We start from the raw sequence: 57,671 nt of genomic DNA, 5'->3' as shown, positions 1-57,671 counted from the left end.
GCGCACGCGATGCCCGCGCTGGTCGACCAGCTGCAGGCCATGGTGGCCGCGATGGACCGCCAGAGCCAGTCGCTCAACGAACGCCTCGTCGCCAGCCAGGACAACTTCCACCAGAAGACCGAAGCCGCCTACACGGGGCTCGCCGCATCGGTCGATCGTTCGCTCAAAGACAGCCTGGCCGACAGCGCCCGCATCGCCGGCGAAACGATCCAGCCCGTGGCGAAGGTGATGCCCGAACTGGTCGGCCAGCTGCAGACCATGATGGCCGCGATGGAGCGCCAGACCCAGACGCAGAACGACCGCCTCGTCGCCAGCCAGGACAGCTTCCACCAGAAGGCCGAAGCCGCGTACAGCGGGCTGGCCGCATCGGTCGACCGCTCGCTGAAGGACAGCCTGGCCGACAGCGCCCGCATCGCCGGCGAAACCATCCAGTCCGTGGCAAAGGTGATGCCCGAACTGGTCGGCCAGCTGCAGACGATGATGGCCGCGCTGGAGCGCCAGAGCCAGTCGCAGAACGACCGCCTCGTCGCCAGCCAGGACAGCTTCCACGAGAAGGCCGAAGCCGCGTACAGCGGGTTGGCCGCATCGGTCGATCGCTCGCTGAAGGACAGCCTCACCGACACCGCCCGCATCGCCGGCGCGACGATCCAGCCCGTGGTTGAGGCGGCCATGCTCGGCATCGCGCGCGAAGCAGCGTCGTTGCAAGGCGGCATGGCGCAGGCCGTCGAACGGCAACTCGAAGGCCTCACGGGCCGCTTCGAGGCCTCGACCGCCGGCGTGGCCGACACCTGGAAGGCCGCGCTGGCCGAGCACGAGCGCGCGAGCGGGGCGCTGTCGACCGACCTGCGCGGCACGCTCGAACGCTTTGCCGAAACCTTCGAGCAGCGCTCGGCCGCGCTGGTCGACGGCGTGTCCGCTCGCCTCGAAAGCACCGTGGGCAGCGTGTCCGACACCTGGGGCAGCGCGCTCGCGCAGCACCAGCGCGTCAGCGAAAAACTGTCGGGCGATTCGCACCAGGCGCTCGCCGCCGCGGCCGCCACCTTCGAACAGCACTCGGCTTCGCTGCTGCGCACCGTGGGCGAAGCGCACACCAGCCTGCAGACCGAACTGGCGGCGCGCGATGCGCAGCGGCTGTCGGCCTGGAGCCAGTCGCTCGAAGCCATGGCCGCGTCGCTGCAGAAGGAATGGCAGCAGGCCGGCGCGCACACGCTGAGCCAGCAACAGCAACTGAGCGACACGCTGGCGCAGGCTGCGCGCGACGTGTCGACGCAGGCCGAAGCACATGCCAAGCAGACCGTCGCCGAGGTCGCGCAGTTGCTGCAGGCCGCATCAGACGCGCCCCGCGCCGCCGCGTCGCTGCTCGACACCGTGCGCGAGGCGCACGCCAACCTGCAGACCGAACTCGCCACGCGCGACGCGCAACGCCTCGCGGCCTGGAGCGGGTCGCTCGAGACCATGGCTGCGTCGCTGCAGAAGGAATGGCAGCAGGCCGGCGCACACAGCCTGAGCCAGCAGCAACAGATGAGCGAGACGCTCGCGCAAACGGTGCGCGACATGTCGGCGCAGGCCGAGGCCAATGCCAAGCAGACCGTCGCCGAAGTCGCGCAGCTGCTGCAGGTGGCGGCCGAAGCACCGAAGGCCGCGGCCGACGTGATCGCCGAGCTGCGCCAGAAACTGTCCGACGGCATGGCGCGCGACAACGACATGCTCGAAGAGCGCAGCCGCATCCTCGGCACGCTCGAGACCTTGCTGGGCGCGGTGAACCACGCCTCGACCGAACAGCGCAGCGCCATCGATGCGCTCGTCACGGCCTCGGCCGACATGATGGAGCGCGTGGGCAGCAGCTTCACCGAGAAGGTCGAGAGCGAGACCGAGAAGATGGCCGGCATCGCCGCGCAGATCACCGGCGGTGCGGTCGAGGTGGCGAGCCTGGGCGAGGCCTTCGGCTTCGCCGTGCAGCGCTTCGGCGAATCGAACGACAAGCTGGTGGCGCATCTGCAGCGCATCGAAGGCGCGCTGGGCAAATCGCTGGCGCGCAGCGACGAGCAGCTGGCCTACTACGTGGCGCAGGCGCGCGAGGTGATCGACCTGAGCATCATGTCGCAGAAGCAGATCGTCGAAGACCTGCAGCAGTTCGCAAGCCGCCAGACGGCCGTGGGCAGCGAGGCCTGACGTGATGCGCGACGAGATCGACCTCGACGCCGGCCTGGAGCCGACCGTCCCCGTGTGGGCGGTGTTCGGCGACCTGATGGCGGGCATGCTGGGCGCGTTCGTGCTGATCCTGGTGTGCGTGCTCGGCATGCAGCTGGATCTGGCGAGCCGCCTCGAAACCGAGGTGCAGCAACGCCGCGCCGAATCGCAGCGCCGCGAGGCGCTCGAACAGGCGCTGGCCGGCCCGCTCGCCGCGGGCCGCGTGACGCTCAACAACGGCCGCATCGGCATCAGCGGCAGCGTGCTGTTCGCCTTCAACTCCGCCGACCTGCAACCCGGCGGCCGCCAACTGCTGAAAAGCCTGGCCGGCCCGCTGGGCGCCTACCTGAAGACGCGCGACGAGATCCTGATGGTGAGCGGCTTCACCGACGACAGGCAAATGCGCGACGGCGCACGTATGTTCGCCGACAACTGGGAGCTGTCCGCCCAGCGCGCGCTCACCGTGACGCGTGCGCTGATCGAAGAGGGCGTGCCCTCGTCGTCGGTGTTCGCTGCCGCATTCGGCGCCGAGCAGGCCGTGGCCTCGAATGGCGATGCCGAAGGCCGCGCGAAGAACCGGCGCGTGGAGATGGCGCCGACGCCCCGGCCCAAGAACACACCCGACGCTGCGAAGCCCCGTGAGTAACGACACGGCGCCCGACGATCAGGTCGACGCCGTCGCGGCGCTCGACGCCTGGCGTGCGCGCGGCGACGACCGCTTCGACCCGGTGCGCTTCCGCTTCATCGAGGCGATGGCGCAGCGCGCGGCGGCACACGAGGGCGAGGCGCGTCGTCTGCTCGATGCGCGGCTGGCCAGCCTCATGGCGACCTACCGCGCCGATCTCGACAAGGTCGCACCCGAGGCAGAAGCGCCGACAGAAGCGCCGCTTCACACCGCGCTCGCAGAGCTGATGCTGCACATCGCCCAGCTCGCGCCGTTGCCGCCTCCAACTGACGCAACAGCGACCGACGGCGATGCCGTGCCCAGTCTGTCGACCGCGCCCGAGCTCAAGACGCTGAGCTATTTCCGCAGCACCTGGTCGAAGCTCGCCGCCGACCAGCGCGTGACGCAATCGCTCGCCAAGGTGCCGAAGAACGCCGGCCCGCTCAACACGCATCACCTCGTGCAGCGCGCGCTCACGCTGATGCGCGACCTGTCGCCGCAGTACCTGCAGCGCTTCATGGCGCACGTCGATGCGCTGCTGTGGATCGAGCAGGTGAACGCCGCCGCCGAGGCCGCGCGCGTGGCGCGCACCGAGAGCCCGCGCAAGAGTTCGCGCAGCCGCGCCGGTTGACGGCCGCTCAGCGCGGCCAGAGCCACCAGGCCAGGCCGGCCGCCACCAACAACCAGATGCCGATGACCAACGCCATACCGACCTTGCTCGTCGGCCGGCTGCCCGTGCGCGCCATCCAGTCTTCGGCGCGCTCGCGGCTGCGTGCGATGACCTCGGGCGGCAACAGCCGCACCGCAAGCCAGATCAGCGCGGGCAGCAGCAGCACGTCGTCGAGATAGCCGAGCACGGGAATGAAGTCGGGAATCAGGTCGATGGGGCTCAGCGCGTAGGCCACGGTGAACCAGCACAGCGCCTTCGGCAGCCACGGCGTGGCGGGGTCGCGGCAGGCGAACCAGAGGGTGACGGCGTCGCGCTTGATGCGGCGTGCCCAGTCCCGAAGATTCATGGCGAACACGAAGTCATCAACCCGCGCTGCGCGGCCCGAACATGATGATGCCCATGCCGACGAAGCACACGGCCACGCCGACCCAGTCGCTGGTGGACGGCGTCACCTTGTCCACCGCCCAGAGCCACAGGATGGCCACGCCGATGTAGACCCCGCCATAGGCCGCATACACGCGGCCGGCAGCAGTCGGGTGTAGCGAGAGCAGCCACGCGAAGAGCGCCAGGCTCAGCGCCGCGGGCACCAGCAGCCAGATCGACTGACTCTGCTTGAGCCACAGGTAGGGCAGGTAGCAGCCGACGATTTCCGCGAGCGCGGTCGCGACGAAGAGTCCGAGGGTCTTGAGCAGGTCCATGGCCGCCATTGTGGCGGTGGCCTGTCGATCTCAGGGCTGTCGTCCGGGCCCCGTGCCCGGGCGCGACGACGGCTCCCACACATCGGGCGTGGTGGCGACCAGCGACTTGAAATCTTTCCACGGCCGCGCGCCCGGCACGGCGCGTCCGCCGACGATCACGACCTTGGCGTAGGCCACCATGCGCTCGCGCAGGTAGCGGCGTTCGGACTCGGGCCAGGTCTCGATGGCGTGCGGGCCGCGCGACAGCACGATCTCCTTCACGCCGCGGATGCGGTTGTAGGCGGCCACGGTGCCCTCGAGCGATTCGGCGCGGTCCCACAGGCCCTTGCCGAAGAAGGCGGCGGGCCAGCGGTCCATGCCCGCGAGCGTGGCGGAGTTCGGATAGAAAAGGATGTGATGGTCCGCCGCCATGCCGCCCAAAAACAGGTTGCGGTCGGCCAGGTCGGGCGCATCGGGCAGGTAGCCCGCGCCGCTGGCGAACGACGACAGCAGGATGGCGCCGCGGATGTTGCGCCAGCCGCGCGCCGGCGTGCAGTTGGGCACGGGCATGTCGAAGCTGCAGGCGGCCACGTAGTTGCGCGTGAGGGCCCAGGCGGTCGACATCGAGCCGCGCGAGTAGCCGCCGAGCACCAGCGGAATCTCGCTGGCCTTCTGGCCCGCGAGCAGGCGCCCGCGTGCGGCGTTGCCTTCGAGCAGCTGGCCCGAGGGCGTGAGCAGCCGCAGGCCCTGGCCGTGTTCGAGCTGCGAGAGCACGCGGAACACGTCTTCGCCTTGCTCCAGCGTGTTGGTGTCGCTCACGCCGCCCGACAGGCCTTCGCCGCGCCGGTCGTAGGCCAGCACGTCGAAGCCGGCCTGGTTCAGCGCGTGCAGGTTCTCGCGCCACCAGCGCTGGCCCATGGCCTCGGTGGTGCCGTTGGGGAAAGACACCGGCACGGCCTTGCCGCTGGCGGCGTCGATGCGGTAAGCCACTTCGTCCGGATGCTGGATGGCCGTGAGTTGCCCGCCGCCGCCCGCCGCCATGACCGCGAGGGCGCGCACCTTGCGGCCGTGGCCGTCGTCCACGCCCGCGCCTTCGAGGTACCAGCCGCGCAGCTTGATCGGGTCGGCGAGCTTCAGGTCGAGCCGCTCGAAGGTGTCGCGCGGCACGGTGAACTCGACGACGTGGGTGCGTGCGTCGGCCTCGGCAATGCCCTCGCGATAAGGCGCCTTCGCGAAGAAGGCGGGGCGACGGATCTGCTTCAGGTCGACCTTCGGGCTGTCGGCATCGATGCGCCCGACCGGGTCGACCGCGCCGGTCACGCGCGTGGCGCGGGCCTTGTTGGGTGGCAGCCAGCGCTGCATCTGCGCGGTCAAGCGCGTGAAGCAGTCTGGCTCGGCCTTGCAGGTGCGCCAGCGCGCCTTGAGCTGGTCGTCGGTGAACTGGCCCACGTGGTAGTCGCCGCCCGCGTAGTTGGTGGGCACCGGGTAGGCGCTCATGAGCACGGGCACGCACACGCGCGGGCCGCCGGCGTTCACGGCGGTGCCGGCCTGCGGCAGCAGGTACCCGCCCACCCGCGCGTTGCGGTCGGCGCCGACCCAGGCGACGCAGTCGGTCTGCGGCGGCTTGCTGGCGGCGGCCTGCCGCTGCTCGGCTGTGCTGCTGGTGGTGCAGGCCGACAAACCCAGCAGGGCGCCTAGCAGGGCAAGCGAAAGGGTGGCACGGGAAGGGCGCATGAGGCAGGGAACGCTCGCGGAAAGAAGGACCATGCGATTGGAACGCAGCCGGCGCGCAAAACAAGTCCGCGCAGGGCCAGACGTGAACAAATGGATGCCGATACTGTTGCAGAAGACGTGCCAGCGCGGCGGGTGCGAAAGCCGCCTTCTGGCGCAGGAGGGGTCCTACTGCTTGTTACCGGCCGCAGCTTCCCGAAGCATCGGCTGGCGCGCCAGCACCTCGTCGCGCGGACCGTGGTCGCGCACGTGGCCGGCTTCCATGAGGATCACCGTGTCGAAGCGGTCGAGCAGGCTCAGCCGGTGCACCGACGCGATCACGCAGGCCTGTGGAAACGCCGCCGCAATGCGCTCCAGCACGCGCGCCTCGGTGGCGGCGTCGAGCGCGCTGGTCGGCTCGTCGAGCAGCAGCAGCGAGCTGCCCTCGGCCGCGAGCACGCCGCGCGCCAGGCACAGCCGCTGGCGCTGTCCGCCCGACAGGTTGAAGCCGCGTTCCGAGATCGCGCTGTCGAGGTCGCCGCGCGTGGCCTGCAGCACCTCGTCGAAGGTGCTCGTGTGCAGCGCGGCGCGCAGGCGCTCGTCGTCGCAGGGGCGGCCGAAGGCCAGGTTCTCGCGCACGCTGGCCTCGAACAGCTCGGTCTCCTGAGGGATCAGCGTGGCGAGCTGGCGCAGCCGCGTCCAGTCGGTCGGCACGCCGTCGAGCGCCAGCGTGCCGCCGTGCGGCGCATACAGGCCGGCCAGCACGCGCAGCAGCGTGCTCTTGCCGCCGCCGCTCGGACCCACCAGTGCCACGCGCTGGCCCCGGTGCAACGAGAGCGCCACGTCGTGCAGGCCGCTGCGCGTCGGTGCCGCCGGGTCGTCGGCAATGGTGCCGCCGCCGCGCGGGGCGTGGTGCCATTGCAGCTGTTCGACCTGCAGCTGCGTCCACGGCGCTCCAGCGTCGATGCGTTCATGCGCCGGCACTTTTTCGGGCGGGGCCTCGAGCGTGGCACTCGTCGGCGCGTGCCAGATCGGCTCGGCGCTGCTGTAGTCGGTGTGCATGCGCGCAAAGAAACTGAAATTGGCCGCCACTGACGTGACGACACCTGCTGCCTGCTGCGCGTACTGGTAGATCATGAACACCGCGCCCAGCATCACGGCCTGGCCCGGCGCGCGCGCCTGCCACACGTAGATCACCACCAGGCCCCAGGTCAGCGCCAGACCCATCAGGTCGACCGCGAACCACTTGCCTTCGTTGAGCACCACGGTGCGTTTCAGCGGCAGCGAAACGGCCGCCATGCGACGGCGCAGCAACAGGCGCGACGCGCCCTGCAGCCGCAGGCCGATGACGGTCGAGGCGTTGCCCAGAAAGTCGAGCAGCGCGGCCACATAGCGGCGGTCGGCGTCGTTCTCGGCGCGCGCAAGCTTCATGAGCGCGCGGTCGATGCGCACGATCACCACGCCGATCAGCAGATAGCCTGCGAGCGCCGTCACGCCGCTGGTGCGCGACAGCAGCGCCAGCGCCACCAGCGGCCCGACGAAGTTGACCGCGTTGGTGAGCCAGATGAACTGGTTCTGCGCGAAGTCCGCGAGCGCGCGGCTGGCCTGGTGCACGCGGTGCTGCAGCTCGCCCGAGTGGTGGCTGTCGTGCCAGGCGAGCGGCGCCGCGGCGATGCGCGCATAGAGCTGGTCGGCCAGCGTCTCGCGCACCTTCAGGCCCACGTTGCGCTCGAGGATGCGGCCCGGGCCGTGCAGCGCCCACGCGCCGACGTACACGGCCGCGAGCGTGGCGATCCAGCGGCCCGCCGCGGGCAGGTCGCCGCGTTGCAGCGCGTTGATGGCCTGGCCCGCGAGGTAGGGCAGCGAGAGGCGGATCAGCTGCGAACTCGCGAGCAGCGCGGTGGCGCCGAGCAGTTGCGCACGCGCACCGGCGGCGAAGTGCCACAGCGCGGCGTAGAGCGCACGGATCGCGCGGCCGGGGGATTCGGTAGGGGTGGTCGTCGTGTCTGTCATGCGTGCGCGTCAGCCCGCCTTGCGGAAGGTGAGGTTGATGCGCTGCGCGCCCAGTTGGGCTTCGAGCGGATGCGGCATGTCTTTCAGCGGCAGTACGCCATGAAAGCGCAGCCGGTCCACGCCGCCCCACACCACCACGTCGCCGTGCGTCAAGGGGATGCGCGCGGTCTTGTCGCTGCGTGCGAGCCCGCCGAACTGGAACACCGCCGGCATGCCCAGCGACACCGACACGATCGGCGCGCCGTGGTCGCGCTCGTCGCGGTCCTGGTGCAGCGAGAGCCGGCTGCCCGGCTGGTAGCGGTTGACCAGGCAGGCGTCGGGCGCAAAGCCGTCGAAGCCCGCCAGCGCCGCCGCGTCGCGCGCGAGCCGTGCAAAGGCCTCGGGCATCGCAGGCCAGGGCACGCCGCTGTCGGGGTCGACCGCGCTGTAGCGGTAGCCGCGCCGGTCGCTGGTCCAGCCGAGCGCGCCGCAGTTGGTCAGCGCGACCGACATGGCGAAGCCGCCCGGCGTGACCAGGTGACGGAACGGCGCGCGCGCGGACACGTTGGCGATGGCCGCGAGCAGCGCGTCGACGCGCGGCAGTGCAAAGCCCGGCAGCACGAAGGCGGCCGGGCCGATCGGCTCGCGCGCGGCGCGCGGCGGGGCGTCGAAGAGGTCGAACGTCATGGGCGCATTGTCGCCAGCGGCAGGCGCGGTTCGGACCGTGGCTCGCGCCTGCCATGCATTCAAGCTGTCACAAAGCGTCACTAGCATTCCGAGCACCAAAGCAGTACCTGGCACCGGCCCGGCGCCTGCGATTCCTCCTTCGTCACAGGACCCGGCATGTCTCGCGTTGCTCGGTCACGGTGGGTGTGTGTCTTGACCCTGATCCTCGGAATTCTGTCCCTCGCGGCCGTGTCGCATGCCGGCGAGCCTGCGCCATCGCCCGATGCGGCGGGGCGCATCGCCTTCGACCTGCCGGCTCAGCCGCTGGCCACCGCCGTGCAGGTCTATGCGCAGGCGACGGGGCAGTCCGTGTTCTTCGACGGACAGCTCACCGCCGGCCTCGAATCCGCGCCGCTGCACGGCGTGTTCACGCCGCGCGAGGCGCTGCAGCGCCTGCTGGCCGGCACGCGGCTGGCCGCGCGCCACACCGATGCGCGCACCTTCACGCTGGTCGAGGCCGAGGCGGCGCCGCCTGTGGTCGTGACGGCACCGACCGCGCCTGCCGTTGCCATGTCGTCGCGCGATGCCCGCGTGGTGCAGCAAACCCTGGAGCGCACGCTGTGCCGCTGGCCGCATGCACGACCTGGCACCTACCGCGCGCTCGTGCAGCTGTGGGTCCGGCCGAGCGGCCATGTGCGGCGCACGCGGCTGCTCAGTTCCACCGGCCTCGCGCAGCGCGACGCGGCACTCGAAGCCGCAATGAACACCCTGGTGCTCGACCGTCCGCCCGAAGGCGAGGCCGACCAGCCGCTGACCGTGCTGCTGCTGCCGCGCACCGGCGACCGCCCCGACGTCTGCGACGCAGCGGTTTCTCCCTGAGCACGCCGTGGAACAGGACACCCCCGGCTTTCTGCGCAGCCTGCTGACCAGCCGCTACATCGAGTTCCGCAACCGGCTGCGCCGCCGCCTGGGGTCGGATGAGCGGGCCGACGACGTGCTGCACGAAACCTGGCTGCGCGTGCAGCGTATGAGCGACCCCGGCCCGGTGCAAAGCCCCATGGCCTACCTGCTGCGGATCGCGTCGAACGTGGCGGAAGACCGGCGCATCTCCCACGGGCGCCTGCTCGATTTCGTCGAGGTCGAGGAGCTGCTGCACTTTTCCGACGACAGCCACGACCCGGCCCGCGTCTCGGAGGCGCGCAGCGAAGTGCAGGCGTTGGAGCGCGCACTCGAAGAGCTGCCGCGCCGCCGCCGCGACATCTTCATCGCCTCGCGCGTGGACGAGACGCCGCATGCCGACCTCGCGCGGCGCTACGGCGTGTCGGTGCGCATCGTCGAGCGCGAAGTGAAGGCCGCGCTGGTGCATTGCGCGGGCCGTTTGGGACGCGATGTGATCCAGCGGTTCGGTCCCGGTGCGGGAAAACAGTCTGAGAAAACATGATGGCTGTTCCCACTCCGGCCGACCGCGAACGCGCCGCACTGGAAACGCAGGCGCACGACTGGCTCGTGCGCCTGACCTCCGGCCGCGCCACCACCGGCGACGCGCAGGATTTCCGCCGCTGGTGCGCCCGCAGTCCGCAGCATGCGCAGGCCATGGCGGAGGCAACGCGGCTGTGGGACCTGACCCGGCCCGCCGCCGAAGCGGTGGCACAGCGCATGCCCGTGATGGACACGCCACCGCGCGCGGCCATCGCCGTGCCGCGCCCACCCGCGTTCGGCCGCCGTCAGTTCCTCGGCGCCGCGCTCGCAGCCGGTGCCGCCGCCTTCGTGGTGGTGCGCCCGCCGGCCGGCCTGTGGCCTGCGCTGTCCGACATGACGGCCGACTACCGCACCGGCACCGGCGAGCAACGCCGTGTGGTGCTGGCCGATGCGGCCGCGGTGGTCGAGATGAACACGCAGACCAGCCTCAACCTCGCGCGCGGTGCCGAGGGCGAGCTGCCGGTGCTCGACATGCTCGGCGGCGAGGCGCAGGTGATGCTCGATGCGGCGCGGCGCGCAACCTTCACCATGACGGTGGGCGGCGCGCGCCTCGTGGCCGCGGCGGCCAGCCGCTTCAACGTGCGCGCCACGGGCGGCGAGGTGTGCGTGACCTGCTTCGCGGGCTCGGTCGAGCTGCGCGATGGCGAGCGTGTGCTGGTGGCCGGCGAGGCGCAGCAGATCCGCTACGGCGGCCGGCGCGAGGCCGAGGTGGCGCGCGCGCCCGACCTCGCGGCCGTGGGCGCCTGGCGCGAGCGCGTGCTGGTGTTCGACGACACGCCGCTCGCGGCGGTGGTCGACGAAATCAACCGCTACCGCCCGGGCCGCCTCATCGTCACGCGGGCCGAACTCGGACGCCGCAAGGTGCAGGCGCGGCTGCGGCTGGACGAGTTGCCGCATGTCGAGACGTTGATCGCCGTGAGCTACGGAGCGAAGCTCACATCGCTGCCTGCCGGCATCGTGCTGCTCGGATAGCCGCGCTCTGTGACGCGGCTGTGAAAAAAGCAGCGCTTCGTCTTCGTTCGCAAATTCTCCCGAACTTTCGTGCCGCGCGTGTCGGTCGCATCCCGTGAGCCCGGTCTCTTCTCCAGAACGGTTTTTCTCTGGGGTATGACATGAGCAACAAGACATTCCGCCGCGCGCCGGTCGCGCACGCCGCCGCCCTCGCGCTGGCCATGGCGGGCCTGGCGGGCAATGCACAGGCGCAGCGCGCCTTCAGCGCCGCATGGATGGCGCAGAAGAACGTGGCGCAGGGCACGGCCGTGGTCACGGGCTACCTGCCGAACGGCACGCCGGCCTCGATGCTGACGAACCCGCTGGCGCAGCAGCAGAAGGCCAACGAGCAGCTGCGCCAGTCGCTCGGCAACCTGGGCCTCGCGGCGCAGGCGATTGCCGCGCAGCAGGCCGCACAGGCCGCGGCGCGCGCCGCTGCGCAGAACGACCCCTCGGTGCCCGACGGGCTGGCCGACGGCGGCCTGAAGGTCGACACGAATTCGCTGAGTGCTGGCTGGCTCAATGCCCGCGCGCTGAACCGCGACTCGCAGCAGCAAGTCAACGGCCGCACCGTCGTCACCGTGGAGCAGACCGGCGACAAGGCCATCCTGAACTGGGAAACCTTCAACGTCGGGCGCAACACCACGGTCGATTTCAAGCAGCAGGCCGACTGGGCCGTGCTCAACCGCGTGAACGATCCGAAGGCGCGGCCGTCGCAGATCCAGGGCCAGATCAAGGCCGATGGCACGGTGCTCATCGCCAACCGCAACGGCGTGGTGTTCAGCGGCACCAGCCAGACCGATACGCGCAACCTCGTGGCGGCAGCCGCGCACATCGGCGACGACCAGTTCAAGGCGCGCGGCATCTATTCGAACGACACCGCGCCGAGCTTCACCACGGCGAAGGACGACCTGGGCAAGGTCGAAGTGAAGGCTGGCGCGCGGCTGACCACCAAGGAGCCCGGCTCCGTCACGCAGGGCGGCGGTTATGTGCTGCTGCTCGGCAAGGAAGTGGCCAACGCCGGCGAGATTGCCGCGCGCAAGGGCCAGGTGCAGCTCGCGGCGGGCGACAGCTTCGTGATCCGCAAGGGCGTGGGCACCGAGGCCAACGCCTTCTCGACCACGCGCGGCAACGAGATTGCGCCGCAGTTCGTGGCCGACAGCACATCGGGCAAGGTGAGCAACACCGGCCTGCTCGTGGCGCGCGAAGGCGACATCACGCTCGCCGGCCGCGATGTGCGGCAGGACGGCGTGGCGCTAGCCACGTCCACCGTGTCCGCGCGCGGCACGGTGCACCTGCTGAACTCGGCCGCCGACACGCGCGGCAACGTGGCGCTGGGCAGCGGCGCGGTCACGGCCGTGCTCATCGAGGACGACGGCAAGGCCAGCGCGTTCGACAGCCAGCGCGATGCGCTCCTCAAGGAATCGGCCGCGCAGGACACCGCACGCGCGCTCGTGCCGCCGGGCCTCTTCGACAACCTCTCGCGGTTGTCGGACCGCCGCGACCAGTCGCGCATCGAGATCGTCTCGGGCGGCGACATCCGCTTCGAGGGCGAGTCGCTCACGCTCGCCACCGGCGGGCAGATCGCGGCCAGTGCCACGCGCCGCAGCTTCGTGGCCGACAAGGCGCGCCTGGACGTGTCGGGTGCGGTGGGCGTGAACGTGTCGATGGAATCGAACAACGTCAAGGTCAACGTGCAGGGCAATGAAATGCGCGACGCCCCGCGCAACCGCGAGAGCGGCAAGCTCTTCAACAACGACGTGTGGATCGACCGGCGCAAGCTCGTGCGCGTGGCGCCCGGCGTGGGCGGCTATGAAGGCGAGCGCTGGTATGCGGCGGGCGGCCTGCTGGAGGTCGGCGGCTACCTGGGCAACCAGGGCCACGGCGTCGGCGAATGGGCCGCGCAGGGCGGCACGGTGGTGCTGGGCGGCAGCGAGGTGGTCACGCAGGCGGGCTCCAACGTCAACCTGTCGGGCGGTTCGCTCAATGTGCAGACCGGCGTGATCTACCAGACCTGGCTCAAAGGCAGCGACGGGCGCCTGTACAGCCTGGACAAGGCCCCGTCGGACCTGTTGTTCGACGGCGTCTACAAGGGCTTCGAGGCCGAGCACGTGCGCTGGGGCAAGGCGAACACCGACTACTTCTACAACCCGCTGATCGGGCCGCAGCGCAAGCTGGAAAACGGCTACACCGTCGGGCGCGATGCGGGCCGGCTGGTGGTGAGTGCACCCACGGCGGTGCTCGAAGGCGAGATCGTGGCCGAGGTGTTCAACGGCGCGCAGCAGACGCGCGCACGCGACGCCGCGCTGGACGACGGCTACCGCCAGTCGCAGACGGCGGTGGCGCGCGGCGGCGTGCTTGCGGTGGGGCGCTACGGCGCGCAGGGCCGCATCGACCTGTTCGACACCGACGTGCGCTTCGGCGACGTGGCACCGATCACGCAGCAGATGGCCGCGGCTGACGCGCTCGCTGCCGAGCGCATCAACACGCTGTGGCTCGATGCGGCGCACCTGAATGCGCAGCACCTGTCGGTGCTGGACATCGGCACGCGCGGCAGTGTGACCACCGAGAAGGCGCTCACGCTCGCCGACGGCGGGCGCATGAACCTGCTTGGTGCGTTCATCGACATCGGCGCCGACGTCACGGTGCGCGGCGGCACGCTGGAGGCCGGCAATGTCTTCACGTCGCCGGTGGCGGGCGCGCAGCCGCGCGTGCTGGTGAAGGACGCCGATTCGTCGCTCAGCGTGCGCGACGGCGTCACGCTCGACCTGCGCGGACGCCGCGTCGACATCGGCACGGCGCCCGAAGACTCGGCCACGCTCGCGGTCATCGACGGCGGCACGGTGCGCCTCGAATCGACGCACGGCGTGACGATCGGGCAGGGCAGCCTCATCGACGTGTCGTCGGGTGCCGCACTGCTGGCCAAGGGCAAGCAGAAGGGCGGCAAGGGCGGCAGCGTGGCGCTGGTGGCCGACGCGGCCATCGCGGGCCCCGAAACGAAGGGGCGCCTGTCGCTGGGCGGCGAGATCCGCGGCCACGGCGTGAACGGCGGCGGCACGCTGAAGCTCGAAACGGGCAACGCGCTGCTCATCGGCCCCGACCCGGCCACCTCGGATGCGACGCAGCTCGTGCTCGACGCGTCCCGCCTGCAGTCGGGCTTCTCGACCTACGACCTCAACGGCCACGCGGGGCTCACGGTGGCGCCGGGCGCGCAGCTCGACGTGGTCATGCCGGTCTACCGCATCGCGCCCGGCGCCGGTGCCGACCATGAAGGCGGCATCGCACTGCAACTGTGGACCCCGCTGCTGCTGCAGCAGGACGAGGTGAACCGCCAGGTCGTGCAGCGCCAGGGCGCCGACCTCGTGCTGCGTTCGCAGCGCCGCAACACCGAAGGCGGCAACCTCGCCATCGGCGCGGGCGCGGTGGTGACGGTCGACGCGGGCCGCTCGATCCAGCTGCTCGGCGGCGGCAAGAGCAGCTTCGTGATCGACGGCCGGCTCAACGCCTGGGGCGGGCGCATCGGCATCGACATCGAGGCCCCGGCCTTCACGATGCCCGAGAGCCCGTCGTTGCAGCCGCACCAGCGCTCGGTGTGGATCGGCGAAGGCGCGGTGCTCGACGTGGCGGCGCGCGCACAGACCGGCGTCGACGGCGACGGCCGCCGCTATGGCACGGTGCGCAACGGCGGCACCATTGCCATCGGCGGCGGGCTCGACTGGGAAGCCAAGGGCGCGGCCAACGCACCCGACCTCGCGATCGTCATCCGCCCCGGTGCAGTGCTCGATGCCTCGGGCAGCCACGCGCGCACCGACGTGCCGGCTGGCAGCCTGTGGCGCGAGCTCGACGTGGCCAGCGACGGCGGCACCATCGTGCTGAAGTCGGCGCACAGCTTGTACCTCGACGGCACGCTGCGTGCCCACGCGGGCGGCGCGAATGCGGCGGGCGGCACGCTCGCGGTGGCGCTCGAAGCCCCGGTGTTCTCGAAGTTCTTCGCCGCCGACGACGCCGTGCGGCAGGCGCGCGAGCTGGTGCTGTCGCAGACGCAGCAGCCCAGCGGATTGCCGGCGACGCTCAAGCCGGGCCATGCCGACGCGGCACTGGCCTACGGCAAGGGGCGCCTCGGCGTGGACCAGGTGCGGGACGGCGGCTTCGGCAACCTGTCGCTGCTGGTCAACGGCCTGCTGAGCTTCGACGGCAACGTCGACCTCACCACGGCGCAGAGCCTGCGCATCTACGCCGGCAGCTTTGCGCTGGCCGACAGCGCGGCGACCGATGCGAACGTGCGGCTCGCCTCGTCGTATCTGCGGCTGGCCGGCGTGACCGGTGCGCCCACGAAGGACGGCGAGGTGGTCTACACCACCACCTGGCGCCACGGCGCATCGACCCGCGCGAGCGAGGCGGTGTTCACGGCCGAGGCCGACCACATCGACATCCGCGACCGCGTGGGCTTTGGCGCGCACGGCGAGATCGCCATGACGGCCGGCCCCGCGCAGGTGGTGGACCGCCGCGGCTTCGACACCGTGAACATGACGAGCCGCGGCGACCTGCGCCTGCTCGGCGGCACGCCCGCGCTCGGCCTGCTCGGCGCGACCACGACCGAGCTGGCGACGATGGGCGACCTCACGCTCACCGCCGCGCAGATCTACCCCGCCACCGGCGCCAATGCGCAGATCCGCGCGGGCTACGACACGGGCCGCGTGCTCGACATCCACCGCCAGGTCGAAGGCGACGTGGCGATGCCGCAGTCGGCGTTCGGCATCCTGGCGCTCGGCGGCGACACGGTGCGCCAGGGCGGCATCGTGCGCGCGCCGCTGGGCAACCTCATCGTGGGACAGGACGGGCGCAGCACCTACGAGGCGCGCGCCAGCCTGGTCGACCTGCTGCCGGGCAGCATCACCTCGGTCAGCGGCGCGGGGCTGCTCATGCCCTACGGCGGCACGACCGACGGCATCGGCTACAGCGTCGCGGGCAATGCCATCGACAAGCGCGCCATCGGCAGCAGCGGAATATTGCTCACGGGCGACAGCGTGGTCGGGCATGCCGGCGCGCTGCTCGACCTGTCGGGCGGCGGCGAGCTCACGGGCGCGGGCTTCGTGAGCGGGCGAGGCGGCTCGGTGGATGTGCTGCGCACGCCGCTGGCCAATGCCAACCCGGCCAACACCTTCAGCAAGGCGGGCAACGGTGTGTACGCCATCGTGCCGGGCTTCCAGGGCGGCTATGCGCCGGTGTCGCCGGATGCGGGCGCGGGCGAGCCGGCCATCGGCCGGCAGGTCACGCTCGACCACGACGTGGGCGGGCTCAAGGCCGGCACCTACACGCTGCTGCCTTCGACCTATGCGCTGCTGCCCGGTGCCTTCCGCGTGGAAGTGGGCGCGCCCAGCGCGCTGCCCGCCACGCCGCTGCCGGCCGGTTACGGCTCGTACGTGGCGAGCGGCTACCTCGGCGTGGCGAACACGGCGGTGAAGTCGTCGCTGGCGAGCCCGCTGGTCGTCACGCCGGCGGCCGTGGTGAAGCAGCACGCCACCTACAACGAGATGGGCTACGACGCCTTCGTGGCGGCCGATGCGGCACGCCGCGGCGGCGTGCGCGGCGAGATCGCGGCCGACGCGCGCAACCTGCAGCTCGACTACTTCTATTCCAAGCCGAAGGACGGCGTGTCGATGCTGCAGTTCGACGGCACGGCGCTGTTCAACCCGGCGGCCGGCAGCGCAGGCTTCGGCGGCACGCTGTCGGTGACGGCCGTCGCCCTCGAGGTGACGGCGCCGGGCGCCGGACGCACGGCCGGGTTCACGGGCGCGTCGGTGCAGTCCGACCAGCTCAATGCCTTCGGCGCGCCCCGGATGATCGTGGGCGGCCGGATCGATCTGCCCTATGCCGACAACTACGCGACCTTCAAGTCAAACGCCGGCCACGTCGTCGTGCGCAGCGGCGCGACCTTGCGCGGCGCGGAAATCTTCCTCGTGGCCGGTGGCTACGGCGACGGCATCCAGGTGGAGCAGGGCGCGTCGCTGAACACGCTCGGCGCCGGCGCGCCGGCCTACGACTCCACCGACGGCGTGGTGTTCTCGCCGGACCGTACCGCGGTGCTGGGGCTGTCGAACGGCTGGATCAACCTGATGCCGCCCGTCGCCGAGGCCACGCCCGTCACGATCCAGGTCGGCGCGTGCCCGAGCGGTGCGTGCAGCGGCCAGACCACGCTGTACGGCGAGGGCACGCTGGCCGTGGCCACGAACCGCTCGTTCACGATGGCCGACACTGTGCGCTACGGCGCGAAGAACCTGCTGCTGGCTGTGTCCTCGGTCAACCTGGGCAGCGACGCGGCGCTGCAGCAGGCGGCCGCCAACGGCCAGCTGCCGTCGGGCCTGTCGATGAACCAGGGCATCCTGGCGAACCTGCTGGCCGGCAACAAGGGCGAGGGCGTGCCCGCGGTTGAGACGCTGGTGCTGAACGCGCGCGAGTCGGTCAACATCTACGGCGGGGTGTCGCTGGACACGCTCGACCCCACCACCGGCGTGTCGTCCATCGAGCGGCTGGTGCTGGGCACGCCGGCCATCTACGGCTACGGCAGCGCGGGCGACACCGCGAAGATCACCACCGGCGAATTCATCTGGACCGGCCTCACGCCGCGTCCGCCCGGCAGCGGCGAAATCTTTCCCGGCGAGAACGCACCGGGCGGCGCCATCGGCAGCCTGCTGGGCCACGGCACGCTCGACGTGTCGGCCGCGCGCATCGTGCTGGGCCATGCGCCCAACACGCAGCCCGACGCGGGCTTCTCGGCAGACCGCCTGGCGCTGGGCTTTGGCACCGTCAACCTGAACGCGAGCGAGCGCATCACGGCGAACGCGAAGGGCACGCTGGGCGTGTACGAGCAGCAGGGTGCGTACGTGACCGGCAAGGGCTACGACTACAGCGGCGGCCAGCTGAACCTGCGCGCACCGCTGCTCACCGGCGAGGCCGGGTCGAACAACCGCATCACGGCGGGCGGCGACATCGTCGTGAGCGCACCGGCAGGCGCACAACCGGCCGGCGACGTGCCGCTGGGCGCGCAACTGGCGCTCACGGGCCGCAACATCACCATCGACGGCACGGTCGGCCTGCCCTCGGGCAAGCTGCAGCTCACGGCCAGTGGCGACGTGACGCTGAGCGCGGGGTCGCGCATCGACCTCGCGGGCCGCGCCGTGAAGTTCTTCGAGCAGACGCGCTACAGCCGCGGCGGCGACCTCGAAGTGACGAGCACCGCGGGCAATATCGTGCAAACCGCAGGCTCGGTGATCGACCTGTCGGCCACGCACAACCGCGGCGGCACGATGCAGGCGACGGCACTGGGCGCCGGCGCGGGCCGCATCGACCTGGGCGGACGCATCCTCGGCACGGCCAGCGGCGCCTACGACGCGGGCGGCACGGTGGTGCCGTACGACGCGGCCGAGATCAATGTGCGCGGCCAGACCGTGGCCGACTTCGCAGGCCTGAACACGCGCCTGAACGAAGGCGGCGTGACCGGCGCGCGGCGCTTCCAGGTCAAGCAGGGCGACCTCGCCATCGGCGACGAAGTGAAGGCGCGCGTGGTTGAGGTGACGGTCGACGGCGGCAGCCTCACGGTGAACGGCCGCATCGACGCGAGTGGCTTCCAGCCCGGCGCGATCCGCCTCGCGGCGAAGGGCGACCTTACGGTCAATGGCACGCTTGACGCGCACGCCACCGGCCTGCGCGTGGACAGCTACGGCAAGATCATCGACAGCCCGAACCGGGCCATCGTCGACCTCACCAGCACGCAGGGCACGCTGACTCTGGGCAGCAGTGCGGCCATCGACCTGCGCGCGGGCACGGGCGTGAGCGCGGCGCAAGGCAACGACGGCGCATCGCGCGGCACGCTCGCGCTGAACGCACCGCGACGCGGCGACAACGACGTGGCGGTGAACGTCAACGGCACGCCCACGATTCAGGGCGCGAAGACCATCGCCGTCAACGCCTTCCGCACCTACAGCGACGCACCGCTGGCGGACGCGCCCGACGTCACGGGCCACGTGCCGCAGCTCATCACGCAGAAGTACCTCGACGAGATCGACGGCCACAGCAGCGCCTTCATCGACAAGGCGCTGGCCAACACCTCGCTCTCTGCGCGCCTCGCGGGCCTGGGCAGCTACCACCTGCGCCCCGGCGTGGAGATCGTCAGCCAGACGGCCGACGGCGACCTCAGCGTGGTCGGCGACATCGACCTCTCGGGCTACCGCTACGGCCCGGGTGCGAACCGCAACGATCCGGCGCGGCGCGGCTTCGGCGAGCCCGGCGTGCTGGTGATCCGTGCGGGCGGCAACCTCAACGTGTACGGCAGCATCAACGACGGCTTTGCGCCGCCGCCGGCCACGCCCGACGACAAGGGCTGGTACCTGACCGAGCAGCGCTCGAAGTTCGGCACGCCGTTCACGCCCGACGGCGGTGACATCGTCGTGCCGATCGACGGCGTGGTGCTCGACAAGGGCACCGTGTTCCCGAAGGACGCGCTGCTCAACTACGACGTGCCCGCCGAAGCCATGGTGCTGCCGACCGGCACGGTGCTGCCGGTGACTGTGACCCTGGGCGCGGCCTACACGCTGCCCGCCGGCACGGTGCTGCGCGCCAACGTCTACTACGCCGACGGCAGCCTTCGTCTGAAGGCGGGCACGGTGCTGGGCGAGACCGTGACGCTCGACAGCGGTATGCAGCTGGGCGCAGGCACCGCGCTGCGCGGCGAAGCCAGCGTGCAGGCGATGGTGTGGCCCAAGGGCGTGCGCCTGCCGGTCGCGATGAAGGCCGACGGCACCATCGCGCTGGCGCGCGGCGCGCTGATTCCGTCGATGACCGATGTGCAACTGCCGGGCGACGCGGCCGTGAACCTGCGGCCCGAAGTCGACGGCGTGCAGGGCCGCAACTGGGCCGTGGCGCCGATGCTGGGGCAGGGCGCGACGAGCTGGAGCCTGCAGCTCACGGCTGGCGCCGACCTCGACTCGGCCGACCGCCGCGCGGTCGACCCGGCCAAGCATGGCGCACTCATCCTGGCCGACAGCCACGCGATGTACAACGTCAGGCTCACGCCGGGCGGCAGCGGCTTCGTGTGGGGTCCGAACGGGCCCATGTGGGGTCACGACGAGGGAACGCCGATGGACCCGCTGGATTTCGAGGCGGGCTACTGCGACTGGGGCGGCGAGGGCACCTGCAAGGTCGATCCGGCGCGCCTCTCCTATTTCTGGGGGCCCAACGGCGCCGACTGGGACCCGAGCTTCGTCGAGGGAACCCCGGTCTCTCCGGAATACGTCACCCTCTGCGAGTGGGGGCCGGGCATCTGCACGACGGTCATCAACCCCGTCAAGGACGTCACCAAATACACGCCGCTGTCGCCGATGTTCAGCGTGCTGCGCACCGGCACCGGCGACCTGGGCCTGGCGGCGGCCGGCAACTTCGTCATGGAGTCGCCGTTCGGCGTCTACACGGCCGGCACGCGCTCCGCGCCGCTGCTCGATGCCAACGGCCTCGATCCTTTCAACCTCGCACGCGGCAAGGCGGTCGGCGGCTCGGTGATCGGCCCGCAGACGGCGGACTACAGTGCGGCGCTCGCGGCCTACCAGGCCTGGTACCCCGAGCACGGCGGCAACCTGGACATCGCGGTGGGCGGCAACGTCGTCGGCGATGTCTGGGGCCACTTCGCGGGCGAGCGCGCACAGGCGCCGAGCGCCGCGGTGGGCAGCTGGCTGTGGCGCCAGGGCTCGGGCACGGCCCTGGCCGGCAGCGACCGCATCGCGACGTCGTGGTGGATCAACTTCGGCACCTACGCGCTGCCGGCCGGCGTGCAGTTCAGCACCGACAGCAGCCCGGAGCCCTACCTGGTGGGCTTCACCGGCATGGGCACGCTGGGCGGCGGCAACCTCACGCTGCGCGCGGGCGGCGACGCGGGCCTCACCACACGGCTGGGCGAAGGCCAGATCTGGCAGCGCAGCGAAGCCATTGTGGCGGCGGTCGGCAGCACGGGCCGTGTCGATGCGAACGGCCGGCTGACGCTCACGGGCGGCGGCGACCTGCAGCTGCGCATCGGCGGCGTGGTCAATCCGAACCTGGCCGCTGCGCAGTACGCGAGCTATGGCACCAACGCGCAGTACCAGGACCTCAACGGCGCCCTGGTCAACCTGCGCGGTGCGGCCCACGTGTCGGCTTCCGCCATCGGCGGCATCGAGCTGCGCTACCGCAAGGCCGAGCGTTCGATTCCGGGCCAGGAAGGCGATGCGATGGACACGCGCCCGATCAACCCCTTCGTCCCGACCATCGGCATCGGCAACGCGGGCATCGTGCTCGTGCCGGGCGATTCGGCGATGTACCTGGACACACCGGGCGATCTGGTGCTCACGAGCGTGGCCGATGCGGGCCGCGCGCGGGTGCCGAACAGCTCGGGCTTCACGTTCGGCGGCGCCGAGTACGGCATCGGCCAGGGCTGGTTCACGCTGTGGACCGACCGCACCGCGATCAACCTGTTCAGTGCGGGCGGCAACCTCACGCCCGGCACCGACCTGGCGAACCTGCAGCCCGGCGGTCGGTACCTCGGCAGCATCAACACGAGCGACAGCGTCACGGTCTATCCGTCGATCCTGCGTGCGACGGCGGCCTCGGGCAGCCTGTACTACGGCTTCTCGGCCACGCCCGCCACGCAGGCGCCCGGCCGCGCGATGGTGCTCGCACCGTCGCCGTCGGGTGCGCTCGAGTTCCTGGCGGGCAACTCGCTGTTCGGCGGCGGCTACCCGGTCGGCATGTCGGGCGCGGTCACGCCGCTGCCGACGCCCTGGGCGCCTGCGTTCGTCGGCTACGACGCGATGCAGCGGCCGGTGGTCTACAACACCAGCCCGGAGGGCTCGTTGACCGGGTCGCTCGGCGTGCCGAACTACGGGGAGGTCGACCGCTATCCGCTGTTCGCCTTCGGGCCGGACACGCTGGGCAGCCGCGCGCTGCACGCGGCCGATGCGCCGCCCTCGCTGTTCTATGCCGCGCGCGGCGACATCCTGGGCCTGGCCAGTGGCACGGCGCGCAAGGTGGATGCCAGCGGCCTGCCCGTGCCCGAAACCTGGTACCGCTCGGCCGCACCGGCGCGCATCCGCGCCGGGCGCGACATCGTCGGCACCGAGGCGCTGATCGTGAACAACGACGCGCGCGACGTGTCGCTGGTGCAGGCCGGGCGCGACATCCTTTACGCGAACCTGCAGGTCGCGGGCCCCGGCACGCTGGAGGTTTCGGCCGGCCGCCACATCACGCAGGACGACCGTGCCAGCGTGGTCAGCCGCGGCGCGCTGGCCGAGGGCGACACGCGCCCCGGTGCGAGCATCGCGATGATGGCCGGCATGGGCGCCGCAGGCCCGGATTTTTCGGCCATCGCCGACCGCTACCTCGACCCCGCGAAGCGCGCCGAGTCGGGCCCCGGCCAGTCGCTCGCGAGCCAGCCGGGCCGCGTGGTGAAGACCTACGACGCCGAACTGGCCGCATGGCTGAAAGAGCGCTACGGCTTCGTCGCCACGAGCGCCGACGTGAAGGACCCGGGCAGTGCGCTCGCGTACTTCAAGGCGTTGGCGCCGGAGCAGCAGCGCGTGTTCTTGCGCGGCGTGTACTTCGCCGAGCTGCGCGCCGGTGGCCGCGAATACAACGACGTGGACGGCCCGCGCTACGGCAGCTACCTGCGCGGTCGCGGCATGATCGCCACGCTGTTCCCCGACCTCGACGCGGCGGGCCAGGAAGTGGTGCGCACCGGCGACATCATCCTGTACGGCCCCTCGGGCGTGCACACCGACTTCGGCGGCGACATCCAGATGCTCGCACCGGGCGGGCAGATCGTGGTGGGCGTGCAGGGCGCGGTGCCGCCGGGCAGCGCGGGCGTCATCACGCAGGGCAGCGGCCACATCCAGCTGTTCAGCGAAGGCAGCCTGCTGCTGGGCCTGTCGCGCGTCATGACCACCTTCGGCGGCGACGTGCTGGCCTGGTCCGAGCAGGGTGACATCAACGCCGGCCGCGGCTCCAAGACCACGCTGGTCTACACGCCGCCCAAGCGCGTGTACGACAACGTCGGCAACGTGAAGCTGTCGTCGCAGGTGCCCAGCTCGGGTGCCGGCCTGGCCACGCTGGCGCCCATCGCCGAAGTGCCGGCGGGCGACATGGACCTGATCGCGCCGCTGGGCACCATCGACGCCGGCGAGGCGGGCATCCGCGTGTCGGGCAGCGTGAACCTCGCGGCCTTGCAGGTGGTGAACGCGGCCAACATCCAGGTCAAGGGCGAGTCCGCCGGCCTGCCGGTGGTGGCGTCGGTGAACGTGGGCGCGCTGACCAACGCCAGCGCCGCGGCCTCGCAGGCCACGGCAGCGGCGCAGGACGTGATGCAGCGCGAACGCGCGGTGGCACGCCAGAGTCTGCCGTCGGTGTTCTCGGTGCGCGTGCTGGGCTTCGGCAACGAGCCGGCGGACGGTGCCGCGGCGCCATCCGATGCGGGCCGTGCCACGGCACGCCCGGTGGGTTACGACGAGACCAGTCCGGTGCAGGTGCTGGGCCGCGGGCCGCTGGGCGATGCACAGAAGACGAAGCTCACGGCGCAGGAGCGGCGCTTGTTGGGGCAGTGACAGGGAAGGGCGGCAGACGGCGGCAGATGAAATTTTTGTGACAAACGACATTCCGGGGCGCGCAGTTCCGTCTTTGTCTCAGAGCTTTCGTGACTGTCCGATGCCCCCTTTGCTGTTGTCTTCTGCCGGCCCCCGCATGCCCTCGTGGGCGTCGTTCCTGCTGGCCATGGCGTTCGCTGCCCTGGCCGGCGCGGCGCATGGCGCGCCGCCCGAGGCCAATGCCAGCGGCGTGTTCCTCAACGCCGCCGGCGACGTGCTGACCGCGCGCCATGCGGTGGCGGACTGCCGTTCGCTGTTCGCCCTCAAGGACGCGCAGGTGGCGCAGGCCCGCGTGATCGCCGAGAGCACCGAGCTCGACATCGCGGTGCTGCGCACCACCCTCACGCCGTATCTGCACGCCACGCTCGCGGCGGGTGAGCGCGCGTCGGCCGCGGGCAGCGTGGGCGTGTTCACCGAGGCCTACGCGGTGCTGCAGCGCATGCCCGACCGCGCCGCGCTGCTGAGCAACGCCCTGACCGTGCCCGGCGTGTCCGGGGCAGAAGGCCTGCACCTGCTGTCGGGTGTGCAACCCGGCGCCAGCGGCAGCGCGGTGCTGGGCGCCGACGGCCTGCTGCTCGGCGTGGTGGTCGAGCGTGTCGCGGCCGCGCCGCATGCGTCGGGCATGGTGCTCAGCCGCGCAGCCTCGGCCGCGGGCGTGGGGGGCGGCGTGACGCGGGTGCGCGCGGTGCCGGCCTCGCGCCTGCGCGACTTCCTGGACGCCCACGGCATCGCGTACACGCACAGCCGCGAACCGCAGCTCAGCCCCCAGCAGTCGCCCGCCGCGCGGGCCTCGACCCTGTCGGTCGGCGTGCTGTGCGGTTGAGTGTTCTTCTTTCGACTTTCACAGGAACCTCCATGACCTCTTCTTCCGACACGACCCGCGGCTGGCGCCGCCTGCGACTGGCGCTCGGCTGGCTCGGCCTGGGGCTGTCGGCCGTCGCCGCACCGCTCGGGGCATCGGCGCAAACACAGCCGCAGCCGCAGGTGCCGCAGCACTGGATCAGCTACGCCAACCTCGCGAGCAACCAGCTGCAGTCGTCGCTCAGCGACCCGGCCAGCGAGACCGTGGTGCGGCTGCACACGTGGATGCAGGAGCGCATGCTGAAAGAAGGCCAGCCCGTGCCGCCCGCGCCGGTGGTGGTGCGCGTGTGGGTCGCGGGCAGCGGCAAGGTCGAGCGCGTGGCCTTCGATTCGCTGGGCGATGCGCAGGCCGACACCGACTTGCGCGCGCTGCTCACCGCGCAGCCGCTGGCCGAGCCGCCGCCGCGCGACATGCGCCAGCCGATGGTGCTGCAACTCACGCTCAGCTTTGTCGCGCGCACCTGAGCGGTCGCGCCGGCGCGGCCTGTGCGTGGCGCTGCTGGGCCTTGCGGCGGCAGTACCGCTGCACGCCGCCATGCCGTGGCCCGTGCCGGGGCTCGCGGCGCTGGTCAAGGCCTACGGGCCGGCCGTGGTCCACATCGGCGTGGAGCGGCCGTCGGTGCCGGCGCGCCGCTTCAGCGACCGCTGGCTGTTGCGCGCACCGCCGGCCGAGGCCGACGAAAGCAGCCTGGGCAGCGGCTTCCTCGTGAGCGCCGACGGACTCATCTTGACCAACGCGCACGTGGTCGCGCACGGCACGCAGATCCGCGTGAAGCTGCCCGACCGGCGCGAGTTCCAGGCGCGGCTGATCGGCCTCGATGCGCTGGCCGACGTGGCGTTGCTGAAGATCGACGCGACCGGTTTGCCGACGGTGCGCATCGGCGATCCGGCGGACGTGGAGCCCGGCGACGGCGTGGCGGCCATCGGCTCGCCCTACGGCTTCGGCAACTCGGTGACGGCCGGCATCGTCAGCGCCAAGGGGCGGCTGCTGCCGGGGGCCGAGTCGATGCAGTTCTTGCAGACCGACGTGCCGATCAACCCCGGCAACTCGGGCGGCCCGCTGTTCAACCTGCGCGGCGAGGTGATCGGCATCAACTCGCGCATCTACAGCCGCAGCGGCGGCTACCAGGGGCTGTCGTTCGCCATTCCCATCGACGCCGCGATGCGCATCAAGGACCAGCTGCTGGCCACCGGCACCGTCACGCGCGGGCGCATCGGCGTGGCCGTGCAGGAGGTGGGGCAGGCGCTGGCCGACACCTTCCGCCTGCCGCGCCCGGCCGGCGCGCTGGTGACCGACGTGGAGCCGCGCGGTGCGGCGGCGCGGGGCGGGCTGAAGACCGGCGACGTGATCCTGTCGGTGCAGGGCCGCGAGGTGGTGCAGGCGGCCGATGCGCTCGGCTTCATCGCCGAGCAGGTGCCGGGGCAACGCGCGCGGCTCATGGTGTGGCGCGACCGCGCCGAGCACGTGGTCGAGGTGAAGGTGGAGGGCTACGACACGCCGCGCCTGCAGGGCGATGCGGCTGCTTCGATGCCTTCGCGTCTGGGCTTCGCGGTACGCCCACTGGCGCCGGCCGAGCGGCAGTTCCTGCGCGTGGAGGGCGGGCTGCTGGTGCAGCGCGTGAACGTGGCGGCGTCGCGCGCGGGCGTGCAGCCGGGCGACGTGATCCTGGCGCTCAACGGTCAGCCGATCGACAGCGCCGAGGCACTGGCGCAGGCGTTCGACGGGGCCGACGGCACGGCAGCGTTGCTGGTGCAGCGCGCAGGGGCGCGGATCTTCGTGCCGATCTGCGCGCGGGCCGGGTCGCCGAAGTGCTGAGCGGGGCGCTTCTTGTGCATCACTCTTGTACCCAATGTTTTAAATTGAAAACAAAAGACCTATGATGAATTCATCATGGGCATGGTTCGACTCGATCTCCACCTGCCAGGCGGCTGGACGGGATGGTTCGAACTCACGCGCACGCCGAAGGGCACTTACGCCGGCATCGCGGCGCTGAGCCTGGACGGCATCACGCGCTGCGCCCTGGTCATCACGCAGCAGCTGTCGTGGGACTCGGCCGTGGCGCGCGCGAACGTGCGCGCGGCGCACTTCGTGCGCCAGTGGTCGCCCGAGCGCGCGCACTGACACGCACCGACGGAGCATTGAAAGCGCGCCGGCGCGGCGCATGGTAGAAACCGCCACCCGTGGGCGCGGTCATGCATCGCGCCGTGCGGCAGCGGCGTTTTTTCACCTTCGCTCCCGTGCCCTTGTCCTCCCAAATCCCAGTCATTCATGCGCAACCCTCGACCCCGGGCTGACGTGCCGCGCGCCCGGTGGTTCGCCTGGCTGCTGTGCAGCCTAGCGATGCTCGTGCTCGCCGGTTGCGCCGGCCTGCCGACCGAGGTGGTGCGCAAGCCCTCGAGCGCCATCACCGATGGCGCGGACACCGCGCTGGGCCAGCTGGTGCGCGCCGCCGCGCCACCAGGCGAGCCGCTCAGCGGCTTTCGCCTGCTGCCGATGCCGCAGTTCTCGCTGCACGCGCGCATCGAGCTGGCGCGCCGCGCGCAGCGCTCCATCGACGTGCAGTACTACCTCGTGCAGAACGACGAGACCGGCCGCTATTTGCTGCGCACGCTGCGCGATGCGGCCGACCGCGGCGTGCGCGTGCGGCTGCTGGTGGACGACCTGTACACGGCGGGCGCCGATCCGCTGTTCACCAGCTTTGCCTCGCACCCGAACGTCGAGGTGCGCCTGTTCAACCCGTTCCCGGCCGGGCGCTCGCGCTTCGGCACGCGCTGGGCGTGGTCGATCCTGGACTTCGACCGCGTGCACCGCCGCATGCACAACAAGCTGTTCGTGGTCGACAACACGATGGCGGTCATGGGTGGGCGCAACATCGCCAACGAGTATTTCTTGCGCGACGGCGGCTCCAACTTCATCGACATCGACACGCTGGTGGCCGGCGCCGTGGTGCCCCGGCTGTCGTCGCTGTTCGACATGTACTGGAACAGCCAGTACGTGTACCCCATCGAGTCGCTGGTGCCGCGCGGCGGCGAGTCGGCGCAGGCACTGCGCGAGCGCTTCGACCGGCTCACCACGGGGCCCGAGACGCTGCACCCCGAAGAGCCCGAATCGACCGACCTGCTGGGCCACAACCCGCTGGCCAAAGACCTGAACGCCGGCAAGCTCGCGCTGAGCTGGGCACGCGCCGAGGCGTACGCCGATGCGCCCGCCAAGGCGCTGGCGCCCACCGACGAAGGGCGCGGGTTGCCGGCCGACCAGGCCGCCGACAGCGTGCTCTACAACGTGCAGCGCTACCTGCGCGGTGCGCAGCACGGGGTGCTGTTGACCACGCCCTACCTGATTCCCGGGCGCGGCGGCATGGAGACGATGCAGATCGTGCGCGGCAACGGCGTGGGCTACACCATCGTCACCAACTCGCTGGCGGCCACCGACGAGTCGCTGGTGCACATCGGCTACCGCCGCTACCGCGCGCAGATGCTGCGCCTGGGCGTGGAGCTGTACGAGCTGAGCCCCAAGCGCGTGGAGCAGACAAAACGCTTCGGCATCTACGGTTCGGCCAGCGGGCGGCTGCACGGCAAGTCGGCCGTGATCGACCAGCAGGTGGTGTTCGTCGGCTCGATGAACTTCGACCCGCGCTCGGCGCTGCACAACACCGAGATCGGCCTCTTCATCTTCAGCCCGCAGATCGCGCAGCAGCTCACCAGCCTGATCGGGTTCATGCGGCTGGACGGCGCCTACCAGCTGCAGCTGGGGCCGCGCGGCGGCATCGAGTGGGTGAGCCCGGCGTCGGGCGACGGGGCGGACACCATCCTGCACACCGAGCCCGAAACCCATTTCTGGGCCCGCTGGCGGCTGGAACTGCTGGCGCCGCTGGTGCCCGAAAGCCTGCTGTAACGGCTTTTACGTTTACTGCTGCAAACGGCCGTTGAGGTACGGCTCGGGATCGACGGCGGTGCCGTTCTTGCGGATCTCGAAATGCAGCTTCACGCGGTCGGATTCGCTGTTGCCCATTTCGGCGATCTTCTGGCCCTGGCGCACCACGGCACCTTCCTTCACGAGGATGGTCTTGGCGTGTGCATAGGCCGTAAGAAAGGTTTCGTTGTGCTTCACGATGACCATGTTGCCGTAGGAGCGAAGTTCGCCCCCCACGTACACCACGCGCCCGTCGGCCGAGGACACGATGGGGTCACCGAGGTTGCCCGCGATGTCCAGGCCCTTGTTGCGCACGCCGTCGAAGCGGCCCACGGTGGTGCCGGCGGCAGGGCGGATGAAGAGCGCCTGGCGCGGCGGCGGCGGCGGCGTGGCGCCTGGAACAGGCTGCTGCGGCGGCGTGGGGCCGGGCGTGGTGCAGGCGGCAATGCCCCCAGCCACGAGGAGCGTGGCGGCGGTACGTAAAACAAAAGTCTGAAGGTGCATGACGCTGTTGGAACGGATTCGTTGCGGAGGGTTCCGTCGAAGGCCGAATCCGTTGTGCGGACCGGCCGGACGATGCTAGCAAACTCGCGCGCCGTGCCCTTCAGCAGCCCTTCACTTGAGCGGAATCGGCGTGCCGCGATCGACCGGCACGGCCGTGATGCTGTTCTTGGGCGAGCCGTCGATCAGCAGGTCGGAGTAGGTCAGGTAGACCAGCGTGTTGCGCTTGGGATCGACCATGCGCACCACGCGCAGCCGTTTGAAGAGCACCGACAAGCGCTCGGTGTAAACCTCTTCGCGCTTGGGCAGCGGCTGCGTGATGCTCACCGGGCCGACCTGGCGGCAGGCGATGGAGGCTTCGGCCTTGTCCTCGGCCACGCCGAACGCACCGGCGATGCCGCCGGTCTTGGCGCGCGAGACATAGCAGGTGACGCCGCTGACCTTGGGGTCGTCGTAGGCCTCGATCACGATCTTGTGGTCGGGGCCGATGAGCTTGAAGGCCGTGTCGACCTCGCCCACCGTCTCCGCCTTGGCCGCCGAGGCCGCGAGTGCAAAGCCGAGGCTGGCGCCGCAGAGGAGGGTGGCGCGGAGGGTCTTGATCATGGAGAAATTGGTCAAACGATGCTGAGTTCGTGCACGCGGTCGAAGCTGCCGCGCTTGCGGTCTTCGAAGAAGTGTTCGAGCGCCTGGCGCACGGTGCGAAAGGCGATCTCGTCCCAGGGAATTTCTTCCTCGGTGAACAGGCGCGCCTCGATGGTTTCGTGGCCCGGGTCGAAGGTGTCGTCGAGCAGGCGGGCGCGGTAGAACATGTGGACCTGGCCCACGCGCACCACGCTGATCACGGCGAACAGGCCTTCCATTTCGAAGTTGGCACCGGCCTCTTCGTCGGTCTCGCGGGCCGCGCCTTCGGCGGTGGTTTCCTCGAGCTCCATGAAGCCCGCGGGCAGCGTCCACTTGCCCCAGCGCGGCTCGATGTTGCGCTTGCACAGCAGCACCTTGTCGCCCAGCACGGGGATGGTGCCGACCACGTTCAGCGGGTTCTCGTAGTGGATCGTGTGGCAGGCCGGGCACACCGCGCGCTGCTTGGTGTCGCCGTCGTCCGGCACGCGGTAGACCACCGCCGTGCCGCAGTTCTTGCAATGCTTGATGGGTACGCGAAGGAGCATGAAGCGGGACCGCGCGGGCGTCAGGCGATCTTCACGGTCAGCGCGGGCAGGCCGGCCACCTGGCCCACCAGCGTGTCGCCGGCCACCACGGCCGCGACGCCCTCGGGCGTGCCCGTGAAGATCAGGTCGCCGGGTTGCAGTTCCCAGGCGGCCGACAGGTGCTCGATGGTTTCGGCCACGTTCCAGATCAGCTTGCTCACGGTGCTGCGCTGGCGGTCTTCGCCGTTCACCTGCAGCGAGATTTCGGCCTGCTCGGCATTGCCGGCCTGTGCCACCGGCACGATCGGGCCGATGGGCGCGCTCTGCTCGAAGCTCTTGCCGATGTCCCAGGGACGGCCCTGCTTCTTCATGTCGTTCTGCAGGTCGCGGCGCGTCATGTCCAGGCCGACGGCGTAGCCGTAGATGTGCTTGTGGGCATCGGCGGCCAAGATGTTCTTGCCGCCGGTGCCGATGGCCACCACGAGTTCGATCTCGTGGTGCAGGTTCTTCGTGAGCGTGGGGTAGGCCATGGTGCCGGTCTGGCCGGCATCGACCGTCACCAGCGCATCGGCCGGCTTCATGAAGAAGAAGGGCGGCTCGCGGCCGGTGAAACCCATTTCCTTGGCGTGATCTTCGTAGTTGCGGCCGACGCAGTAGATGCGATGCACCGGAAAGCGGGCGGGCTGACCGACGACCGGCACGGAAACGGTGGCCGGCGGGGCAAAAACAAACTCGGAAGCCATGGAAAGGTGTCCTTTTTCAGCGAAACGGGAGGGGAGACCGGCAGTGTGCCAGAGGCGGCACGGGCTTGCCGGCACGCCGGACCCGGGATTTTGCGGCGGCCCACAATAGGCGCTTCCGCGCGTTTCCCCGACCTCTTTTCTCCCTCTCGTTTCACCATGCCCATCCGACTCGGCAAAGCCGGCAAGGCCACCGCCTTCAACGAACTCGGTCGCGAACGCGACGATGCCGGCGACCAGGACGGCGCCCTGGCCGCCTACGCGCAGGCCAGCGCCATACACCCCTACTGGTCGGCGCCCTGGTACAACGCCGGGCTCATCCACAAGTACCGCGGCGAGTGGGCCGCCTCGCTGCAGGCCAACGAGCGCGCCGTGCAGTGCGAGCCGCGCCACGAAGGCGCGCTGTGGAACCTGGGCATCGCGGCCACCGCGCTGGGCGACTGGCCCACGGCGCGGCGCGCGTGGCGCCAGTACGGCATCGGCATCCCGGACGGTGAAGGACCGGTCGACTATTTCGTCGGCCTCACGCCGATCCGCGTGCATGGCGACGAGGGCACCGAGGTGGTGTGGGCCGACCGCATCGACCCGGCGCGCGCCATCCTGCGCAACGTGCCCACGCCAGCCTGCGGTCACCGCTACGGCGACCTGGTGCTGCACGACGGCGCGCCCAACGGCTACCGGCTGCGCGGTGAGCGCGAGGTGCCGGTGTTCGATGCGCTGGAACTGATCGCGCCGTCGGCGCACGCGACCTACGAGGTCTCGGTGGAAGGTGTGAGCTCGGAGGACATCGAGGCGCTGGTGCAGCGCTTCAAGGCCGCGGATGGCTTCGCCGAGAACTGGACCGACAGCATGGAGATGCTCTGCCGCGCCTGCTCCGAAGGACGCCCTTTCGGCGAGGGCCGGCACAACCACGGCGCCGACGAGGCGCCCGGCACGCTCGGGCCGTGGCGCCTGGGCATTGCCTCGCGCGAAGAAGCCGCGGCGCGCGATCTGCTCGACACCTGGCAGCAAGAAAACCCCGACGCCCGGCTGCACGATTTCCGCTGCGTGCTCCCGGCCACACCCCGCTCCTGAAGGTGAAATCCAAGGGCGCTATCCTCGAGAAATCATGAAGCTGCATAACTATTTCCGCTCCTCCGCCTCGTTCCGCGTGCGCATCGCCCTTCAGCTGAAGGGCCTCGATTACGACTACGTGCCCGTGCACATCGCGCGCGGCGACCACCGCACCGGCCCCTTCTCGGCGATCTCGGCCGACATGCTCGTGCCGCTGCTCGAAGACGAGGGTGAGCGCTTCTCGCAGTCGATGGCCATCATCGAATACCTCGACGAAGTGCATCCCGAGCCGGCGCTGCTGCCGACCGACCCCGTGGGCCGCGCCCACGTGCGTGCGCTGGCACAGTCGATCGCCTGCGAGATCCACCCGCTGAACAACCTGCGCGTGCTCAAGTACCTCGTGAAGGAACTGAAGGTCGACGACGAAGCCAAGAACACCTGGTACCGCCACTGGGTGCGCGAAGGCCTGCTGTCGTTCGAGCGCCAGCTTGCGCAGCACCCGGGCGGCACCTACTGCTGGGGCGACACGCCGACCATCGCCGACTGCTGCCTCGTGCCGCAGATCTTCAACGGCCGCCGCTTCGACTGCGACTTCAGCGGCCTGCCGCGCACCATGGCCGCCTTCGATGCCTGCATGAAGCTCGACGCCTTCCAGCGCGCGCAGCCTTCGCAGTCGCCCGACGCGGAAGCCTGAGCCGGCACGTCGCCATGAATCCGCAATGGCTGGTGCCCGAGTGGCCGGCGCCGCCGAACGTGCGCGCGCTGTGCACCACGCGCGACGGCGGGGTGTCGGCCGGGCGCTATGACAGCCTGAACCTCGGCGACCACGTGGCCGACGATGCCGCGCACGTCGCCGCGAACCGCCGCCGGCTGCAGCAGGCAATCGGCACGCAGCCGGTGTTCCTGCAGCAGGTGCATGGCACGGGTGTCGTGTCGCTCGACGATGCCGTGCACGACGGTACCGCCGCCGATGCGTGCACCTCGACGACCACCACGCGTGCCTGCACGATCATGGTGGCCGACTGCCTGCCTGTGCTCTTCACCGACGCACGCGGCCACCGCGTGGCCGCTGCGCATGCGGGCTGGCGCGGGCTGGCCGGCGGCGTGCTCGAGCAGACCGTGCGCACGTTCGCACAAGACGACGAAGGGGCGTCGCGCCTCATGGCCTGGCTCGGCCCCTGCATCGGCCCGAAGGCCTTCGAGGTCGGAGCCGAGGTCAAGGCCGCCTTCGAGGCGCAGTCGGCCGAGGCAGCGTCGTGCTTCACGCCCGCAGCGGCCGAAGGCAAGTGGCTGGCCGACCTGCCTGCGCTCGCGCGGCAGCGGCTGCGTGCGGCGGGTGTCGAGTCGCTCCATGGCAACGACAGCGGCGATGCGTGGTGCACCGTCGCGCAGCCGTCACGGTTCTTTTCGCACCGGCGCGACGGCGTCAGCGGGCGTTTCGCCGCGCTGGTCTGGAAGGTCTGAACCTGCGGCTTCCGCGGCGGCGCGGCGCGCGGCTTCCTGGGCCTGTGCCTCGCGTTCCTTGATCGCCCGCCGACGTGCCGGCGTGGCCATCAGGTAGATCACCAGCGCCACCGGCGCCAGGCCGTAAAGAAGAAATGTGAAGATGGCGCCCAGCACCGTGCCCGTGGTGTTGGTGGCCTCGGCCACCGCCATCATCACGGTCACATAGAGCCAGCCGATCACGATCAAATGGATGAACACAGGCAGAGACGTTTCGTTTCAATGGATTAGTGAAAGCGCGGCGTTGTGAGTGCCTTGCGAATGCAGCATACTCAAAACACGCAAGCCATCCGTTCGTATCGACCCAGGCCACGGCCAGGAGACATGATGAAGCAAGAAGACACGGGGGCCGATGCGTTCGCGCCCCTTCAAAAAGCCCTCACGCAGGGTTGGACCCAGGCCATGGAGGCTTTCCAGAAAGCTGGGGGGCCAGCAGGTTCCGCCGCTTTCGACATCGGCGGCACGCCGCTATGGCAATTGCCACAAATGCCACAGTTCCCGGGTGCAGCCGGCATGCCCGAGCTGCCCAAGTTCTCCCTCGATCCCGAGCAGCTGAAGTCCATTCAGCAGCAGTACCTGACCGACGCCACCGACCTCTGGCGCCGCGGCTTCGGTGCGCGCCCCGAGGGCGACAAGCGCTTTGCCGCCGAAGCCTGGGGCAGCAACCCGATGGCGGCTTTCTCAGCCGCGGTGTACCTGCTCAATGGCCGCACCATGATGCGCATGGCCGAAGCCATCGACGCCGACGACAAGACCAAGGCGCGCCTGCGCTTTGCGGTCGAGCAGTGGATGGCGGCGGCCTCGCCCAGCAACTCGCTCGCCTTCAACGCCGAGGCGCAGAAGAAAGCCATCGACACGCAGGGCGAGAGCATCGCCAAGGGCATCCAGAACCTGTTGCACGACGTGAAGCAGGGCCACGTCAGCATGACCGACGAAAGCGCCTTCGAAGTGGGGCGCAACGTGGCCACCACCGAAGGCGCCGTGGTATTTGAAAACGAGTATTTCCAGCTGCTCGAATACAAGCCGCTCACCGCCAAGGTGCACGAGCGACCGTTCCTGCTGGTGCCGCCGTGCATCAACAAGTTCTACATCCTCGACCTGCAGCCCGACAACTCGCTCATCCGCTATGCGAACACGCAGGGCCACCGCGTGTTCGTCGTGAGCTGGCGCAACCCCGACGAGTCGATGGCCCAGGCCACCTGGGACGACTACATCGAGAACGCCGCCATCAAGGCCATTCACACGGTGCAGGAGATCAGCGGCAGCAAGCAGATCAACACGCTCGGCTTCTGCGTGGGCGGCACCATCCTGAGCACTGCGCTGGCCGTGCTTGCGGCACGCGGCGAGAAGCCGGCCGCGTCGGTCACGCTGCTGACCACCTTCCTCGATTTCAGCGACACCGGCATCCTCGACATCTTCGTGGACGAGCCCATGGTGGCGTACCGCGAGATGCAGCTGGGCAAGGGCGGCCTGCTGCCGGGCGGCGACCTGGCCTCGACCTTCAGCTTCCTGCGCCCGAACGACCTGGTGTGGAACTACGTGGTCGGCAACTACCTCAAGGGCGAGACGCCGCCGGCCTTCGACCTGCTGTACTGGAACAGCGACGCCACCAACCTGCCGGGCCCTTTCTACGCCTGGTACCTGCGCAACACGTACCACGAGAACAAGCTGGCCAAGCCCGGCGCGCTCACGGTGTGCGGCGAGAAGGTCGACCTCGGCAAGATCGATATTCCGGCCTACATCTACGGCTCGCGCGAAGACCACATCGTGCCCATTGGCGGCGCCTACACCACCACGCAATTGCTCACGGGCAAGAAGCGCTTCGTGATGGGCGCGTCGGGCCACATCGCCGGCGTGATCAACCCGCCCGCCAAGAACAAGCGCAGCCACTGGCTGCGCGAAGACGGCAAGTTTCCCAAGACCCAGCCCGAATGGCTGGCCGGCGCGCAGGAGCAGCCGGGCAGCTGGTGGACCGACTGGGCACAATGGCTCAAGGGCCACGCGGGCAAGCAGATCCCCGCGCCCAAGGGCTACGGCAACGGCAAGGCCTACAAGGCCATCGAACCGGCGCCGGGACGCTACGTGAAGGCCAAGGCCTGAACGGGCGCCAGCGCCCGCAAGACAGCAACCGATTTCAAATCACCTCAACGGAGAGAACCTCATGGAAGACATCGTCATCGTTTCGGCTGCGCGTACGGCGGTCGGCAAATTCGGCGGCTCGCTCGCCGGCATCCCCGCCACCGAGCTGGGCGCCCTCGTGATCAAGGAAGTGATCGCGCGCGCCAACCTCACGGCCGACCAGGTCGGCGAGGCCATCATGGGCCAGGTGCTCGCGGCCGGTGCCGGCCAGAACCCCGCGCGCCAGGCCTGGATCAAGGGCGGCGGCACCAAGGAAACGCCGGCGCTCACCATCAACGCCGTGTGCGGCTCGGGCCTGAAGGCCGTGATGCTGGCGGCGCAGGCCGTGGCCACGGGCGACTCCGAGATCGTCATTGCCGGCGGCCAGGAAAACATGAGCATGGCGCCGCACGTGCTGCCCAACTCGCGCAACGGCCAGCGCATGGGCGACTGGAAGCTGGTCGACACCATGATCGTCGACGGCCTGTGGGACGTGTACAACCAGTACCACATGGGCATCACGGCCGAGAACGTGGCCAAGCAGTACAACATCGACCGCGCCTCGCAGGACGAACTGGCCCTGGCCAGCCAGACCAAGGCCGCCGCCGCGCAAGACGCCGGCAAGTTCAAGGACGAAATCGTCGGCGTGAGCATTCCGCAGAAGAAGGGCGACCCGCTCGTCTTCAACCAGGACGAGTTCATCAACCGCAAGACCAACGCCGAAGTGCTGGCCGGCCTGCGCCCTGCCTTCGACAAGGCCGGCGGCGTGACCGCGGGCAATGCCTCGGGCCTGAACGACGGCGCCGCCGCCGTGATGGTCATGACGGCCAAGAAGGCCGCCGCCCTGGGCCTGAAGCCGCTGGGCCGCATCGCCAGCTACGCCACCGCCGGCCTCGACCCGACCATCATGGGCATGGGCCCCGTGCCCGCGTCGACCAAGGCGCTGCAGCGCGCCGGCTGGAAGGCCGCCGACCTCGACCTGCTCGAGATCAACGAAGCCTTCGCCGCACAGGCTTGCGCCGTGAACCGCGAAATGGGCTGGGACGTGAACAAGGTGAACGTGAACGGCGGCGCCATTGCCATCGGCCACCCCATCGGCGCGTCGGGCTGCCGCATCCTGGTGACGCTGCTGCACGAAATGCAACGCCAGAACGCCAAGAAGGGCATTGCCTCGCTGTGCATCGGCGGCGGCATGGGCGTGGCGCTGACGATCGAGCGCTGAGCCTGATCACCGGGTGATCCGGTACGGGGAGGGGAGGCAGGGGCTCGCAAGGGCCGCTGCCTCCCCTCCCTTTTTTATGCCCGCCGTGCGCGCGACTTGCCTGTCGATTACTTCGACCGGTCCGAATCCACGAGGTCCCAGGCCAGACCCGCGAGCCAGCCGATGCCCACCAGCCATGCGCCGGCATGCACCGTGTCGATGTCGGCGGGCGCCAGCCAGTGCACCAGCAATGCGATCAGCAACCCGGCGATGGCGCCGATGTAGGACCAGGGGGAGCTGAGGGCTTCGAGCATGTCAGGGCGACTGTAGCGGCCGTCTTTTGCGCCCGCCACCAGCTCGGTTCGGTGTTCTGAGAACCTTTGAATTCATTCGAGCAATGGATGCCCAAGCGGCTGCCCTTCTTGTTCACCGCTCAAAAATTGAGCAATGTGTGGAATCCCTATGTAAAACAACAACTTATGATCGTTTTACAAAGCTCCGACCCAGTTACCCCCAAAGTTGCCCACAGAAAGTGGGGATTGAAGCGGACTTCTGCACAACCGGCGGCAAGTCGTTGGTTTGAAAGGGCGGCCTAGCACAGGCAACCCCCTGTTTTTTCGCTTGACTTTCTTGTTTTGCAGCCATTTTGGGGCCTCCTGGCCGCCAGAGTTGTGCACTGCAAAATTTTTAAGCAGACTAACTATTCCCCTTATAAAACAACAGCTTGCAACGGCTTTACAACGCGACCCCTGACTTACCCCCAAAGTTGTGCACAGAAAATGGGGAAGACATCGGGTTTCTCACAAGCCGCCTGCAAGTGCCTGTTTTTGGCCGGAAATCGGGCCGTCAGCCGGTTTTGGCCTGTGGGTCTGTGTAGTGGCGGCACAGCGTCTCGACCAGCGCCTGGGCGTACACGGGCAGGGCGGCGCGGTCGCGCACGAGCAGGTAGCGCTCGCGCACGCACCAGGGGTCACTGAGCTCGACCAGCGCGAGCTGCATGCTGTCCCGGTTGCGCCGCGCGGCCGACTCGGGCACCACGCCGATGCCCACGCCGCTGCCGATCATTCGGCACATGGCGTCGAAGCTGCCGAGCTGGATGCGCAGCTTCTGGCGCTTGCCCAGGTTGTCGGTGATCTGCCCCAGGAAGGCCTGCAGCGTGCTGCCTTGCTGCATGCCGATGGCGTCTTCGTCGAGCGTCTCGGCGAAGGAGATGCGGCGGCGCCGCGCAAAGCGGTGCTGGCGCGAGGTGACGAGCACCAGCCGGTCGGTGCTGAAGTGGATGGTGTCCAGGCCCAGCGTGTCCATCTGGCCCGCGACGATGCCGATGTCGGCGCGCCCGTCGCGCACGCCGCGTGGGATCTGAGCATTCGGTTTTTCCTGAAGGTCGACGTTGATGCGCGGGTTGGCGGCCAGGAAGCCGGGCAGGATCTCGGGCAGGAAATCGGTCACCGCCGTGGTGTTGGCGAACACACGCAGGTGGCCGCGCAGGCCGCCGCCGTACTCGAGCAGGTCGGCGCGCAGCTGGTCGGTCTGGTGCAGCACCAGCCGGGCGTGGTGCAGGAAGGCCTCGCCCGGCGGCAGCAGGCGCACGCCGCGGGCCTCGCGCTGCAGCAGCTGCAGGCCGGCCTGGGTCTCGAGCGCCTTGATGCGCGCGCTGGCCGCGGCCAGCGACAGGTGCTGGCGCTCGGCCGCCCGCGTGAGGTTGCCGAGCTCGGCCGTGGCCACGAACAGGCGCAGGTCGGTGAGGTCGAAGAGCATGGGGCGATGGTAGCCAAGCCTTCGGAATTTCAGAAGCCTGGGTTCCGAAATCGCAGATTGCGCACCGGGGGCCGGCAGCAGACCATGCGGCCATGGAGACACACAACACCACCCCCGCCTTGCGGCTTCGCGCCAAGGCGCTGCTCGCCTTCGGACTCACCGCCACCGCCTTGCTGGCCGCCAACCCAGCCGCCGCCCAGACCTACCCTTCGCGCCCCATCACGCTCGTCGTGCCCCAGGCTGCGGGCGGCACCAACGACATCGTCGGGCGCCTCGTGGGCCAGAAGCTCGGCGAGGTGATGAACAACGCCAGCGTGGTGGTCGACAACCGCCCCGGCGCGGGCGGCAACATCGGCACGCAGCTGGTCGCCAAGGGCCCGAAGGACGGCTACACGCTGCTCATGACGATCAGCAGCAGCCAGGCGATCAACCCCGCGCTCTACAAGAACCCGGGCTTCGACCCCGAGAAAGACTTCAAGCCCGTCGGCCTGATCGGCGCGGTGCCCAACGTGCTGCTGGTGAACCCGTCGTTCCCCGCGAAGAACTTCGCCGAGTTCCTGAAGCTGGCACGCGAGAAGGGCGCCAACTACCAGTACGCCTCGGCCGGCAACGGCACGCTCAACCACCTGCTGGGTGAAATGCTCAACAGCATGGGCGGCATCTCCATGCAGCACGTGCCGTACAAGGGCGTGGCGCCTGCCATCAACGACGTGCTGGGCGGGCAGTTGCCCATCGTGTTCGCGAGCCTGCCTTCGGCGCTGGCGCACATCAAGGCCGGCAAGCTGCGCGCGCTGGCCGTGAGCGGCGAAAAACGCTCGCCCGTGCTGCCCGACGTGCCCGCCATCGCCGAGCAGGTGCCGGGCTACAACGGCACGCTGTGGATCGGCCTGTTCGCTCCCGCGGGCGTGCCGGCCGACGTGCTCGCCACCCTGCAGGACGCGACGCGCAAGGCGCTCGCAGCCAAGGACCTGCGCGACAAGCTCGACCAGCAGGGCGTCGAGATCGCGGCGGCCACCTCGCCGGAACAGTTCTCGGCGCTGCTGCGCACCGACCTCGCCAAGTGGGCGCGCATCGTCAAGGCCTCGGGCGCTGCCGTCGACTGACCTCGCCACTCATCTTTCTTCTCGCCACTCACGCCATGACTTCTCCACTGATCGACGCCGAAGCCCTCGCACGGCTGCAGGCCTGGCAGGGCCGCAGCGAAACGCTGCGCGACGACCTCACCGCCGCGCCCGTGCGCGCGCTGTCCGCCACGCTCGACCGCGACGACCCGCTGCCCGAGGCAGGCACGCGACTGCCTGCGCTCTGGCACTGGCTCTACTTCCTGCCGCACCACCGCCAGTCGGAGATCGGCGAAGACGGCCATGCCAAGCGCGGCGGCTTCCTGCCGCCCGTGCCGCTGCCGCGCCGCATGTGGGCCGGCGGCCGGCTGACGTGGGAGCCGGGCAATCCGCTGCAGGTGGGTGATGCGATCGAGCGCACGTCGACCATCGCCTCGGTCACGCACAAGGCCGGCCGCACGGGCGAGCTGGTGTTCGTGCTGGTTCGCCACGAGGTGCGCAACGCGCGCGGGCTCGCGCTGACCGAAGAGCACGACATCGTCTACCGCGCCGCCGCCGCACCGGGCGAGGCCGCGCCGCCGCCCACGCCCGCACCGAAGGACGCCGCCTTCAGCCGCGACCTCGTGCCCGACGACGTGCTGCTGTTCCGCTACTCGGCGCTGACCTTCAACGGCCACCGCATCCACTACGACCGCCGCTACGTGACGCAGGTCGAGGGCTACCCGGGCCTCATCGTGCACGGGCCGTTGATCGCGACGCTGCTGGTCGACCTGCTGCGCCGCAACGTGCCGGCCGATGCGCAGCTGGCGCGCTTCGAGTTCCGCGCCGTGCGCCCGACCTTCGACATCGCGCCGTTCCGCGTGCACGGCAAGCCCGCCGAAGGCAGCACCGACGGCAAGACCTTCAGCCTGTGGGGCGAAGACGCCGACGGCTGGCTCACGATGCAGGCGACGGCCGTGCTCGCCTGACGCAAGGAAAGAAAGACGCCCATGACAAGACCCCTGGACGGCATCACCGTCATCTCGCTCGAGCACGCCATCGCGGCGCCGTTCTGCACCCGCCAGCTCGCCGACCTCGGCGCGCGCGTCATCAAGGTCGAGCGCCCCGGCGGCGGCGACTTTGCGCGCGCCTACGACGAGCGCGTGAACGGCGAGGCCTCGCACTTCGTGTGGGTCAACCGCTCGAAGGAAAGCCTCACGCTCGACCTCAAGCAGCCCGCCGCGCTCGCCGTGCTGCAGGAACTGGTGGCCGGTGCCGACGTGCTGGTGCAGAACCTCGCACCCGGCGCCGCCGCGCGCATGGGCCTGAGCGCGCAGGTGCTGCAGGAAAAACACCCCGCGCTCATCGTCTGCGACATCTCGGGCTACGGCGAAGACGGCCCGTACCGCGACAAGAAGGCCTACGACCTGCTGATCCAGAGCGAGGCCGGTTTCCTGTCGGTGACGGGCACGCCCGACGACCCGTGCAAGTCGGGCAACTCCATCGCCGACATCGCGGCGGGCATGTACGCCTACACCGGCATCCTGGCGGCGCTGATGCAGCGCGGCAAGACGGGCAAGGGCTCGCACATCGACGTGTCGATGCTCGAATCGCTCGCCGAATGGATGGGCTACCCGATGTACTACGCCTACGACGGCGCACCGCCGCCGCCGCGCAGCGCCGCCTCGCACGCGACCATCTATCCCTACGGCCCGTTCCCCGCGGGCGACGGCGGCACCGTGATGCTCGGCCTGCAGAACGAGCGCGAGTGGCGCGCCTTCTGCGACAAGGTGCTGCTGCGCCCCGAGCTCGCGACCGACCCGCGCTTCGACAGCAACGCGCGGCGCAACGAACACCGCGAGGCGCTGCGCACGCTCATCGTCGACACCTTCGGCGCGCTCAGTGCGGCGCAGGTGCTCGAACGGCTCGACACCGCGCAGATCGCCAATGCGCGCATGAACGACATGGCCGGGCTTTGGGCGCACCCGCAGCTGCAGGCGCGAGACCGCTGGCGCCAGGTGGGCTCACCGGCCGGCGACATCCCGGCGCTGCTGCCAGCCGGTCGCCAGAGTGCGTTCGACTACCGCATGGACCCGGTGCCCGCGGTGGGCCAGCACACCGACGCCATCCTGCGCAGCCTGGGCCGTGGCGACGACGCGATCGCGACGCTGCGCGCGGCCGGGGCGGTATGAGCGGGTCGGCCAATCAGACGCTCGCTTTGGCGCGCGCCTTTCTCTTCGTGCCGGCCGACCGGCCCGAGCGCCACGCGCGTGCCTTGGCGACGGGCGCGGGCGCCGTGATCATCGACCTCGAAGACGCCGTCGCGCCCGCGCGCAAGGCCGAGGCGCGCGACGCGCTCGGTGTCTCGCTCGCAGCGCTGCCCGCCGACCGGCGAGGGCGGCTGCTCGTGCGCGTGAATGCCAGCGGCACGCCGTGGCATGGCGACGACTGCGCGCGTGCGGCGGGCTGGATCGCGGACGGACTCATCGCCGGCATCGTGCTGCCCAAGGCCGAGCACGCCGACGAACTGCATCGGCTCGCCGCCACCGTCGGGCCGAAGGCCGTGCTGCTGCCGCTCATCGAATCAGCCGCGGGGCTCGCCGCGGTCGATGCCATCGCGGGTGCGCCGCAGGTGCTGCGGCTGGCCTTCGGCCACCTCGATTTCCAGGCCGACCTCGGCATGGCCTGCGATGCCGACGAGGTCGAACTGACGGCCGTGCGCCTCGCGCTCGTGCTGGCCTCGCGCCGTGCCGGGCTGGCCACGCCCATCGACGGCGTCACGCCCGACTGGCGCGATGCGCAGCGGCTCGCCGCCGACACCTCGCGCGCCCGGCGCGGCGGCTTCGGCGCCAAGCTGTGCATCCATCCCGAGCAGGTCGCGCCCGTGCAGGCCGCGCTCGGGCCCTCGGCCGACGAAGTGGCCTGGGCGCACCGCGTGACCGAGGCCGTGCGCGCAGCCGGTGGCGGCGTCGTGAGCCTCGACGGCCGCATGGTCGACGGGCCCGTGGTGCGGCTGGCCGAGCGCTGGCTCGCGCTGGCGGCGCCGCACGGCCCAGGTGATGCATCCCTGACGCACTGATCTACAGATAAACCAAAAGGAGACAAAGAAGTGAACGCAACGAAGACCTGGAAATTGAAGGCCCTCATCGCGGCCTCGGCGGGCGCCTGCCTGCTCGCCGCCGCATCGCCTGCCGCCGCGCAGGCCGCGTGGCCCGACAAGCCCATCGTGATGGTCGTGCCGTACTCGGCCGGCGGCCCCACCGACGTGGTGGCGCGCATGCTCGCCGTGCCCATGGGCAAGTCGCTCGGGCAGACCGTGGTGGTCGAGAACACCGTGGGCGCGGGCGGCACCATCGCGCCGACCCGCGTGGCCAAGGCGGCGCCCAACGGCTACACCATCCTCATCCACCACATGGGCATGGCCACCGCACCCGCGCTGTACAAGAAGCTCAACTACGACCCGCTGAAAGACTTCGAGTACATCGGCCAGGTCATGGACGTGCCGATGACCCTGCTGTCGCGCAAGGACTTTCCGGCCAACAACTTCAAGGAGCTGCTGGCCTACGTGAAGGCCAACAAGGACAAGGTCTCGCTCGCCAACGCCGGCATCGGCGCCGTCTCGCAGCTGTGCGGCATGCTCTTCGCGCACCAGATCGGCGTGCAGCTCACGACCGTGCCCTACAAGGGCGCAGGCCCGGCGCTCAACGACCTCATGGGCGGGCAGGTCGACCTGCTGTGCGACCAGACCACGCAGACCGCGCCCGTCATCAAGGACGGCCAGCGCGTGAAGGTGTTCGGCGTGACCACGCCCAAGCGCTTGTCGAGCATGCCCGACATTCCCACGCTCGATGAGCAGGGGCTCAAGGGCTTCGACGTGAAGGTGTGGCACGGCGTGTATGCGCCCAAAGGCACGCCGCCGGCCGTGATCGAGAAGCTCAACGTGGCCTTGCGCGCCGCGCTGCAGGACGACAACGTGAAGAAGCGCTTTGCCGAGCTGAGCACGGAGGCCGTGCCGATGGAGAAGGTCACACCCGAGGCGCTGCGCAGCCACCTGGCGGCAGAGATCGAGAAGTGGGGGAAGGTGATCCGGGCTGCGGGGGTGCAGGCGGATTGAAGATCACAGCTTGAGTTGCGGGGCAGTGATGCCCCGGGCTCAAAGCTTTTTCTTCATGTAGGCGAGGTAGTTGCCGCGCGCGTAGTTGTCGATGCGGGCGAACTCTTCGTAGCCTTGCTTCAGGTAGAAACCTCGCGCCTGCCACTCGAAGGTTTCAAGCGCGGCATTCCCGGCACCCAGCGCCTTGCCACGCGCTTCCGCCTCCGCGAGCAGGCGGCGGCCCAAGCCGGTGCCTCGGGCTTCCTCTTCGACGAACAGCACGTCGATGCGCAGCCATTCGAGGAACACGAAGCCGCGCAGGCCACCCAGCAGGCGACCCTGCGTGTCTTTCGCGCTCAGCCACACGGGTTGCGTCTCGGGGTACTCGCCGACGAAGCCGTAGTTGAACTCGCGCAACCGGCGACCCAGGACGCCGGAGCGGACCTCTTCTTCGGAGGCCGTAGAAATCACCGCCTCGGTCATGCGTCCGCGACGTTGCGGGTCGCCTGCAAGGCTTCCTCGAACAACTTCAGCAACAGCCGCGCGAACACATCCATGTTCCAGGGCCGGTCGGTCGCACCGGTTTCGATCGTGCGGCTGACCACGAGGCCATCCGCGCCGGTCACGGCGATGCAGACGTGCCCCGGCGCATCGCCGTACGGACTGCCTGATGGTCCCGCCGCGCCGCTCTCGCAGATGCCCCACTTCGAGCGGTGGGCATCACGGATGCGGCCCGACATGAATCGCGCATAGGGCTCGGTCTCGCCGCGCATGTCGCCCATGTCTTCGGCCGTGAGGCCGAGCAGGGCCTTGCCGGCGCGGCGCGAGTAGATGACCGCGCCGCCCAAAAAGTAGGCCGAGGCACCCGGCAGCGCGAGCAGGGCGGCCGAGACCAGGCCGCCGGCCGACGACTCGGCGACCGCCACCGTCTGGCGCCGCTCGCGCAGCGTCGCTCCCACGCGGGCGGCGAGCACGGCAAGTGGTTCGAGGTCGGTGAGGTCGGGCGTGGACATGGAGGTCTAAAGGAGTAAGAAAGAAAAGAAGAAATGACCGACCGTTCGATCAAACAAACGAAAGAACGATCAGGCGGTGCCCGCACGCGATCCCGGCCGCCGCACATACGACGGCGCGCGCTCGTGGCTCGAGGTGTGGCCGTACACCGTGTCGGCGGGGTAGTACTCGGCCTGCAGCTGCACCTTGGCCGCGGCTTCCTCGCCGGCGGCATGCGCGATGAAGGCCAGCATCAGGTCGGTGCCGGCCGACACGCCGGCCGAGGTCCAGACGTGGCCGTCCTGCACGAAGCGTTGCTCGACCACCTTCACGTCACCGAGCGCGCGCAGGCGGTCGAGCGATCCCCAGTGCGTGGTGGCGGTGCGGCCCGAGAGCAGGCCGGCCGCATGCAGCACGAAGGCGCCGGTGCACACCGACATCAGCGCCTTGCAGCCGGGCGCCTGCGCGGCCACAAACTGCACCATCGCGGGGTTGTCGACCTCGCGCCGCGTGCCCATGCCGCCGGGCACGAGCAGAAAGTCGAGCGGCGGGCAGTCGGCAAACGACACATGGGGGTTGATCGACAGCCCCTTGGCGCAGACGACCGGGCCGTGCGTTTGCGCCACCACCAGGCAGTTGGCGGGGCCGCCGGCCAGCTTGCTCCACATGGTGAGCATTTCCCAGGGACCGATGAAATCGAGCTCCTCGACCTCGGGGAAGACGATGATTCCGAAATTCATGCGTGTGAACTCCTGGGTGGCTGGATGGGAGGGGGGCCGGCAGGGACCCTGTCACGGTCGCGCAGCCGCAAGCATATAGAGTGCCGCCGAGGCGATGTCGGTGACAGCTGGTTGCAAGCTTGGCTCAGTGTTCTCCCTCAGGGTTGTGTGGCCTGAAAATGGCTAGAGTGAAGGCGGCCGTTCAGGCTTTTTGCTAGCTTCAAATCAAGGAAATCTCATGAGCAAGAAAGTTGCATATGTCACCGGGGGCATGGGTGGCATCGGAACAGCCATCTGCCAGCGTCTGCACAAGGACGGGTTCACTGTGATCGCCGGTTGCGGTCCTACACGCGACCATGCCAAATGGCTGGCCGAACAGAAAGCCGAAGGCTTCGAGTTCCATGCGTCGGTCGGCAATGTCGGCGACTGGCAATCCACCGTCGAGGCTTTTTCCGCCGCCAAGGCGGCCCACGGCGCGATTGACGTGCTCGTCAACAACGCCGGCATCACGCGGGACCGCATGTTCCTCAAGATGACGCCGGAAGACTGGAGCGCGGTGATCGAAACCAACCTCAACAGCATGTTCAACGTCACCAAGCAGGTGGTGGGTGACATGGTCGAAAAGGGCTGGGGCCGCATCATCAACATCAGCTCGGTCAACGGCGCCAAGGGCCAGGCCGGCCAGACCAACTACTCGGCCGCCAAGGCCGGCATGCACGGCTTCACGATGGCGCTGGCGCAGGAGCTGGCCAACAAGGGCGTCACGGTCAACACCGTGAGTCCGGGCTACATCGGCACCGAGATGGTCAAGGCCATCCGCCAGGAAGTGCTCGACAAGATCGTGGCCACCATTCCGGTCAAGCGCCTGGGCGAGCCGAGCGAAATCGCTTCCATCATCGCGTGGCTCGCCACCGACGAAGGCGGCTACAGCACCGGGGCCGACTTCTCGGTCAACGGCGGCCTTCACATGCACTGAGCATGCGCGCCACACCCTGAAAACAAAAACCCGCTTCGGCGGGTTTTTTCATTGGGGCCGAAGCCAAAACCATTTCAACCATCGAAAGCCACCGCGACACGAACCCTTTCTTCTGCGTTTTCCTTCTTCATCTTTTTCAGGAGGCAGTCATGGCACATACAACAAGCACAGTACCCAGGAAGCTCCCCCTTTACCGTTCCCTTTACGTGCAGGTGATCACCGCGGTGGTCATCGGCGTGCTCCTCGGTTACTTTTATCCCTCGCTCGGGGAATCGATGAAACCGCTGGGCGACGGGTTCATCAAGCTCATCAAGATGATCATCGCGCCGATCATCTTCTGCACGGTGGTGGTCGGCATCGCCGGCATGGAAGACATGAAGAAGGTCGGCAAGACCGGCGGCCTGGCGCTCTTGTACTTCGAGGTCGTGAGCAGCATCGCGCTGGTGGTCGGCCTCGTGCTGGTGAACGTGCTCAAGCCCGGCGCGGGCATGAACATCGACGCGTCCACGCTCGACACCAAGGCCATCGCGGCCTACACCGGCCCCGGCAAGATGACGGGCACGGTCGACTTCCTGCTCAACGTGATTCCCAGCACGATCGTCGATGCCTTCGCCAAGGGCGAGATCCTGCAGGTGCTGCTGATCGCGGTGCTGTTCGGCTTCGCGCTGCACCGCTTCGGCGGGCGCGGCACGCTGGTGTTCGACGTGATCGAGAAGGGCTCGCACGTGCTCTTCGTGATCGTCAACTACATCATGAAGCTCGCGCCCATCGGCGCCTTCGGTGCGATGGCGTTCACCATCGGCAAGTACGGGCTGGGCAGCCTGCTGTCGCTGGGCAAGCTCATGGGCACTTTCTACCTGACCTGCCTGCTGTTCATCTTCGTGGTGCTGGGGCTCATTGCGCGCTTTCACGGCTTCAGCATCTGGAAGTTCATCAAGTACATCAAGGAAGAGCTGCTGATCGTGCTGGGCACCTCATCGAGTGAATCGGTGCTGCCGCGCATGATGGAAAAGATGGAGAACCTGGGCGCGCACAAGACCTGCGTGGGGCTGGTGATTCCCACGGGCTACTCGTTCAACCTCGACGGCACCTCGATCTACCTGACGATGGCGGCGGTGTTCATTGCGCAGGCCACCAACACGCCGATGACGCTCACGCAGGAGATCACGCTGCTGGCCGTGCTGCTGCTCACGTCGAAGGGCGCGGCCGGCGTCACCGGCAGCGGCTTCATCGTGCTGGCGGCCACGCTGTCGGCGGTGGGGCATGTGCCGGTGGCGGGGCTGGCGCTCATCCTGGGCATCGACCGCTTCATGTCCGAGGCGCGCGCGCTGACCAACCTCATCGGCAACGGCGTGGCCACCATCGTGGTGGCCAAGTGGACCAATGAACTCGATGAGGAACGGCTGCAGGCCGGGCTCAATAACGAGAGCTGGGTCGAGTCGCAGGAGCCGGAAGAACTCGTGAATGCGCGCGAGTCGAAGATGGCGCAATAGAAAGCAAAACGGCGGCCGAAGGCCAAAGCCCCCGACCGCCGTGAAAGCGCCCCAGGGCGCCGGCTTCAAGCCAGGTCGAACCGGTCCAGGTTCATCACCTTGGTCCAGGCGGCCACGAAGTCATCGACGAACTTCTGCTGGCTGTCCGAGCCGCCGTAGACCTCGGCGATGGCGCGCAGCTGCGCGTTGGAGCCGAACACCAGGTCGACGCGCGTGCCGGTCCATTGGAGCGTGCCGGTCTTGCGGTCGCGGCCTTCGTATTCCTCCTTGGTGTCCGACACCGCCTTCCACTCCGTGCCCATGTCGAGCAGGTTGACGAAGTAGTCGTTGCTCAACGTGCCGGGCGTCTTCGTGAAGACGCCGTGACGGGTCTGGCCGACGTTGGTGTCGAGCACGCGCAGGCCGCCGACCAGCACGGTCATCTCGGGGGCCGTGAGCGTGAGCAGCTGCGCCTTGTCGACCAGCAGCGCTTCGCCGGACACGCTGTAGCGGCCCTTCAGGTAGTTGCGGAAGCCGTCGGCGAACGGCTCCAGCGGCTCGAACGAGGGCACGTCGGTCTGTTCCTGCGAGGCGTCGGCGCGGCCCGGCGAGAAGGGCACCTTCACTTCACGGCCGCCGTTGCGCGCGGCCTGTTCCACGCCCGCACCGCCGGCCAGCACGATCAGGTCGGCCAGCGAAATCTGCTTGCCGCCGGACTGCGCCGCGTTGAACTCGCTGCGGATGCCTTCGAGCACCTTCAGCACCTGGGCCAGCTGCGCGGGCTGGTTGACGGCCCAGTCCTTCTGGGGCGCCAGCCGCACGCGGGCACCGTTGGCACCGCCGCGCATGTCGGAGCCGCGGAAGGTGGAGGCCGAGGCCCACGCCGTCGACACCAGCTGCGCAGGCGTGAGGCCCGAGGCCAGCACCTTCTTCGTCAGCGCGGCGACGTCTGCCGCATCGACCAGCGGATGGTCGACGGCCGGGATCGGGTCTTGCCAGATGAGCGCTTCGGCCGGCACCTCGGGCCCGAGGTAGCGGGCGCGCGGGCCCATGTCGCGGTGCGTGAGCTTGAACCAGGCGCGCGCGAAGGCGTCGGCGAGCTGATCGGGGTTGGCCAGGAAGCGGCGCGAGATCTTTTCGTAGGCTGGGTCCAGGCGCAGCGACAGGTCGGTCGTGAGCATGGTCGGCGCGTGGCGCTTGGAACCGTCGTGCGCATCAGGAATGGTGCCGGCACCGGCGCCGCCCTTGGCCACCCACTGGTGTGCGCCGGCGGGGCTCTTGGTCAGTTCCCATTCGAAGCCGAACAGGTTCTCCAGGAAGTTGTTGCTCCACTTCGTGGGCGTGGTGGTCCACGTCACTTCGAGGCCGCTGGTGATGGTGTCGCCGCCCTTGCCGGTGCCGAAGCTGTTCTTCCAGCCGAAGCCCTGGTCTTCGAGGCCGGCGGCCTCGGCCTCGGGGCCGACGTGCGAGGCCGGTGCCGCGCCGTGGGTCTTGCCGAAGGTGTGGCCGCCGGCGATGAGCGCCACGGTTTCCTCGTCGTCCATGGCCATGCGGCCGAAGGTGTCGCGGATGTCGCGTGCCGCGGCGATCGGGTCGGGGTTGCCGTCCGGACCTTCGGGGTTCACGTAGATCAGGCCCATCTGCACGGCGGCCAGCGGGTTCTCGAGGTCGCGGGTGTGCGGCACCTTGCTGTCGTCGTCCTTCACGAGCACGCCGCGGTCTTTCTCGACGCCCGGCGAGCCCTGTGCGTAGCGCACGTCGCCGCCGAGCCAGGTCTTCTCGCGGCCCCAGTACACGTCCTGGTCGGGTTCCCACACATCGGGGCGGCCACCGCCGAAGCCGAAGGTCTTGAAGCCCATGGTTTCGAGTGCGACGTTGCCGGTGAGGATCAACAGGTCGGCCCAGGAAATCTTCTGGCCGTACTTCTGCTTGATCGGCCAGAGCAGGCGGCGGGCCTTGTCCAGGCTCACGTTGTCGGGCCAGCTGTTGAGCGGCGCAAAGCGCTGCTGGCCGCGGCCGGCGCCGCCACGGCCGTCACCGATGCGGTAGGTGCCGGCGCTGTGCCAGGCCATGCGGATGAAGAGCGGGCCGTAGTGGCCGAAGTCGGCCGGCCACCAGTCTTGCGAATCGGTCATCAGCGCCGCGAGGTCTTTCTTCACCGCGGCGAGGTCCAGGCTCTGGAAGGCCTTGGCGTAGTCGAAACCGGCGCCCAGGGGATCGGATTTGGCCGAGTGCTGATGCAGCAGGTCCAGGCGCAGCTGCTCCGGCCACCAGTCGCGGTTCGTGGTGCCGGCGCCGGTGGTCTGGCTGAACGGGCACTTCGCTTCTGTCTTCTCGTTGCTCATGGGGAGGCTCCTGTTGTTGGGGGGACGGGGGACCGCTCAAATTCTCAATGAGAAAGGTGTCTATGCGAATAGAAGTGCTTTATGCCAACGATAGTTCGCACCGCCTTCGTAGGGGTGTAGACGCGGGCCCGCAGAAGCCTGCGGGCTTCAAAGGTTGGGGGTCGTTCCTGCAAAATGGACCGATGCCCCACAGCGTCTCACTCATCAATACGATTGCCGCCGGCCTGGGGTTGGCGCTGGTGTTCGGCTTTCTCGCGGCGCGGCTGCGATTGCCAGCCTTGGTGGGGTACCTCTTGGCGGGCGTGATCATCGGCCCGTTCACGCCCGGCTTCGTGGCCGATGCGGGCATTGCCGCGCAGCTGGCCGAGATCGGCGTGATGCTGCTGATGTTCGGCGTGGGCCTGCATTTTTCGCTGACCGACCTGCTTGCGGTGCGCAAGATCGCGCTGCCCGGCGCCATCGCGCAGATCGTCGTCGCCACGCTGCTCGGCGGCGGCCTGGCGATGTGGTGGGGTTGGAGCTGGGGCGCGGCGCTGGTGTTCGGGCTGGCGCTGTCGGTGGCGAGCACGGTGGTGCTGCTGCGCGCGCTCGAGAGCCTGGGCATCCTCGATTCTTTTACCGGCCGCATCGCCGTCGGCTGGCTGGTGGTCGAAGACCTCGCGATGGTGCTGGTGCTCGTGCTGCTGCCACCGCTGGCGGGCGCGCTGGGCGGCACCAATGCCGACACGAACGGCGCCCCGGTCTGGCAGACGCTGGGTCTCACCTTGCTGCAGGTCGGCGGCTTCGTGGCGCTGATGCTCGTGGTCGGGCGGCGCGTGTTCCCGTGGATTCTCTGGCAGGTCGCGGGCACCGGCTCGCGCGAGCTGTTCACGCTGTGCGTGGTGGCGGCGGCCGTGAGCATTGCCTTCGCCTCGGCGGCGCTGTTCGGCGTGTCGTTCGCGCTGGGCGCGTTCTTCGCCGGCATGGTGATGCGCGAGTCGCAGTTCAGCCACCGCGCGGCGCAGGAGTCGCTGCCGCTGCGCGACGCGTTCGCCGTGCTGTTCTTCGTGTCGGTCGGCATGCTGTTCGACCCGTCGGTGCTGGTCGACCGCCCGCTGCAGGTGCTGGCCGTGGTGCTCGTCATCGTGCTGGGCAAGTCGCTCGCGGCCTGCGCGCTGGTGCTGGTGTTTCGCTACCCGCTGGCCACGGCGCTCACGGTGAGCGCGAGCCTGGCGCAGATCGGCGAGTTCTCGTTCATCCTGGCCGGGCTGGGCGTGATGCTCGGCCTGCTGCCGGTGGAAGGGCAGAGCCTGGTGCTGGCCGGTGCGCTGATCTCCATCGCCACCAACCCGCTGTGGTTCAGCCTGATCGCGCCGCTGCAGAAATGGCTGCACGCGCATTCGAAGTTCGCGCGCGAACTCGACATGCGCAGCGACCCGCTGGCCGAACTGCCGATGACGACCGAGGCCAAGTACCTGTCGCGCCAGGTCGTGCTGGTCGGCTACGGCCGGGTGGGCCGGCGCATCGCCGCCGAACTCGAAACGCACGACATTCCCTACGTGGTGGCCGAGCAGAACCGCGAGCTGGTCGAGAAGCTGCGCGAGGCCGGCATTCCGGCCGTGTGGGGCGATGCGGCCGACCCGGCGGTGCTGATCCAGGCGCATGTGGCACGCGCCCGCGTGCTCGTGGTGGCCACGCCCGATGCCATGAACGTGCGCCAGATGATCGAAACCGCCCGCACGCTGAATCCGACCATCCAGACCGTGGTGCGCAGCCACAACGAGCAGGAAGCGCGTTTGCTGGCCGACGAAACCGATGCGAAGGTGTTCCTGGGCGAACAGGAACTCGCCCAGGCCATGGCCCGCGATGTGGTGCAGCGCGCCGCCGCGATGGCGGTGCCGGCCTGAGGGCTGGCTGGCGGATCTACAGGTCTTCGATCACCAGCGTGCGATAGCGCTCGGCGATCGAGTAGGGCACGGTACGCACCAGTTCCATCACGCGCTCGGCGGTGGCGCCGTCCTTGGTGCGGATCAACAGGCCCGTGTGGCCTTCCTGGGCCAGCTCGATGAAAGCGCGCACCGTGGCGCCGTCGGTGCCGGCGGAGGGCAGGGGACTGTGCGAGGCATGCACGGTCGGCGCGATTTCCGCCAGGACGGTTTCGGGCGGCAGCAGGTAGACCTCGTCGCCGCTCACGATGCCTTTCTCGATCAGCCCGTGGCCGATGCGGCTGGCGTCTTCGACGCTCGGAAACATCACCAGCGAGTAACCGGTCGGATAGAACGCGCCGCCGAAACTGGCGCGCATGTTGGGTTCAAGCGTGAAATGTTTCATGCTGACTCCTTGTTCTGATGCAGCTCCCCACCCCTAACATTAGGCCGCGCGGCGTACATGCACTGTAGGAGAAGCCCTAGTACTGACAACCGCGCCGGCCTCCTGCCCGTTCAAAGGCAGGTTCATTCCCTCTGTTTCATTCCTGACCGTCATGCCTTCGCCGAGAGACATCGCACTCACCGTCCACGAACTGGAAGAAGGGGAGTTCTATTGGGTGCTGATGGAGGCCGTCGACGGCTCGCCCGGCGACTCCACCCATGTGTACGTGCCACTCGAAGCCGCCCACGAGCCCTACGCCACCTATTCGAACGCGCTGGTGGCTGGCGTCGCGGTGCTGCGGCGGCTGTTCGGGCCCGACGGCAAGCCCGTCTGACGGGGCCCGGAAGGGCGCCGCCGCAGGGCGCTCCCTATAATCCCGGCGGTTGGAAACATTGGTTCACACCGGTGTCGTCCAACACCCCACGGTTCGAAGGTGCCCTGCACGACCAGTCACAGGATTGGCGGCGGGGTTAAACGGGAAGCAGGTGCGAGGCGTCGTCTTTTTGATCGACGCTTCCATTCCTGCGCTGCCCCCGCAACGGTCAGCGGATATCGACACCCTCAGGCTCATGCGCTTTCTTGCATGGGCAGCCACTGCGCTTCGGCGTGGGAAGGCGAGGGGTTCGGCGTCGAGGTGCATGCACCTTTCGACGCACTCCGCGAGCCCGGATACCGGCCTTCGCAACCGCCTTCGGACGCTGCGGGAGTGCGTGTCCGGGCCTGCCCTTTCCCCTCGCGCGAAACGGCACCGCCCTCAGCCTCTTCTCCCTCTTCGTCCTCGATCGGTCAGGAGCCTGCGGGGACGCGGGCCGGAGGAGAAATCGGATGAATCAGGCATCGCTGCCCTTGCGCGATCGCCCGGGCCTGCCCCTGCAACGGGCACGCCTTTCGGGTCTTTCAGGCATTTCATTGGGGCTCGGCCTCGCATGCGGGCCAGCCCTTGCCCAGTCGGGCGACACGGCGGGCCGCCCCAGCCTGGCGCCCGTGCAGATCGAAGCCAACCGCCACACGCCGCTGGCCCTGGACGAGCCCACGCAGACCGGCAGCCGTCTGGGCCTCACGCCGCTCGAAACGCCGGCCAGCATCGAGGTGCTCACCGGCGACACCATCCGCGCACGCGGCGACGTGTCGGTGGTCGAGGCCGCGAGCCGTGCCACCGGCATCACGGGCTCGCCCGCGCCGGGCAACGGCGGCTCGGCGCTGTCGGCACGCGGCTTCAACGGCCACGGCTCGGTGATGCAGCTGTACGACGGCACACGCCTGTACGTGGGCGCGGGCACCGTCACCTTTCCGTTCGACACCTGGTCGACCGACCGCATCGAGGTGCTGCGCGGCGCCGCCTCGGTGATGTTCGGCGAAGGCGCCATCGGCGGCGCGATCAACGTGGTGCCCAAGAAGCCCACGCGCGGCCCGATTCGCAACGAAGCGCTCGTGACCGTGGGCTCCGACGCCACGCGCCAGGTCGCCTTCGGCAGCGGCGGGGCGATCAACGACATGCTGTCGTACCGCTTCGACATCAGCCATCGCAGGACCGACGGCTTCATGCTGCGCGGGGAGGCCGAGAGCCTGGCCGTGGGCGGCGCGGTGCGGCTCGACGTGTCGCCGCAGCTGCAGTTCACGCTCTCGCACGACGAGGGCCGCCGGACGCCACAGCGCTATTTCGGCGTGCCGCTCATCAACGGCCGCGTGAGCAGCCTGAACCGCGAACAGAACTACAACCTCGACGACGCCGAGGTCAAGTACCGCGACCGCTGGACCCGCCTCGATGCGCAATGGACGCCCAACGACGCCGTCACCGTGCGCAACCAGCTCTACCGCCTGGACAGCAAGCGCCACTGGCGCGACAGCGAAACCTACACCTACAGCGCCACCACGCACCGCGTGACGCGCGGCGACTACCTGGAGATCGGGCACGACCAGGAGCAGATCGGCAACCGCACCGACGCCACCTTCAAGCACGCGCTGTTCGGCCTGAAGAACCAGGTGCTGGTGGGCTTCGATGTGAACCGCATCGACTTCCTGAATTCGAGCGACACGCCCTACGGCGGGCGCTCGGTGGTCGACGCCTTTGTGTTCAACCCCGGCTATTACGTCTCGCCCACGGCCTACCTGCCGCGCTACAAGACCAAGACCCGCACCTACGCCTTCTTCGCCGAAGACAAGCTGGCCTTCAACGAGCAGTGGTCGGTGGTCGGCAGCCTGCGCTGGGACCACGCGAAGATCGTGCGCACCGATCCGCAGAACCGCGCGCCGCGCCTGGACAAGACGTTTGAATACGCCACCGGCCGCCTCGGCGTGGTCTACGCGCCCGACGGCGCGCAGTCGTTCTATGCGCAGGTGGCGCGCGCGGCCGATCCGCTCACCGGGCTCATCAGCACGTCGGCCACGCAGGTGCCGTTCGAGCTCAGCGTCGGCAAGCAGGTCGAGGTGGGCTACAAGCGCCAGCTGGCCGAAGGCCGCGGCGCCTGGAGTGTGGCCGCCTACCGCATCGAGAAGACCAAGCTGCTGTCGCGCGACGCGAACGACCCGACCGTCGTGCAGCAGATCGGCAAGCAGTCGTCCGAAGGCATCGAAGCCACGCTCGACCTGGCACTGACCTCCACGCTGCGCCTCGAAGCCAACGCCGCGCGGCTGCGTGCGCGCTATGACGACTTCAACGAGGCGGTCGGCAAGTCGCTGGTCTCGCGCGCGGGCAACACGCCGGCCGGCGTGCCCGAGGTGGCGGCCAACCTGTGGCTGCACTGGCACTTCCTGCCGCAGTGGGAGGCCAGGTTCGGCGTGCGCCACGTCGGCGCGCGGCAGGTCGATGCGGCCAACACGCGGCAGATCGGCTCGTACACCGTGGCCGACGCGGGCGTGAGCTGGCAGGCGAACCCGTCGCTCAAGCTCGCGTTGCGCGCCTTCAACCTCGCCGACCGCAAGTACCCGGTCTCGTTCTCGAACGGCGGCAACCAGTGGTTGCTGGGCCGGCCGCGTTCGTTCGAGCTGTCGGCACTGGTGAACTTCTGAGCAACGCCTCATGAGCACCGCATGGCAACGCGCATGGCCCCCGCTGCGGCGGGCGCTGTACTGGACGCATCGATGGCTGGGCATCGGCGGCTGCCTGCTGTTCGTCATGTGGTTCGTCTCGGGCGTGGTCATGATGTACGTGGGGTACCCGAACCTCACGGACGAAGAGCGGCTCGCGGGGCTCGGCCCGGTGCGCTTCGAACAGGCGGTGGTCACGCCATCCGCCGCGCTCGATGCCTTGCCGCCCGCGGTGCGCGCGCAGCAGCCCAGGCGCATGGCGCTCGAAATGCAGGCCGGCGCCGACGCGCAGCCCGTGTGGCGCATCGTCGATGCGCGCGGCGGGCGCCATGCCGTGTCCGCGCGCGACGGCCGTGTGCTCGGGCGGGTCGATGCCGCGCAGGCCGAGGCCATCGCCCGCGACTTTGCCGCACAGCCCGGGGCACGCTGGGCCGAAACGCTGGAGCGCGACCAGTGGACCGTGCCGCAGGGTCTGAACCCGCTGCGCCCGCTGCACCGCATCGCAATCGGCGACGCGGCGGGCACCGCGCTGTACGTGTCTTCGCGCACCGGTGAGGTGGTGCGCGACACCACGCGCACCGAGCGCTTCTGGAACTGGCTGGGCGCCGTGCCGCACTGGATCTACTTCACGCCGCTGCGCGCCGACCCGCCGCTGTGGCACGACGTGGTCGTGTGGCTGTCGGCCGCGTGCATCGTTTCGGCCGTGACGGGCATCGTCATCGGCATCCTGCGCATCCGGCTGCGTCGACGCTTTCGCAGCGGCGCGGTCACGCCGTACACCGGCTGGATGGCCTGGCACCACATCGCCGGATTCATCGGTGGGTTCTTCGTGCTGACCTGGATCGTGAGCGGCTGGCTGTCGATGAACCCCAACAAGTGGTTCGAGCGCGGGGCGGCCGATGCGACCGCGATGGCGCGCTACACGGGCGCGGGCGCGTCGCCGTTCCCCTGGCCGCCGGCCGTGCTGCCGACAGGCGAGGGCACTGGCGCACCGCGCGAGGCGCTGCTGATGTGGTTCGACGGCAAGCCGCTCTTGCAACTGCGCGATGCGCAGGCCCGCGTGCAGGTTGTCGATGCCGCCACCGGCGCATCCACTGCCATCGCCCGCGACGACATCGAACGCGCCGCCGCACGGCTGCGCCCCGGCGCCACGATCACGCAAGCCACCTTGCAGACGCGCGAAGACTTCCACTGGTACGGCCACCACCGCACGCGCGTGCTGCCCGTGTGGCGGCTCGAGTTCGACGACGTCGCGCGCAGCTGGCTCTACATCGATCCCGCGAGCGGCCAGGTGGCCGGCAGCAACGACCGCAACGCGCGGCTGCGCCGCTGGCTCTTCAACGCCGCGCACAGCCTCGACTTTCCCTGGCTCATCCAGCACCGGCCGGCCTGGGATGTCGTGGTGTGGTTCCTGTCGATCATCGGCGCCGTCGCTTCGGCGAGTGGCGTGGTGATCGGCTGGCGGCGGCTGCGGCGCAAGCCACAGCCGTCGCCTGTTCAGCGGGGGCTGCAAGGCTCCCGGGTTTCATGACGGGGACTTGCGCAAGCCGGTCCATCCCCCAACAATCAACTTTCGCACTTCGGTGCATTTCAGGAGGTGCGCGATGCACATCGAACCCGGACTCGTCGACGGATCCAAGATCTTCCTCAGCTATGCCACAGGGGCGGCTGCACTGGCCTACACGGGCAAAGTCGCCTTCGACACCCTGCTGAAGGACGGCCCCATCGGCCTGGCGCTGCGCTCGGTCTTCACCGTGATGCTCGTGTTCTGCTTCTTCGAGCTGTTCCCGCACCATCCCGTGGGCGTGTCCGAGGTGCACCTGATTCTGGGCACCACGCTGATGCTCCTCTTCGGGCTCGCACCCGCGGCCATCGGCCTGGCGGGCGGGTTGCTCATTCAAAGCCTGTTCTTTGCACCCCCTGACCTGCCGCAGTACGGCATGAACGTCACGACCTTGCTGGTGCCGCTGTTCGCCACCGCCGCGCTGGCACGCCGCATCATTCCCGCGAACATGGCCTACGTGGACATCAGCTACCAGCAGGCCTTCAAGCTGTCGGTGGCCTACCAGGGCGGCATCGTGGTGTGGGTCGGCTTCTGGGCCCTCTACGGTCGCGGCACCGGCCTGGAGAACCTGGGCCAGGTCGCCAGCTTCGGCGCGGCCTACATGAC

The 57,671-nt window shown here is 69.4% G+C and carries 46 protein-coding genes and 1 riboswitch (2 of these 47 only partly in view); of the genes, 29 read left to right on the top strand and 17 right to left on the bottom strand.

What is annotated here, in order from left to right; all coding sequences use genetic code 11:
• The 3 genes in view from IG196_RS18730 to IG196_RS18720 are tightly spaced (at most 4 nt apart) and all read left to right on the top strand, a layout consistent with a single transcriptional unit that may run on beyond the window.
• Positions 1-2,172, top strand: the 3' portion of a protein-coding gene (locus tag IG196_RS18730; protein ID WP_192192312.1) for a DUF802 domain-containing protein. It extends 651 nt beyond the left edge of the window; the window shows 2,172 of its 2,823 coding nt (coding positions 652-2,823); the start codon falls outside the window, past its left edge; its stop codon occupies positions 2,170-2,172.
• A gap of 4 nt (positions 2,173-2,176) precedes the next feature.
• Positions 2,177-2,836 carry an OmpA family protein gene (locus IG196_RS18725; protein WP_101490305.1) on the top strand — a complete coding sequence of 220 codons (660 nt, stop codon included), beginning with the start codon at positions 2,177-2,179 and terminating at the stop codon, positions 2,834-2,836.
• Positions 2,829-3,485, top strand: coding sequence for a DUF2894 domain-containing protein (locus IG196_RS18720; RefSeq protein WP_225616723.1), 657 nt, complete (start codon positions 2,829-2,831; stop codon positions 3,483-3,485). Before IG196_RS18725 ends, IG196_RS18720 begins: the two co-directional genes overlap by 8 nt.
• A 7-nt stretch (positions 3,486-3,492) precedes the next feature.
• Here the strand turns inward: IG196_RS18720 and IG196_RS18715 are convergent, their stop codons facing one another.
• The 5 genes from IG196_RS18715 to alkB form a co-directional block, all read right to left on the bottom strand.
• A complete protein-coding gene (locus IG196_RS18715) occupies positions 3,493-3,870 on the bottom strand; it encodes a YkvA family protein (RefSeq protein ID WP_192192311.1) in 378 nt (125 codons plus the stop codon).
• A gap of 16 nt (positions 3,871-3,886) precedes the next feature.
• Positions 3,887-4,222, bottom strand: coding sequence for a YnfA family protein (locus IG196_RS18710; protein WP_192192310.1), 336 nt, complete (start codon positions 4,220-4,222; stop codon positions 3,887-3,889).
• A gap of 30 nt (positions 4,223-4,252) precedes the next feature.
• Complete coding sequence (locus IG196_RS18705; protein ID WP_192192309.1) at positions 4,253-5,935, bottom strand: alpha/beta fold hydrolase; 1,683 nt, start codon at positions 5,933-5,935, stop codon at positions 4,253-4,255.
• Positions 5,936-6,100: 165 nt separating this feature from the next.
• Entirely contained in the window at positions 6,101-7,924 is a 1,824-nt protein-coding gene (locus IG196_RS18700; protein WP_192192308.1) for an ABC transporter ATP-binding protein, read from the bottom strand.
• 9 nt (positions 7,925-7,933) lie between these two features.
• Positions 7,934-8,590 (bottom strand): DNA oxidative demethylase AlkB, encoded by a 657-nt coding sequence (gene alkB / locus IG196_RS18695; RefSeq protein ID WP_192192307.1) that lies wholly within the window; start codon positions 8,588-8,590, stop codon positions 7,934-7,936.
• Positions 8,591-8,782: 192 nt separating this feature from the next.
• Between alkB and IG196_RS18690 the strand changes: the two genes are divergently transcribed.
• The 9 genes from IG196_RS18690 to IG196_RS18650 all read left to right on the top strand — a co-directional run bounded on the left by IG196_RS18690 (position 8,783) and on the right by IG196_RS18650 (position 28,453).
• Positions 8,783-9,448 carry an STN domain-containing protein gene (locus IG196_RS18690; RefSeq protein WP_192192306.1) on the top strand — a complete coding sequence of 222 codons (666 nt, stop codon included), beginning with the start codon at positions 8,783-8,785 and terminating at the stop codon, positions 9,446-9,448.
• A gap of 7 nt (positions 9,449-9,455) precedes the next feature.
• Positions 9,456-10,010, top strand: coding sequence for an RNA polymerase sigma factor (locus IG196_RS18685; protein WP_099790409.1), 555 nt, complete (start codon positions 9,456-9,458; stop codon positions 10,008-10,010).
• The gene (locus IG196_RS18680) at positions 10,010-11,020 is read left to right on the top strand and encodes a FecR family protein (RefSeq protein ID WP_225616722.1); all 1,011 of its coding nucleotides are present in this window, start codon (positions 10,010-10,012) and stop codon (positions 11,018-11,020) included. Before IG196_RS18685 ends, IG196_RS18680 begins: the two co-directional genes overlap by 1 nt.
• A gap of 140 nt (positions 11,021-11,160) precedes the next feature.
• Entirely contained in the window at positions 11,161-23,658 is a 12,498-nt protein-coding gene (locus IG196_RS18675; protein WP_192192304.1) for a filamentous haemagglutinin family protein, read from the top strand.
• 136 nt (positions 23,659-23,794) lie between these two features.
• Positions 23,795-24,520, top strand: a complete 726-nt coding sequence (locus IG196_RS18670; RefSeq protein ID WP_192192303.1) for a S1 family peptidase — start codon at positions 23,795-23,797, stop codon at positions 24,518-24,520.
• 32 nt (positions 24,521-24,552) lie between these two features.
• Positions 24,553-25,023 carry a hypothetical protein gene (locus tag IG196_RS18665; RefSeq protein ID WP_192192302.1) on the top strand — a complete coding sequence of 157 codons (471 nt, stop codon included), beginning with the start codon at positions 24,553-24,555 and terminating at the stop codon, positions 25,021-25,023.
• On the top strand, positions 25,007-26,374 hold the full coding sequence (locus tag IG196_RS18660; RefSeq protein ID WP_225616721.1) for a trypsin-like peptidase domain-containing protein: 1,368 nt from the start codon (positions 25,007-25,009) through the stop codon (positions 26,372-26,374). The genes IG196_RS18665 and IG196_RS18660 overlap by 17 nt, the downstream gene beginning before the upstream one ends.
• 75 nt (positions 26,375-26,449) lie before the next feature.
• On the top strand, positions 26,450-26,680 hold the full coding sequence (locus IG196_RS18655) for a hypothetical protein (RefSeq protein WP_101489918.1): 231 nt from the start codon (positions 26,450-26,452) through the stop codon (positions 26,678-26,680).
• 147 nt (positions 26,681-26,827) lie between these two features.
• Positions 26,828-28,453: a phospholipase D family protein gene (locus IG196_RS18650; RefSeq protein WP_192192301.1), complete on the top strand. Its 1,626-nt coding sequence runs from the start codon at positions 26,828-26,830 to the stop codon at positions 28,451-28,453.
• 12 nt (positions 28,454-28,465) lie between these two features.
• On the opposite strand, the gene IG196_RS18645 is transcribed toward IG196_RS18650, so the two are convergent.
• From IG196_RS18645 to IG196_RS18630, 4 genes are all read right to left on the bottom strand, one after another.
• On the bottom strand, positions 28,466-28,975 hold the full coding sequence (locus tag IG196_RS18645) for a murein hydrolase activator EnvC family protein (RefSeq protein ID WP_101489920.1): 510 nt from the start codon (positions 28,973-28,975) through the stop codon (positions 28,466-28,468).
• A 111-nt stretch (positions 28,976-29,086) separates the two neighbouring features.
• Complete coding sequence (locus IG196_RS18640; protein ID WP_101490309.1) at positions 29,087-29,575, bottom strand: CreA family protein; 489 nt, start codon at positions 29,573-29,575, stop codon at positions 29,087-29,089.
• 11 nt (positions 29,576-29,586) lie between these two features.
• Positions 29,587-30,138 carry an NUDIX hydrolase gene (locus tag IG196_RS18635; protein WP_192192300.1) on the bottom strand — a complete coding sequence of 184 codons (552 nt, stop codon included), beginning with the start codon at positions 30,136-30,138 and terminating at the stop codon, positions 29,587-29,589.
• Positions 30,139-30,158: 20 nt separating this feature from the next.
• On the bottom strand, positions 30,159-30,860 hold the full coding sequence (locus tag IG196_RS18630) for a fumarylacetoacetate hydrolase family protein (protein ID WP_153283556.1): 702 nt from the start codon (positions 30,858-30,860) through the stop codon (positions 30,159-30,161).
• Positions 30,861-31,016: 156 nt separating this feature from the next.
• Between IG196_RS18630 and IG196_RS18625 the strand changes: the two genes are divergently transcribed.
• From IG196_RS18625 to pgeF, 3 genes are read left to right on the top strand one after another with little or no spacing between them, the layout of a single operon-like run.
• Entirely contained in the window at positions 31,017-31,931 is a 915-nt protein-coding gene (locus IG196_RS18625; RefSeq protein WP_192192299.1) for a tetratricopeptide repeat protein, read from the top strand.
• A 34-nt stretch (positions 31,932-31,965) separates the two neighbouring features.
• On the top strand, positions 31,966-32,604 hold the full coding sequence (maiA, locus tag IG196_RS18620; protein ID WP_192192298.1) for a maleylacetoacetate isomerase: 639 nt from the start codon (positions 31,966-31,968) through the stop codon (positions 32,602-32,604).
• A 14-nt stretch (positions 32,605-32,618) separates the two neighbouring features.
• Positions 32,619-33,374: a peptidoglycan editing factor PgeF gene (gene pgeF, locus IG196_RS18615; RefSeq protein WP_192192297.1), complete on the top strand. Its 756-nt coding sequence runs from the start codon at positions 32,619-32,621 to the stop codon at positions 33,372-33,374.
• Here the strand turns inward: pgeF and IG196_RS18610 are convergent.
• Positions 33,306-33,614: a hypothetical protein gene (locus IG196_RS18610; protein ID WP_192192296.1), complete on the bottom strand. Its 309-nt coding sequence runs from the start codon at positions 33,612-33,614 to the stop codon at positions 33,306-33,308. The genes pgeF and IG196_RS18610 overlap by 69 nt on opposite strands.
• Before the next feature lie 126 nt (positions 33,615-33,740).
• On the opposite strand from IG196_RS18610, the gene phaC reads away from it, so the two are divergent.
• Positions 33,741-35,513, top strand: a complete 1,773-nt coding sequence (phaC, locus tag IG196_RS18605; RefSeq protein WP_192192295.1) for a class I poly(R)-hydroxyalkanoic acid synthase — start codon at positions 33,741-33,743, stop codon at positions 35,511-35,513.
• Positions 35,514-35,574: 61 nt separating this feature from the next.
• Entirely contained in the window at positions 35,575-36,753 is a 1,179-nt protein-coding gene (locus IG196_RS18600; protein WP_099790359.1) for an acetyl-CoA C-acetyltransferase, read from the top strand.
• 107 nt (positions 36,754-36,860) lie between these two features.
• On the opposite strand, the gene IG196_RS18595 is transcribed toward IG196_RS18600, so the two are convergent.
• Positions 36,861-37,046, bottom strand: a complete 186-nt coding sequence (locus tag IG196_RS18595; RefSeq protein WP_192192294.1) for a hypothetical protein — start codon at positions 37,044-37,046, stop codon at positions 36,861-36,863.
• A 532-nt stretch (positions 37,047-37,578) separates the two neighbouring features.
• A complete protein-coding gene (locus IG196_RS18590) occupies positions 37,579-38,490 on the bottom strand; it encodes a LysR substrate-binding domain-containing protein (protein ID WP_192192293.1) in 912 nt (303 codons plus the stop codon).
• 92 nt (positions 38,491-38,582) lie between these two features.
• Here IG196_RS18590 and IG196_RS18585 point away from each other — a divergent pair, with 92 nt between their 5' ends.
• The 5 genes from IG196_RS18585 to IG196_RS18565 are packed head-to-tail and all read left to right on the top strand — an operon-like array spanning position 38,583 to position 43,644.
• On the top strand, positions 38,583-39,593 hold the full coding sequence (locus IG196_RS18585; RefSeq protein ID WP_412556347.1) for a tripartite tricarboxylate transporter substrate binding protein: 1,011 nt from the start codon (positions 38,583-38,585) through the stop codon (positions 39,591-39,593).
• Positions 39,594-39,628: 35 nt separating this feature from the next.
• Positions 39,629-40,519 (top strand): MaoC family dehydratase N-terminal domain-containing protein, encoded by an 891-nt coding sequence (locus tag IG196_RS18580; protein WP_192192292.1) that lies wholly within the window; start codon positions 39,629-39,631, stop codon positions 40,517-40,519.
• 21 nt (positions 40,520-40,540) lie between these two features.
• Positions 40,541-41,722, top strand: a complete 1,182-nt coding sequence (locus tag IG196_RS18575; protein ID WP_192192291.1) for a CaiB/BaiF CoA transferase family protein — start codon at positions 40,541-40,543, stop codon at positions 41,720-41,722.
• Positions 41,719-42,609 (top strand): HpcH/HpaI aldolase/citrate lyase family protein, encoded by an 891-nt coding sequence (locus IG196_RS18570; protein ID WP_192192290.1) that lies wholly within the window; start codon positions 41,719-41,721, stop codon positions 42,607-42,609. Before IG196_RS18575 ends, IG196_RS18570 begins: the two co-directional genes overlap by 4 nt.
• A gap of 30 nt (positions 42,610-42,639) precedes the next feature.
• Positions 42,640-43,644 carry a tripartite tricarboxylate transporter substrate binding protein BugD gene (locus IG196_RS18565; RefSeq protein WP_192192289.1) on the top strand — a complete coding sequence of 335 codons (1,005 nt, stop codon included), beginning with the start codon at positions 42,640-42,642 and terminating at the stop codon, positions 43,642-43,644.
• Between the two features lie 39 nt (positions 43,645-43,683).
• Here the strand turns inward: IG196_RS18565 and IG196_RS18560 are convergent, their stop codons facing one another.
• From IG196_RS18560 to IG196_RS18550, 3 genes are all read right to left on the bottom strand, one after another.
• The gene (locus tag IG196_RS18560) at positions 43,684-44,106 is read right to left on the bottom strand and encodes a GNAT family N-acetyltransferase (protein ID WP_192192288.1); all 423 of its coding nucleotides are present in this window, start codon (positions 44,104-44,106) and stop codon (positions 43,684-43,686) included.
• Positions 44,103-44,636: a CinA family protein gene (locus IG196_RS18555; protein ID WP_192192287.1), complete on the bottom strand. Its 534-nt coding sequence runs from the start codon at positions 44,634-44,636 to the stop codon at positions 44,103-44,105. The genes IG196_RS18560 and IG196_RS18555 overlap by 4 nt, the downstream gene beginning before the upstream one ends.
• A gap of 69 nt (positions 44,637-44,705) precedes the next feature.
• Positions 44,706-45,353 (bottom strand): DJ-1/PfpI family protein, encoded by a 648-nt coding sequence (locus IG196_RS18550; RefSeq protein WP_099790348.1) that lies wholly within the window; start codon positions 45,351-45,353, stop codon positions 44,706-44,708.
• 217 nt (positions 45,354-45,570) lie between these two features.
• On the opposite strand from IG196_RS18550, the gene phbB reads away from it, so the two are divergent.
• Together phbB and IG196_RS18540 are read left to right on the top strand one after the other, a co-directional pair.
• On the top strand, positions 45,571-46,308 hold the full coding sequence (gene phbB, locus IG196_RS18545; RefSeq protein WP_099790345.1) for an acetoacetyl-CoA reductase: 738 nt from the start codon (positions 45,571-45,573) through the stop codon (positions 46,306-46,308).
• A 149-nt stretch (positions 46,309-46,457) separates the two neighbouring features.
• Entirely contained in the window at positions 46,458-47,801 is a 1,344-nt protein-coding gene (locus IG196_RS18540; protein ID WP_192192286.1) for a dicarboxylate/amino acid:cation symporter, read from the top strand.
• Between the two features lie 65 nt (positions 47,802-47,866).
• Here IG196_RS18540 and katG read toward each other — a convergent pair whose 3' ends face one another.
• Positions 47,867-50,125 carry a catalase/peroxidase HPI gene (gene katG / locus IG196_RS18535; RefSeq protein ID WP_192192285.1) on the bottom strand — a complete coding sequence of 753 codons (2,259 nt, stop codon included), beginning with the start codon at positions 50,123-50,125 and terminating at the stop codon, positions 47,867-47,869.
• A gap of 182 nt (positions 50,126-50,307) precedes the next feature.
• Between katG and ybaL the strand changes: the two genes are divergently transcribed.
• Positions 50,308-52,011: a YbaL family putative K(+) efflux transporter gene (ybaL, locus tag IG196_RS18530; RefSeq protein ID WP_192192284.1), complete on the top strand. Its 1,704-nt coding sequence runs from the start codon at positions 50,308-50,310 to the stop codon at positions 52,009-52,011.
• A 16-nt stretch (positions 52,012-52,027) separates the two neighbouring features.
• On the opposite strand, the gene IG196_RS18525 is transcribed toward ybaL, so the two are convergent.
• The gene (locus IG196_RS18525; protein ID WP_192192283.1) at positions 52,028-52,435 is read right to left on the bottom strand and encodes a hypothetical protein; all 408 of its coding nucleotides are present in this window, start codon (positions 52,433-52,435) and stop codon (positions 52,028-52,030) included.
• A 151-nt stretch (positions 52,436-52,586) separates the two neighbouring features.
• Between IG196_RS18525 and IG196_RS18520 the strand changes: the two genes are divergently transcribed.
• The 4 genes from IG196_RS18520 to IG196_RS18505 form a co-directional block, all read left to right on the top strand.
• Positions 52,587-52,808 carry a hypothetical protein gene (locus IG196_RS18520; RefSeq protein WP_062480886.1) on the top strand — a complete coding sequence of 74 codons (222 nt, stop codon included), beginning with the start codon at positions 52,587-52,589 and terminating at the stop codon, positions 52,806-52,808.
• An 80-nt stretch (positions 52,809-52,888) separates the two neighbouring features.
• Positions 52,889-53,170, top strand: a riboswitch (cobalamin riboswitch).
• 129 nt (positions 53,171-53,299) lie between these two features.
• The gene (locus tag IG196_RS18515; protein ID WP_192192282.1) at positions 53,300-55,483 is read left to right on the top strand and encodes a TonB-dependent receptor; all 2,184 of its coding nucleotides are present in this window, start codon (positions 53,300-53,302) and stop codon (positions 55,481-55,483) included.
• A gap of 10 nt (positions 55,484-55,493) precedes the next feature.
• Positions 55,494-57,032, top strand: a complete 1,539-nt coding sequence (locus IG196_RS18510) for a PepSY domain-containing protein (RefSeq protein WP_192192281.1) — start codon at positions 55,494-55,496, stop codon at positions 57,030-57,032.
• A 73-nt stretch (positions 57,033-57,105) separates the two neighbouring features.
• Positions 57,106-57,671, top strand: the 5' portion of a protein-coding gene (locus tag IG196_RS18505) for an energy-coupling factor ABC transporter permease (protein WP_192192280.1). It continues 112 nt past the right edge of the window; only the first 566 of its 678 coding nucleotides appear in the window; it begins with the start codon at positions 57,106-57,108; its stop codon lies beyond the right edge, outside the window.

It is taken from the genome of Variovorax sp. 38R (genome assembly GCF_014843395.1).
GTDB lineage: Bacteria > Pseudomonadota > Gammaproteobacteria > Burkholderiales > Burkholderiaceae_C > Variovorax > Variovorax paradoxus_H.
This window is presented reverse-complemented; position numbering and strand designations above follow the sequence as displayed.

Coding starts and splice junctions, on each gene's coding strand:
- IG196_RS18725 (WP_101490305.1), top strand. CDS start 2,177: ATGCGCGACGAGATCGACCTCGACGCCGGCCTGGAGCCGACCGTCCCC.
- IG196_RS18715 (WP_192192311.1), bottom strand. CDS start 3,870: ATGAATCTTCGGGACTGGGCACGCCGCATCAAGCGCGACGCCGTCACC.
- IG196_RS18710 (WP_192192310.1), bottom strand. CDS start 4,222: ATGGACCTGCTCAAGACCCTCGGACTCTTCGTCGCGACCGCGCTCGCG.
- IG196_RS18705 (WP_192192309.1), bottom strand. CDS start 5,935: ATGCGCCCTTCCCGTGCCACCCTTTCGCTTGCCCTGCTAGGCGCCCTG.
- IG196_RS18700 (WP_192192308.1), bottom strand. CDS start 7,924: ATGACAGACACGACGACCACCCCTACCGAATCCCCCGGCCGCGCGATC.
- alkB (WP_192192307.1), bottom strand. CDS start 8,590: ATGACGTTCGACCTCTTCGACGCCCCGCCGCGCGCCGCGCGCGAGCCG.
- IG196_RS18680 (WP_225616722.1), top strand. CDS start 10,010: ATGGCTGTTCCCACTCCGGCCGACCGCGAACGCGCCGCACTGGAAACG.
- IG196_RS18675 (WP_192192304.1), top strand. CDS start 11,161: ATGAGCAACAAGACATTCCGCCGCGCGCCGGTCGCGCACGCCGCCGCC.
- IG196_RS18670 (WP_192192303.1), top strand. CDS start 23,795: ATGCCCTCGTGGGCGTCGTTCCTGCTGGCCATGGCGTTCGCTGCCCTG.
- IG196_RS18665 (WP_192192302.1), top strand. CDS start 24,553: ATGACCTCTTCTTCCGACACGACCCGCGGCTGGCGCCGCCTGCGACTG.
- IG196_RS18655 (WP_101489918.1), top strand. CDS start 26,450: ATGGGCATGGTTCGACTCGATCTCCACCTGCCAGGCGGCTGGACGGGA.
- IG196_RS18650 (WP_192192301.1), top strand. CDS start 26,828: ATGCGCAACCCTCGACCCCGGGCTGACGTGCCGCGCGCCCGGTGGTTC.
- IG196_RS18645 (WP_101489920.1), bottom strand. CDS start 28,975: ATGCACCTTCAGACTTTTGTTTTACGTACCGCCGCCACGCTCCTCGTG.
- IG196_RS18640 (WP_101490309.1), bottom strand. CDS start 29,575: ATGATCAAGACCCTCCGCGCCACCCTCCTCTGCGGCGCCAGCCTCGGC.
- IG196_RS18635 (WP_192192300.1), bottom strand. CDS start 30,138: ATGCTCCTTCGCGTACCCATCAAGCATTGCAAGAACTGCGGCACGGCG.
- IG196_RS18630 (WP_153283556.1), bottom strand. CDS start 30,860: ATGGCTTCCGAGTTTGTTTTTGCCCCGCCGGCCACCGTTTCCGTGCCG.
- IG196_RS18625 (WP_192192299.1), top strand. CDS start 31,017: ATGCCCATCCGACTCGGCAAAGCCGGCAAGGCCACCGCCTTCAACGAA.
- maiA (WP_192192298.1), top strand. CDS start 31,966: ATGAAGCTGCATAACTATTTCCGCTCCTCCGCCTCGTTCCGCGTGCGC.
- pgeF (WP_192192297.1), top strand. CDS start 32,619: ATGAATCCGCAATGGCTGGTGCCCGAGTGGCCGGCGCCGCCGAACGTG.
- phaC (WP_192192295.1), top strand. CDS start 33,741: ATGAAGCAAGAAGACACGGGGGCCGATGCGTTCGCGCCCCTTCAAAAA.
- IG196_RS18600 (WP_099790359.1), top strand. CDS start 35,575: ATGGAAGACATCGTCATCGTTTCGGCTGCGCGTACGGCGGTCGGCAAA.
- IG196_RS18595 (WP_192192294.1), bottom strand. CDS start 37,046: ATGCTCGAAGCCCTCAGCTCCCCCTGGTCCTACATCGGCGCCATCGCC.
- IG196_RS18590 (WP_192192293.1), bottom strand. CDS start 38,490: ATGCTCTTCGACCTCACCGACCTGCGCCTGTTCGTGGCCACGGCCGAG.
- IG196_RS18585 (WP_412556347.1), top strand. CDS start 38,583: ATGGAGACACACAACACCACCCCCGCCTTGCGGCTTCGCGCCAAGGCG.
- IG196_RS18580 (WP_192192292.1), top strand. CDS start 39,629: ATGACTTCTCCACTGATCGACGCCGAAGCCCTCGCACGGCTGCAGGCC.
- IG196_RS18575 (WP_192192291.1), top strand. CDS start 40,541: ATGACAAGACCCCTGGACGGCATCACCGTCATCTCGCTCGAGCACGCC.
- IG196_RS18570 (WP_192192290.1), top strand. CDS start 41,719: ATGAGCGGGTCGGCCAATCAGACGCTCGCTTTGGCGCGCGCCTTTCTC.
- IG196_RS18560 (WP_192192288.1), bottom strand. CDS start 44,106: ATGACCGAGGCGGTGATTTCTACGGCCTCCGAAGAAGAGGTCCGCTCC.
- IG196_RS18555 (WP_192192287.1), bottom strand. CDS start 44,636: ATGTCCACGCCCGACCTCACCGACCTCGAACCACTTGCCGTGCTCGCC.
- IG196_RS18550 (WP_099790348.1), bottom strand. CDS start 45,353: ATGAATTTCGGAATCATCGTCTTCCCCGAGGTCGAGGAGCTCGATTTC.
- phbB (WP_099790345.1), top strand. CDS start 45,571: ATGAGCAAGAAAGTTGCATATGTCACCGGGGGCATGGGTGGCATCGGA.
- IG196_RS18540 (WP_192192286.1), top strand. CDS start 46,458: ATGGCACATACAACAAGCACAGTACCCAGGAAGCTCCCCCTTTACCGT.
- katG (WP_192192285.1), bottom strand. CDS start 50,125: ATGAGCAACGAGAAGACAGAAGCGAAGTGCCCGTTCAGCCAGACCACC.
- ybaL (WP_192192284.1), top strand. CDS start 50,308: ATGCCCCACAGCGTCTCACTCATCAATACGATTGCCGCCGGCCTGGGG.
- IG196_RS18525 (WP_192192283.1), bottom strand. CDS start 52,435: ATGAAACATTTCACGCTTGAACCCAACATGCGCGCCAGTTTCGGCGGC.
- IG196_RS18520 (WP_062480886.1), top strand. CDS start 52,587: ATGCCTTCGCCGAGAGACATCGCACTCACCGTCCACGAACTGGAAGAA.
- IG196_RS18515 (WP_192192282.1), top strand. CDS start 53,300: ATGAATCAGGCATCGCTGCCCTTGCGCGATCGCCCGGGCCTGCCCCTG.
- IG196_RS18510 (WP_192192281.1), top strand. CDS start 55,494: ATGAGCACCGCATGGCAACGCGCATGGCCCCCGCTGCGGCGGGCGCTG.